The 53,697-nt window shown below is 68.1% G+C and carries 59 protein-coding genes (2 of these 59 only partly in view); 24 read left to right on the top strand and 35 right to left on the bottom strand.

What is annotated here, in order from left to right:
* The 6 genes in view from AC3WQM_RS04100 to AC3WQM_RS04075 are tightly spaced (at most 19 nt apart) and all read right to left on the bottom strand, a layout consistent with a single transcriptional unit that may run on beyond the window.
* A protein-coding gene (locus AC3WQM_RS04100) for an MMPL family transporter (RefSeq protein WP_492677036.1) crosses the window boundary here: on the bottom strand, positions 1-1,653 show its 5' portion. The gene continues 753 nt to the left of window position 1, outside the view; the window shows 1,653 of its 2,406 coding nt (coding positions 1-1,653); it begins with the start codon at positions 1,651-1,653; its stop codon lies beyond the left edge, outside the window.
* Complete coding sequence (locus AC3WQM_RS04095; RefSeq protein ID WP_492677035.1) at positions 1,650-2,237, bottom strand: LolA-related protein; 588 nt, start codon at positions 2,235-2,237, stop codon at positions 1,650-1,652. The genes AC3WQM_RS04100 and AC3WQM_RS04095 overlap by 4 nt, the downstream gene beginning before the upstream one ends.
* A gap of 19 nt (positions 2,238-2,256) precedes the next feature.
* Entirely contained in the window at positions 2,257-3,267 is a 1,011-nt protein-coding gene (locus tag AC3WQM_RS04090; RefSeq protein ID WP_492677034.1) for a lysophospholipid acyltransferase family protein, read from the bottom strand.
* The gene (locus AC3WQM_RS04085; protein WP_492677033.1) at positions 3,264-4,979 is read right to left on the bottom strand and encodes an ApeI family dehydratase; all 1,716 of its coding nucleotides are present in this window, start codon (positions 4,977-4,979) and stop codon (positions 3,264-3,266) included. The genes AC3WQM_RS04090 and AC3WQM_RS04085 overlap by 4 nt, the downstream gene beginning before the upstream one ends.
* 16 nt (positions 4,980-4,995) lie before the next feature.
* Positions 4,996-5,640, bottom strand: coding sequence for a COG4648 family protein (locus tag AC3WQM_RS04080; protein ID WP_492677032.1), 645 nt, complete (start codon positions 5,638-5,640; stop codon positions 4,996-4,998).
* A gap of 3 nt (positions 5,641-5,643) precedes the next feature.
* Positions 5,644-5,955, bottom strand: a complete 312-nt coding sequence (locus AC3WQM_RS04075) for a phosphopantetheine-binding protein (RefSeq protein ID WP_062482694.1) — start codon at positions 5,953-5,955, stop codon at positions 5,644-5,646.
* 102 nt (positions 5,956-6,057) lie between these two features.
* Here AC3WQM_RS04075 and AC3WQM_RS04070 point away from each other — a divergent pair, with 102 nt between their 5' ends.
* The gene (locus tag AC3WQM_RS04070; protein WP_489056723.1) at positions 6,058-7,569 is read left to right on the top strand and encodes a helicase HerA-like C-terminal domain-containing protein; all 1,512 of its coding nucleotides are present in this window, start codon (positions 6,058-6,060) and stop codon (positions 7,567-7,569) included.
* Positions 7,570-7,579: 10 nt separating this feature from the next.
* Here the strand turns inward: AC3WQM_RS04070 and AC3WQM_RS04065 are convergent, their stop codons facing one another.
* Both AC3WQM_RS04065 and AC3WQM_RS04060 read right to left on the bottom strand, forming a co-directional pair.
* Positions 7,580-8,221, bottom strand: coding sequence for a DUF1109 domain-containing protein (locus tag AC3WQM_RS04065; protein ID WP_492677031.1), 642 nt, complete (start codon positions 8,219-8,221; stop codon positions 7,580-7,582).
* Positions 8,218-8,802 (bottom strand): sigma-70 family RNA polymerase sigma factor, encoded by a 585-nt coding sequence (locus AC3WQM_RS04060; RefSeq protein WP_492677030.1) that lies wholly within the window; start codon positions 8,800-8,802, stop codon positions 8,218-8,220. The genes AC3WQM_RS04065 and AC3WQM_RS04060 overlap by 4 nt, the downstream gene beginning before the upstream one ends.
* An 86-nt stretch (positions 8,803-8,888) precedes the next feature.
* On the opposite strand from AC3WQM_RS04060, the gene AC3WQM_RS04055 reads away from it, so the two are divergent.
* The 14 genes from AC3WQM_RS04055 (at position 8,889) to AC3WQM_RS03990 (ending at position 22,100) form a co-directional block, all read left to right on the top strand.
* Complete coding sequence (locus AC3WQM_RS04055; RefSeq protein WP_492677029.1) at positions 8,889-9,308, top strand: hypothetical protein; 420 nt, start codon at positions 8,889-8,891, stop codon at positions 9,306-9,308.
* A gap of 14 nt (positions 9,309-9,322) precedes the next feature.
* Positions 9,323-9,790 (top strand): DUF6152 family protein, encoded by a 468-nt coding sequence (locus tag AC3WQM_RS04050; protein WP_492677028.1) that lies wholly within the window; start codon positions 9,323-9,325, stop codon positions 9,788-9,790.
* 82 nt (positions 9,791-9,872) lie between these two features.
* On the top strand, positions 9,873-11,198 hold the full coding sequence (locus AC3WQM_RS04045; RefSeq protein WP_492677027.1) for a GTP cyclohydrolase II: 1,326 nt from the start codon (positions 9,873-9,875) through the stop codon (positions 11,196-11,198).
* A complete protein-coding gene (locus AC3WQM_RS04040; protein ID WP_492677026.1) occupies positions 11,195-12,598 on the top strand; it encodes a URC4/urg3 family protein in 1,404 nt (467 codons plus the stop codon). Before AC3WQM_RS04045 ends, AC3WQM_RS04040 begins: the two co-directional genes overlap by 4 nt.
* Positions 12,599-12,648: 50 nt before the next feature.
* A complete protein-coding gene (gene upp, locus AC3WQM_RS04035; protein ID WP_307635808.1) occupies positions 12,649-13,278 on the top strand; it encodes a uracil phosphoribosyltransferase in 630 nt (209 codons plus the stop codon).
* Between the two features lie 190 nt (positions 13,279-13,468).
* Positions 13,469-14,470 (top strand): BMP family protein, encoded by a 1,002-nt coding sequence (locus tag AC3WQM_RS04030; RefSeq protein WP_492677025.1) that lies wholly within the window; start codon positions 13,469-13,471, stop codon positions 14,468-14,470.
* 8 nt (positions 14,471-14,478) lie between these two features.
* Positions 14,479-15,429 (top strand): 5'-methylthioadenosine/S-adenosylhomocysteine nucleosidase, encoded by a 951-nt coding sequence (locus tag AC3WQM_RS04025; RefSeq protein ID WP_492677024.1) that lies wholly within the window; start codon positions 14,479-14,481, stop codon positions 15,427-15,429.
* Positions 15,420-16,166, top strand: coding sequence for an alpha/beta fold hydrolase (locus AC3WQM_RS04020; RefSeq protein WP_492677023.1), 747 nt, complete (start codon positions 15,420-15,422; stop codon positions 16,164-16,166). Before AC3WQM_RS04025 ends, AC3WQM_RS04020 begins: the two co-directional genes overlap by 10 nt.
* Positions 16,163-17,752, top strand: coding sequence for an ABC transporter ATP-binding protein (locus AC3WQM_RS04015; protein WP_492677022.1), 1,590 nt, complete (start codon positions 16,163-16,165; stop codon positions 17,750-17,752). The genes AC3WQM_RS04020 and AC3WQM_RS04015 overlap by 4 nt, the downstream gene beginning before the upstream one ends.
* Complete coding sequence (locus tag AC3WQM_RS04010; protein WP_492677188.1) at positions 17,752-18,816, top strand: ABC transporter permease; 1,065 nt, start codon at positions 17,752-17,754, stop codon at positions 18,814-18,816. Before AC3WQM_RS04015 ends, AC3WQM_RS04010 begins: the two co-directional genes overlap by 1 nt.
* The gene (locus AC3WQM_RS04005; protein ID WP_062477785.1) at positions 18,813-19,736 is read left to right on the top strand and encodes an ABC transporter permease; all 924 of its coding nucleotides are present in this window, start codon (positions 18,813-18,815) and stop codon (positions 19,734-19,736) included. Before AC3WQM_RS04010 ends, AC3WQM_RS04005 begins: the two co-directional genes overlap by 4 nt.
* A gap of 7 nt (positions 19,737-19,743) precedes the next feature.
* Entirely contained in the window at positions 19,744-20,208 is a 465-nt protein-coding gene (locus tag AC3WQM_RS04000; RefSeq protein ID WP_492677021.1) for a hypothetical protein, read from the top strand.
* Positions 20,209-20,236: 28 nt separating this feature from the next.
* Positions 20,237-21,517 (top strand): amidohydrolase family protein, encoded by a 1,281-nt coding sequence (locus tag AC3WQM_RS03995; protein ID WP_492677020.1) that lies wholly within the window; start codon positions 20,237-20,239, stop codon positions 21,515-21,517.
* Positions 21,518-21,590: 73 nt separating this feature from the next.
* Entirely contained in the window at positions 21,591-22,100 is a 510-nt protein-coding gene (locus AC3WQM_RS03990) for a DinB family protein (RefSeq protein WP_492677019.1), read from the top strand.
* 1 nt (position 22,101) lies between these two features.
* On the opposite strand, the gene AC3WQM_RS03985 is transcribed toward AC3WQM_RS03990, so the two are convergent.
* The 7 genes from AC3WQM_RS03985 to AC3WQM_RS03955 form a co-directional block, all read right to left on the bottom strand.
* Positions 22,102-22,593 carry a RidA family protein gene (locus AC3WQM_RS03985; RefSeq protein WP_492677018.1) on the bottom strand — a complete coding sequence of 164 codons (492 nt, stop codon included), beginning with the start codon at positions 22,591-22,593 and terminating at the stop codon, positions 22,102-22,104.
* Positions 22,594-22,679: 86 nt separating this feature from the next.
* Complete coding sequence (locus tag AC3WQM_RS03980) at positions 22,680-23,000, bottom strand: non-heme iron oxygenase ferredoxin subunit (protein WP_056580656.1); 321 nt, start codon at positions 22,998-23,000, stop codon at positions 22,680-22,682.
* Positions 23,001-23,017: 17 nt separating this feature from the next.
* Positions 23,018-23,983: a Bug family tripartite tricarboxylate transporter substrate binding protein gene (locus AC3WQM_RS03975; protein WP_492677017.1), complete on the bottom strand. Its 966-nt coding sequence runs from the start codon at positions 23,981-23,983 to the stop codon at positions 23,018-23,020.
* Positions 23,980-24,348 carry a chorismate mutase gene (locus AC3WQM_RS03970; RefSeq protein ID WP_492677016.1) on the bottom strand — a complete coding sequence of 123 codons (369 nt, stop codon included), beginning with the start codon at positions 24,346-24,348 and terminating at the stop codon, positions 23,980-23,982. Before AC3WQM_RS03970 ends, AC3WQM_RS03975 begins: the two co-directional genes overlap by 4 nt.
* A gap of 9 nt (positions 24,349-24,357) precedes the next feature.
* A complete protein-coding gene (locus tag AC3WQM_RS03965; RefSeq protein ID WP_492677015.1) occupies positions 24,358-24,840 on the bottom strand; it encodes an aromatic-ring-hydroxylating dioxygenase subunit beta in 483 nt (160 codons plus the stop codon).
* Positions 24,837-26,096, bottom strand: a complete 1,260-nt coding sequence (locus AC3WQM_RS03960; protein WP_487846898.1) for an aromatic ring-hydroxylating dioxygenase subunit alpha — start codon at positions 26,094-26,096, stop codon at positions 24,837-24,839. Before AC3WQM_RS03960 ends, AC3WQM_RS03965 begins: the two co-directional genes overlap by 4 nt.
* A gap of 28 nt (positions 26,097-26,124) precedes the next feature.
* Positions 26,125-27,114, bottom strand: coding sequence for a 2Fe-2S iron-sulfur cluster-binding protein (locus AC3WQM_RS03955; RefSeq protein ID WP_492677014.1), 990 nt, complete (start codon positions 27,112-27,114; stop codon positions 26,125-26,127).
* Positions 27,115-27,247: 133 nt separating this feature from the next.
* Here AC3WQM_RS03955 and AC3WQM_RS03950 point away from each other — a divergent pair, with 133 nt between their 5' ends.
* Positions 27,248-28,162, top strand: coding sequence for a LysR family transcriptional regulator (locus tag AC3WQM_RS03950; protein ID WP_492677013.1), 915 nt, complete (start codon positions 27,248-27,250; stop codon positions 28,160-28,162).
* Here AC3WQM_RS03950 and AC3WQM_RS03945 read toward each other — a convergent pair.
* The gene (locus tag AC3WQM_RS03945; protein ID WP_492677012.1) at positions 28,159-28,620 is read right to left on the bottom strand and encodes a 2'-5' RNA ligase family protein; all 462 of its coding nucleotides are present in this window, start codon (positions 28,618-28,620) and stop codon (positions 28,159-28,161) included. The genes AC3WQM_RS03950 and AC3WQM_RS03945 overlap by 4 nt on opposite strands.
* Before the next feature lie 335 nt (positions 28,621-28,955).
* Between AC3WQM_RS03945 and AC3WQM_RS03940 the strand changes: the two genes are divergently transcribed.
* The gene (locus AC3WQM_RS03940) at positions 28,956-29,567 is read left to right on the top strand and encodes a porin family protein (RefSeq protein WP_307588363.1); all 612 of its coding nucleotides are present in this window, start codon (positions 28,956-28,958) and stop codon (positions 29,565-29,567) included.
* 16 nt (positions 29,568-29,583) lie between these two features.
* On the opposite strand, the gene AC3WQM_RS03935 is transcribed toward AC3WQM_RS03940, so the two are convergent.
* The 10 genes from AC3WQM_RS03935 to guaB all read right to left on the bottom strand — a co-directional run bounded on the left by AC3WQM_RS03935 (position 29,584) and on the right by guaB (position 39,449).
* Positions 29,584-30,585 (bottom strand): fimbrial protein, encoded by a 1,002-nt coding sequence (locus AC3WQM_RS03935; protein ID WP_492677011.1) that lies wholly within the window; start codon positions 30,583-30,585, stop codon positions 29,584-29,586.
* A 17-nt stretch (positions 30,586-30,602) separates the two neighbouring features.
* Positions 30,603-31,361: a fimbrial biogenesis chaperone gene (locus tag AC3WQM_RS03930; protein WP_492677010.1), complete on the bottom strand. Its 759-nt coding sequence runs from the start codon at positions 31,359-31,361 to the stop codon at positions 30,603-30,605.
* 300 nt (positions 31,362-31,661) lie between these two features.
* Positions 31,662-32,768: an acetylornithine deacetylase gene (argE, locus tag AC3WQM_RS03925; RefSeq protein WP_492677009.1), complete on the bottom strand. Its 1,107-nt coding sequence runs from the start codon at positions 32,766-32,768 to the stop codon at positions 31,662-31,664.
* A 166-nt stretch (positions 32,769-32,934) separates the two neighbouring features.
* A complete protein-coding gene (locus AC3WQM_RS03920) occupies positions 32,935-33,858 on the bottom strand; it encodes a DMT family transporter (protein WP_492677008.1) in 924 nt (307 codons plus the stop codon).
* A gap of 2 nt (positions 33,859-33,860) precedes the next feature.
* Positions 33,861-34,580, bottom strand: a complete 720-nt coding sequence (locus AC3WQM_RS03915) for an alanyl-tRNA editing protein (RefSeq protein WP_492677007.1) — start codon at positions 34,578-34,580, stop codon at positions 33,861-33,863.
* A 77-nt stretch (positions 34,581-34,657) separates the two neighbouring features.
* Complete coding sequence (locus tag AC3WQM_RS03910; RefSeq protein ID WP_492677006.1) at positions 34,658-35,488, bottom strand: helix-turn-helix transcriptional regulator; 831 nt, start codon at positions 35,486-35,488, stop codon at positions 34,658-34,660.
* Between the two features lie 106 nt (positions 35,489-35,594).
* Positions 35,595-37,211: a glutamine-hydrolyzing GMP synthase gene (guaA, locus tag AC3WQM_RS03905; RefSeq protein ID WP_492677005.1), complete on the bottom strand. Its 1,617-nt coding sequence runs from the start codon at positions 37,209-37,211 to the stop codon at positions 35,595-35,597.
* An 11-nt stretch (positions 37,212-37,222) separates the two neighbouring features.
* Positions 37,223-37,657 carry a type II toxin-antitoxin system VapC family toxin gene (locus AC3WQM_RS03900; protein ID WP_062477835.1) on the bottom strand — a complete coding sequence of 145 codons (435 nt, stop codon included), beginning with the start codon at positions 37,655-37,657 and terminating at the stop codon, positions 37,223-37,225.
* Positions 37,654-37,902 (bottom strand): type II toxin-antitoxin system Phd/YefM family antitoxin, encoded by a 249-nt coding sequence (locus AC3WQM_RS03895; protein ID WP_056580613.1) that lies wholly within the window; start codon positions 37,900-37,902, stop codon positions 37,654-37,656. Before AC3WQM_RS03895 ends, AC3WQM_RS03900 begins: the two co-directional genes overlap by 4 nt.
* 77 nt (positions 37,903-37,979) lie before the next feature.
* Positions 37,980-39,449, bottom strand: coding sequence for an IMP dehydrogenase (gene guaB / locus AC3WQM_RS03890; RefSeq protein ID WP_095948611.1), 1,470 nt, complete (start codon positions 39,447-39,449; stop codon positions 37,980-37,982).
* A 128-nt stretch (positions 39,450-39,577) separates the two neighbouring features.
* Here guaB and AC3WQM_RS03885 point away from each other — a divergent pair, with 128 nt between their 5' ends.
* Entirely contained in the window at positions 39,578-40,093 is a 516-nt protein-coding gene (locus tag AC3WQM_RS03885) for a DUF4124 domain-containing protein (protein ID WP_492677004.1), read from the top strand.
* 27 nt (positions 40,094-40,120) lie between these two features.
* Here the strand turns inward: AC3WQM_RS03885 and AC3WQM_RS03880 are convergent, their stop codons facing one another.
* The gene (locus AC3WQM_RS03880) at positions 40,121-40,468 is read right to left on the bottom strand and encodes an RnfH family protein (RefSeq protein WP_492677003.1); all 348 of its coding nucleotides are present in this window, start codon (positions 40,466-40,468) and stop codon (positions 40,121-40,123) included.
* Complete coding sequence (locus AC3WQM_RS03875) at positions 40,468-40,914, bottom strand: type II toxin-antitoxin system RatA family toxin (protein ID WP_492677002.1); 447 nt, start codon at positions 40,912-40,914, stop codon at positions 40,468-40,470. Before AC3WQM_RS03875 ends, AC3WQM_RS03880 begins: the two co-directional genes overlap by 1 nt.
* 62 nt (positions 40,915-40,976) lie before the next feature.
* Here AC3WQM_RS03875 and smpB point away from each other — a divergent pair, with 62 nt between their 5' ends.
* The 6 genes from smpB to AC3WQM_RS03845 all read left to right on the top strand — a co-directional run bounded on the left by smpB (position 40,977) and on the right by AC3WQM_RS03845 (position 44,552).
* Positions 40,977-41,453, top strand: a complete 477-nt coding sequence (gene smpB, locus AC3WQM_RS03870; RefSeq protein ID WP_099789277.1) for an SsrA-binding protein SmpB — start codon at positions 40,977-40,979, stop codon at positions 41,451-41,453.
* A gap of 95 nt (positions 41,454-41,548) precedes the next feature.
* A complete protein-coding gene (locus AC3WQM_RS03865) occupies positions 41,549-41,929 on the top strand; it encodes a COG4315 family predicted lipoprotein (protein ID WP_492677001.1) in 381 nt (126 codons plus the stop codon).
* A 24-nt stretch (positions 41,930-41,953) separates the two neighbouring features.
* Complete coding sequence (locus AC3WQM_RS03860) at positions 41,954-42,460, top strand: RNA polymerase sigma factor (protein ID WP_492677000.1); 507 nt, start codon at positions 41,954-41,956, stop codon at positions 42,458-42,460.
* Between the two features lie 16 nt (positions 42,461-42,476).
* Positions 42,477-43,301, top strand: coding sequence for an anti-sigma factor family protein (locus AC3WQM_RS03855; RefSeq protein WP_492676999.1), 825 nt, complete (start codon positions 42,477-42,479; stop codon positions 43,299-43,301).
* A gap of 77 nt (positions 43,302-43,378) precedes the next feature.
* Positions 43,379-43,774: a COG4315 family predicted lipoprotein gene (locus tag AC3WQM_RS03850; protein ID WP_119556624.1), complete on the top strand. Its 396-nt coding sequence runs from the start codon at positions 43,379-43,381 to the stop codon at positions 43,772-43,774.
* A 100-nt stretch (positions 43,775-43,874) separates the two neighbouring features.
* Positions 43,875-44,552: a hypothetical protein gene (locus AC3WQM_RS03845; RefSeq protein ID WP_492676998.1), complete on the top strand. Its 678-nt coding sequence runs from the start codon at positions 43,875-43,877 to the stop codon at positions 44,550-44,552.
* Between the two features lie 14 nt (positions 44,553-44,566).
* On the opposite strand, the gene AC3WQM_RS03840 is transcribed toward AC3WQM_RS03845, so the two are convergent.
* The 7 genes from AC3WQM_RS03840 to rimP all read right to left on the bottom strand — a co-directional run.
* The gene (locus AC3WQM_RS03840; protein ID WP_492676997.1) at positions 44,567-45,484 is read right to left on the bottom strand and encodes a DMT family transporter; all 918 of its coding nucleotides are present in this window, start codon (positions 45,482-45,484) and stop codon (positions 44,567-44,569) included.
* Positions 45,485-45,500: 16 nt separating this feature from the next.
* A complete protein-coding gene (typA, locus tag AC3WQM_RS03835; RefSeq protein WP_489056689.1) occupies positions 45,501-47,339 on the bottom strand; it encodes a translational GTPase TypA in 1,839 nt (612 codons plus the stop codon).
* Entirely contained in the window at positions 47,336-48,292 is a 957-nt protein-coding gene (gene truB, locus AC3WQM_RS03830) for a tRNA pseudouridine(55) synthase TruB (RefSeq protein WP_492676996.1), read from the bottom strand. The genes typA and truB overlap by 4 nt, the downstream gene beginning before the upstream one ends.
* Before the next feature lie 2 nt (positions 48,293-48,294).
* Positions 48,295-48,666, bottom strand: coding sequence for a 30S ribosome-binding factor RbfA (gene rbfA / locus AC3WQM_RS03825; protein WP_492676995.1), 372 nt, complete (start codon positions 48,664-48,666; stop codon positions 48,295-48,297).
* A gap of 117 nt (positions 48,667-48,783) precedes the next feature.
* Entirely contained in the window at positions 48,784-51,774 is a 2,991-nt protein-coding gene (gene infB / locus AC3WQM_RS03820) for a translation initiation factor IF-2 (RefSeq protein WP_489056686.1), read from the bottom strand.
* 23 nt (positions 51,775-51,797) lie between these two features.
* Positions 51,798-53,282 carry a transcription termination factor NusA gene (gene nusA / locus AC3WQM_RS03815; protein WP_487846889.1) on the bottom strand — a complete coding sequence of 495 codons (1,485 nt, stop codon included), beginning with the start codon at positions 53,280-53,282 and terminating at the stop codon, positions 51,798-51,800.
* A 17-nt stretch (positions 53,283-53,299) separates the two neighbouring features.
* A protein-coding gene (gene rimP / locus AC3WQM_RS03810) for a ribosome maturation factor RimP (RefSeq protein ID WP_492676994.1) crosses the window boundary here: on the bottom strand, positions 53,300-53,697 show its 3' portion. Its footprint extends 232 nt past the window's final position; 398 of the gene's 630 nt are visible here — the last part of the coding sequence; its start codon lies off the right edge, out of view; its stop codon occupies positions 53,300-53,302.

Here is a 53,697-nt window from a genome sequence, read left to right as displayed (position 1 = left end):
GGCCAGGTTGGCGCGCAGCGTGTCGGCATCGGGCAGGCTGGCCAGACGTGCTGTCTGCGCCGCCACGCTCGGCAGCACGCGGGTCACGGTTTCGTAGCCGCTGAGCTCGCCCTTGTCGACCAGGGCGTCGAGGCGCGCGGCCGCGGCCTCGGTGTGGCGCAGCGCGGCCTGCTCGTCGTCGCCGAAGGCCACCACGAGCACACCGCCATCGCTGGCGCCGATGTCCTTGCGCAGCATCTCGTCGAGCTGCTGGGCCGAGCGCGGCACCGGGCTCATCGCGCTCAGGTCGGCACGCCACAGATGGCCGCCCTGCCACAGCACCAGCGCCAGCGCCGCCACGCCGAGCGCGGCCAGCGGCCAGCGCAGGCGCGGCAGGCCGCGCACCAGCAGGCCGGCCAGCCGCGCCATGTGCCGGCGCATGCCCATGCCGGTCGCACCATCGGGCGCCAGCACCGGCAGCACGTAGCGCGTCGCCAATGCGGCCGACATCAGCCCGGCGATCGAAAACACCCCCAGCTGCGCCAGCCCCGGGAAGCCCGAGAACACCAGCGCCGCAAAGCCGCACACGGAGGTCAGCAGGCCCAGCCGCACCGTGGGCCAATGCACCTCGCGCCAGCGCTGCCAGCCAGTGCCGGCCACGGCCGCGCCGCGCGCCTGGATCAGGTAGTAGATGGCGTAGTCGACCGTCTCGCCGATCAATGTGCTGCCGAAGCCCAGCGTGAGCCCGTGCACCGAGCCGAACACGAGGCTGACCGACGCGGTGCCGACCACCACGCCCGTGGCCACCGGCAGGAAGGCGATGACGAGCGCGCGCGGCGAGGCGAAGGCCAGCAACAGCAACACGCTCATCACGATGCCGCCCACCACCGCGAGGTGGATGGCTTCGGTCTTGATCTTTTCGCGGCTCATCACCGAGAACACGGGAGGGCCGCTCAGCAGCAGCTTCGGCGCGGCCTCGCCCATGCCGCGCGCGGCGGCTTCATAGGCGGCCTGCACCCGCGCGATGGCGACGGCCTGGGCATCGAGGTCGCCGCCGGCCGCACGCGTGGTGGCGATCATGAGTGCGCGCGGTGCATCGCGCGACATCCAGACGCCGCCTTCGCTGCGCGGTGCGCTCGCCGGCACCAGCTCCATCGCGACACGCTGGGTTTCGCCGGTCGGGTCGCGATCGAGCAAGGGCTTGATCGCGTTGCCGGCCGGCGTGCCGAGCATCGACAGCGTGTCGGTGATGGCGTCGCGCAATCCTTCGGCCGTGAACTGCCCCGGCATCACACCGGACGACAGCTGGTAGCGGTGATCGAACACCCAGGTGCCGGCCTCGCTCCAGTCGCTCACATCGCCGTTCTGCACCAGGTCGAAGAGCTGGCTCTCGCGCATCGCCTTGCCGACGGCGCGCGAGACTTCAGCGCGCTGTTCGACGCTGCCGCCCTCGAAGCCCAGCATCAGCGTGCGCGAGGCGACGCCGCTTTGCAGCTGTTCGATGAGCACGCGCTGGCGCAGGTCCGGGCTCTTGGGAAGAAAAGCCGACAGGTCGGCGCCGATCTGGGTGCGCGCGATGACGACCGCGCCGAGGGCCACGACCAGCAGCCACGCCAGCAGGACGACGATGCGGCGCGACCACCCCGGCGGCCCGCCCGCCTGCGCCAGGCTCACGGTGTCGCGCGCCGGGAAGCGCCAGCCGGTACCGCCGACGGCGGCGAATTGGGCGAGATGTTCATGACCGAGCGATCGCCGCCCACGAACTCCATCTCCAGCCCCAGCACTTCGCCGCCGCGGCCCGTGATGCGCATGCTGCGCACCTGCGCGGCCAGCCGGCTGTCATTGGGGACCAGGTCGAGCGTCCATTGGTTGGCGACGCCGGTCACGGTGCTTTTGAAATAGCGCTGCAACGTGGTGCCGTCGCCGGTCAAGGTGCCGCGCATGGCTTCCACCAGGCCCAGCAGCTCGGGCATGCTGTCCAGCGCGAGCGTGCGGTTGCGATTGCCGCGCGACAAGGTCAGCGTGTTGCCGTCGACCGCCATGGTTTCGATGCGCGGCGACAGCGTGCGGCGCACCAGCTTGTCGGGCGCCTCGAAGCTCAGCGTGCCGCTCGCGTCGAGCGGGCCTTCGAGGCCGTGCACGAAGCGCTGCTCGGTGAAGCGCGCCTCGCCGCTCTTCTGCTTGGACAGCAAGCCCATCAGTTCGGGCAGATCGAACGCCGCCCAGGCGGGCGCGGCGCAGAAAGCCACGGCGAGCACCACCACCCTGCAAAGCCAATCAAGCCGCATCTTCGAGCCAGAAATCATGAAAGTTGAACCAGTTGTACGGGTAGGCGCGGCACAGCGCCTCGAGGCGGGCCACATAGGCTTCGACTGCGCTGCGGATGCGCTGTTCGCGCTCCGCGGCATCGGTGAACGGCGTGCCGAAGTCGGCCAGCGGGTCGAACCGGACATCGTAGCGGGCACCGCCGCCGTACATGCCGGCCATGAAGAACACCTTGCGGCGCAGCAATGCCGCCAGCCGGAACGGACCGTCGTTGAAGACGGCCGGCTGCCCCAGGAAAGGCAGCACGATGTTGTTGCCGCGCTGGTGCGCCGGCTGCTCCTCGCTGCCCGGCAGGGTACGGTCGGCCAGCATGCCGCCGAGGCCGCCGCCGTCGAGCCAGTCGCGCAGCGCGAGCATCGAATGTGGTCGGCCCAGCGAGATCACGTGGGGCCGCATCTCGGGCAGCGCGATGGCGTTCAGGATGGCGGTGATGCGCTGCGCGTTGTCGGGGTACATCAGCATCGCCAGCCGCATGCGGTTCTGGTGCTTCTGCTGCTTGCAGGCGCCGAGCACCTCGAAGCTGCCGATGTGGGCGCCGAGCAGGAAAGCGCCCCGCCCTTCGGCCGCCTCCGCTTCGATCGGGCCGTTGCCTTCGATCTTCAGCTTGAACAGGTCCATGCGCCCGCGCAGGAAGTACACGCGGTCGAGCACGGTGGAGGAAAACGCGTGCAGCAGGCGGTAGCCGTCGACCCAGCCCGCGCGCGGGCCGATGGCCCGGAACAGGTAGCGCTTGATGTAGCGGCGCGGCGCCGGCGCGAACAGCAAGAAGTACAGGCTGATCGGCGGCAGCAGCAGCCGCGTGACGTGCCGCCCGCACACCAGCGCCATCAGGCAGATGAAGCGCAGCGCCAACATGTTGCTGCGCTCGGGCGCGCGCGCCCAGTCGCCCTGCTGGGCCGCCGGGCGGGCGGTCTGCCGCGCCGCTTCGTCCACGGCGCGCGTTTCGGCGTCGGTGTGCTTCATCCCGCCGACTCTGGCACAGCCGTCCAGCGGCCCGTGACAGCCAGCACGCCGTCGCAGCGCACGTCGAAACGCACGCCGCGGCCGGTTCCGGCCTCGGGATGCAGCTCGATGGACAGCGTGCTGCCGGGCCGCACGGGCGCCAGGAACTTGGCAGCCGCGAGCGTCGGGCTCGCGCCCAGCCGTGCCGACAGCGCCGGCACACGCCGCACGACTTCCATGACTTCGGCCAGCAGCAGCGCGCCGGGCACCAGCGGCTGGCCGGGGAAATGACCGGCAAAGACGGGGTGGTCGACCGGCACCGTGTGCGCCATCTGCACCGGCGTCTGGTCGTCGGCCAACTGCGCCAGCGCGAATTCGCGCAGCGCCCGCACCGTGAGCTTGCCCGTGCCTTCACGCGGGAAGGCCTTGACCTGCACCACGCGGCGCGGCACGAACACGGGCTCCAGGCGTTGCCGCAGTGCAGCAATGATGTCTGTCGCCGACAGCGTGGGCGCGACCACGAACGCCACCGGCCGCACCACACCGTCGGCCACCTCGTCGGGCAGCCAGAAGGCGCCGTCCTCGACGCCGGCGATGCTGTTGAGGTGGTAGTTCAGGTGTGCGAGCGAACTGCGCCGGCCGGCGACGTGGATCAGGTCGTTGGCACGGCCGAACAGGCGAAAACGCCGTACATCGAGCAGTTCGAGCACGTCGGCCATGGGCGTCGGCTCGGGAATGAAGTCGCCGCTGAAGATGAAGCGCTCGGGGCCGTCACCCTCCCCCGGTTCCGCGTGTACGCGGATTTCGCCGAAGGTTTCCCAGATTTCGCTCTCGGTCGTGCGGCGCGTGGCCACCTGGCCCGATTCGGTGCTGCCGTAGATTTCGAGCAGCACGCCGCCCAGCGCCTGCTCGGCCTGCGCGGCCAGTTGCGGCGACAGCGGCGCGGTGGCCGACAGGATCAGGTCGACCGGCGGCAGCTCGATGCCCGACAGCAGCAGCGTCTTCAGGTGGAACGGCGTGGTCACCAGCGCGCGCGGGCGCGGCACCGAGGCCAGCGCCTTCGCGACGTCGGCCGGAAAGAACGGCCGTCCGGTTTCGAACGCGGCGCCACCGAGCATCGCGAGCAGCACCGACGACTCGAGGCCGTAGCTGTGCTGCACCGGCACGGTCGCCACCAGCGTGAGCCCTTCGAGCGTGGGCCGCTGCAGCACGCGGCACAGCCGCTCGACCGCCACTTCGACGTCGCCGACCAGCGTGCGCCAGGCCTTGGCATGCGGTTGCGGCACGCCGGTGGAGCCCGACGTGAGCAGGCTGGCCGCATGCCGGCCGCCGTCGATGGCGGGCACCGGCGCATCGCCGGCCGGGCCGGGCACGGCCTCGACCTGCAGGCGCCGCATGCCCGGCGTCTCGAGCTTGGCGTCGTCGGTCAGCGCGAACAGGTGGGCGCCGCCGGTTTCGGTCAGGCGCGCCAGCGTGTCCGGCCGCGCATCGGGCGGCAGCAGGCTGGCGTGGCCGCGCACCAGCGCGGCGCCCAGGCTCACGGCGAAAGCGTAGCGGTCGAGGCAGAGGTTGACGGCAGGCCCTTCGGCGGGCAGCGCGGGCGCCAGGCGTGCGACGTCGGCCAGGAACTGGCGCGTGCTAACCGGCTGGCCGGCGCGCCAGGCCAGGGGCGCGTCGGGGTTGCGGTCCGCGAGCAGCGGCAGGAAGGAAGAAGAAGCGGTGTCGGGGGTCACGCGGGCTGCGCCTGTTTCATTGGCCGCCAGCGCCGTTGTCCACCGTCGAGGTGCCGTAGAACGCGCGCACCGCATCGACGAGGCGCGTGCGTTCGAATTCGGGATGCAGGCGGTAGCGCACGAGGTGCTCGCCCACGAACAGCAGCGCCACGCTCAGCGGCGACAGCACGTTGGCCAGCAGCGACCAGGCCGAAAACGGCATCGTCAGGTAGACCACGATCGACGAGACGACCACCACGGCGAAGTACACCGTCCACACCTGCGTGAGGCGCGTCGTGTACGACAGCATGTGCCCCTTCAGCGGGTGCACGCGCTGCGCGAACTGGGTGATCAGCGGCAAGCCCTTGCCGCGCAGCGTCGAGCCGAACCAGCCACAGAGCGCGCCGTTGATGCCGATGTGCTGCAGCACATAGAGACGGTTCGTGTCGCCCGCCTCACCGAGGAAGACGAGCGAGAAGCCGCCGATGCCCAGGGCCGCCGCAATGGCCAGGCCCCAGCGGCCGAACCAGCTGGCGGCGCAACCCATGGCGGCGATCCACAGCGGGCCGAGCAACACCACCACAGCCCAGGGCTCGGTGGCGTGGAACAGCGTCATCCAGTGGGAGAGGCCGGCATACGTGACCCCCACCAGCAGCAGGAGGACGAGTCGCCATCGAGACATGGATCAGGTGGCGCTGCGGTGCTCGGCGACGTGGGTCGCGAGCGTACGCAGCGACTGGAAGATCTGCTGGTTGCGCTCGTCGTCCGAGCGCAGCTGAAAACCATAGCGGCGCGAGACTTCGAGCGCAACTTCGAGGATGTCGATGGAATCGAGGCCCAGACCTTCGCCGTACAGCGGGTCGGTGGGCACGATCTCTTCAGGTGCAACCTCGAGATTGAGCGCGTTCACGAGCAACACGGCCAGCTCTTTTTCGATCGGCGACTGTTCGGATGCATCGCCAGTGGCGGGAATGGGGGGCTGAGCAGTCGATGACAAAAAAACCTCCTGAACTTTTTTCCTGAACGACCGTGCGGGGTCGTGAATTATAGGAGTGGCGGTTGATTAGACTGCGCGCTTCGATACGACCCGGAGCGCCCCATGGCCGACCCCCTTCTGATCGCACGCCACGACACCATCGAGTGCACCCTCCTGCCCGGCCTTGCCAACCGCCACGGCCTGATCACCGGCGCCACCGGCACCGGCAAGACCGTCACGCTCCAGACCATCGCCGAACAGCTGTCGAACATCGGCGTGCCGGTGTTCATGGCCGACGTCAAGGGCGACCTGACCGGCATCAGCCAGAAAGGCGCCATCGGCGAAAAGCTGGCCGCCACGCTCAAGGAACGCGGCATCGACGTGCCCGAGCCCGCTGCCTGCCCCGTCACGCTGTGGGACGTGTTCGGCGAACAGGGCCATCCGGTGCGCGCCACCATCTCCGACATGGGCCCGCTGCTGCTGGGCCGCATGCTCGACGTGAACGAAACCCAGGCCGGCGTGCTGAACCTGGTGTTCAAGATCGCCGACGACAGCGGCATGCTGCTGCTCGACCTGAAAGACCTGCGCGCCATGCTGCAGTACGTGGGCGAGAACGCGAGCCAGTTCACCACCGAGTACGGCAACATCAGCGCCGCCAGCGTGGGCGCCATCCAGCGCGGCCTGCTGCAGATCGAGACCCAGGGCGGCGACAAGTTCTTCGGCGAGCCGATGCTCAACATCGCCGACTTCATGCAGACGGTGGGCGGCAAGGGGGTGGTGAACATCCTGGCGGCCGACAAGCTCATGAACTCGCCGCGCCTGTACGCCACCTTCCTGCTGTGGATGCTGTCGGAGCTGTTCGAGCAACTGCCCGAGATCGGCGACCCCGAGCAGCCGAAGCTGGCCTTCTTCTTCGACGAGGCCCACCTGCTGTTCAACGAGGCGCCCAAGGCGCTGGTCGAACGCATCGAACTCGTGGTGCGACTGGTGCGCTCCAAGGGCGTCGGCGTTTATTTCGTCACGCAAAACCCGCTGGACATTCCCGATTCGGTGCTGGCCCAGCTCGGCAACCGCGTGCAGCACGCGCTGCGTGCGTTCACCCCGCGCGACCAGAAGGCCGTGAAGGCCGCCGCCAGCACCATGCGCCAGAAGCCTGGCCTGGACATCGAGACCGCCATCACCGAACTCGCCGTGGGCGAGGCGCTGGTGAGCTTCCTGGACGCCAAGGGCCGCCCGAGCATCACCGAGCGCGTGTACGTGCTCCCGCCGGGCAGCCAGCTCGGCCCGATCACGCCCGAGCAGCGCAAGGCGCTGATCGCGGGCTCGCTGGTGGCGGGCGTGTACGAGAAGACGGTCGACCGCGAATCGGCCTATGAAAAGCTCAAGGGCCGCGCCGAGAGCGCGCCCGACGCACCGGCCGCCGGCGCCAAGGGCGGGGCCGCCGCGGAAGAATCGTCCGGCATGGGCGGCATGCTCAACGACATGCTCTTCGGCAGCACCGGCCCGCGCGGCGGCAAGCGCGACGGCCTCGTGCAGACCATGGCCAAGTCGGCGGTGCGCACCATGGGCACGTCGGTGGGCAAGGAGATCCTGCGCGGCGTGCTGGGCGGGATCTTCGGCAGCAAGAAGCGCTGAAGCAGCGCCGTTACCAGCGCAGCAGGCGCGGCCCCAGTGCCGCGCCCAGCAGCACCGGCACCGCGATCCCGCTCACGTACCAGACCGCGAGGAACGGCGCGGTCAGCTCCATGCAGTGCAGCGCGTAGACCGACGCGCCCACGCCGCCGGCCAGCGCGCCGGCCGCGGCCCCGGCCAGCGCGGGCCGCGTCGGTGCCAGCCCGCGCAGCGCCACGAAGGTGGCCGCGAACACCGGCAGCGCCATGAAGCCGATGCTCAGGGCGCAGATGCGCCACGACTGCCCCATCAGCGAGGGCATGCGCTCCTCGATCGGCACCGAGAACCAGACGAACGCCGCCAGCCCCCAGATCCCCAGCACCGGCAGCACCCCGCCCCACCACGCGTGGCGCACCGCCACGCCGGGCCGGGCCAGCCGCTGCACCGTCACGAAGGCCGCCGCCGCGATGCACAGCGGAAACAGCACCTTGACCCAGAACATCGGCCAGAACATCGCCTGCACCAGGTCGGGCCGCAGCCCGTACTCGCCGAACAGGATCACGAAGGACAGCGGCAGCGCGGCCAGCACCGCCCACCCGATGCGCCAGCCGGCGCTGCGCCGCGGCACCGCCACCTCGCCGGCGGCCAGCAGGTTCACGAGGTCGTCGGTCTTCATGGCGCGGCGCCTCCCCCGAACTTCGCGGCCAGGGCCTTCAGGCCCCGGTGGATGCCGACCTTCACCGCCGACTCCGACATGCCCGTGAGGCTCGCCGTCTCGGCCACCGAGAGTCCTTCGATCTTCACGTGCACGATGGGCAGGCGCTGGCGTTCGGGCAGGGTCTGCAGCAGACCGCCGAGGTCGCGCTTCGCGTCGCTGGCCTCGGTGGCGGAATCGGCGAACACGGCGAGGTCGTCGTCCAGCGGGTCATGCAGGTCCTCGCGGACCGACTTGGCGCGCAGCAAATCGATCATCTTGTAGCGCGCAATGGCATGCACCCAGGCCGTCAGCGGCTGGTCGCTCTGGTAGGTGTGGCGCTGGTTGTGCATGGCGAGCAGGCATTCCTGGACGAGGTCTTCCACTTCATCGGGCCAGCCGAACAGGCGCTTGCCCAGAAAAGCGCGCAGGTGCGCGCTCAGTTTCTGCAGGAACTCGCGGTACGCGCCGGCGTCGCCATCGAGGCCGCGAAGGAACAGGCGGCGCAAGGCCACTTCCGCGTCGCTCGGTGTCGTCCTGCTGCCTACGGTGTTTCGTGCCATCGGGCCGGCCGGTTACAGCCTGGTGGAAAAAGATTGCAAGGGATTGTGCCGCGCCCCCGCAGCGAGGCTTGCGCTAAGCTGCCCCGATGCTGGCCGGACTCGTCTCGCACCCCTGGGCCTACCCGGCGCTGGAGGCGGCGCACATCGTGGGCATCGCGCTGCTGTTCGGCGGCCTGCTGGTGTTCGAGCTGCGCGCCCTGGGCCTGGCCCGCGAGTTGCCGGCGCCGCTGCTGGCGCGCCTCACGCTGCGCCCCGCCCTGCTGGGCTTCGGCCTGTGCGCGCTGACCGGCCTGACCATGTTCGCCAGCCAGCCGGGCGAGTTGCTGAGCAACACGGCCTTTCGCGTCAAGCTGCTGCTGATCCTGCTGGCCGGCCTCAACGCCGCCTGGTTCCACCTGCGCGGCGACATCGGCGGCCAGAGCGGGTTCGCCAGGTTTCAATGCCTCCTGTCTTTGGGGTTTTGGCTCGCTGTCATCATCTGCGGGCGCTGGGTTGCCTATGTCTGACCAAGGAGAACGCGATGCTGCCTCGACGCATGTTCGTGACCGGTTCGATCGCACTGGCCCTGCCCGCCTGGGCCCACCACGGCTGGAGCAGTTTTGACCAGGAGCGCCCGCTGTACGTGGAAGGCCGCGCCACCAAGGTCAGCTGGCGCAATCCGCACGGCGAACTGGAGATCGAGTTGCCCGAGAACCTCGCGCTGCCGTCCGACCTGAAGCAGCGCGTGCTGCCCAAACAGAGCGCAACGGTCGATGGCCCGGCGCTGTTGGCCAAGGCGCAGCTGCCAACGCGGCGCGACCGCAAGTGGCAGGTCGAGCTGGCCCCGCTCACGCGGCTGCAGGCCTGGGGCGTCGAGGAGATCAAGCCCGGCACGCCGGTGGCGGTGCTCGGCTTCACCTTCACGGGAGAGAAAGGCGACGCGGTGCTGCGCGCCGAGTACCTGTTCGTGCACGGCAAGACCTACGGCCTGCGCTCGTCGCCTGCCTGAATGCCAGTGCGGCCAGGCCGCGCGGGCCCTCGCTTGCCAGCCGCACAAGTGCTCGGTACATTGCATTTTTTGAGGGCCTCAAATGTCCGCAGACAGTACCGCGATCCCTTCCGCCTTGCCGACAGCGACTGGCGCGAGCCCGACGCAGACCCCTCCGCTTCATCCCTCGTCCTCGACCGGCCACATCCGCCTGACCTCGCATGCCGGCGGCTTTGGCGCCCTGCCCATCCATTGGAGCGCGGCCACCGCTGTCGAGCGTGGCCCCGTGGTCGGCACGACCACCAAGCGCGCACACCGCAACGTCATCGGCACGCACAGCGGCTCGTACAGCGTGTACCGCGCACTCGCCGTGGCGGCCGGCGCCCTGAAGCGCGAACACAAGGCCGACCTCACCAACACCGCACCCACCGACGTCATCGGCCCCTATCCGCAGTGGAGCGAGCCCGGACGCATCGTCTCGCTCGACCCCTGGGGCGCGCTGGTGGCCGACGTGTTTTCCGCCGAACTCGCGGCCGGCTACGACATCCGCCCGACCATCGCGATCACCAAGGCCCACGTGATCCTGCCCGAGGTGATCGAGGCGCTGCAAAGCGGGCGCCTGAAGGCCGACGGCCATTTCCTCACCACGGGCGGCGCCGCGATGGTGACCAAGGCGGCCATCGAACCCGTGTGGTACCTGCCCGAGGTGGCGCGCCGCTTCGGCTGCTCCGAGACCGACCTGCGCCGCACGCTCTTCGAGGAAACCGGCGGCATGTACCCCGAACTCGTCACGCGCTCCGACCTCGAGGTGTTCCTGCCGCCCATCGGCGGGCAGACGCTCTACATCTTCGGCAACCCGCGCGACCTGGCCAACCCCGACGTGGAGCTCACCGCGCGCATCCACGACGAGTGCAACGGCTCCGACGTGTTCGGCTCCGACATCTGCACCTGCCGCCCCTACCTCACACACGCGATCGAAGAATGCATCCAGGGCGCGCAGCGCGGCGGCGTGGGGCTCATCGCCTACTCGCGCAAGGAAGGCCGCGCGCTCGGCGAGGTGACCAAGTTCCTCGTCTACAACGCCCGCAAGCGCCAGGTGGGCGGCGACACGGCCGACCAGTATTTCGCGCGCACCGAGTGCGTGGCCGGCGTGCAGGACATGCGCTTCCAGGAGCTGATGCCCGACGTCTTCCATTGGCTGGGCATCAAGAAAATCCACCGCCTCGTGTCGATGAGCAACATGAAGTTCGACGCCATCACCGGCTCGGGCATCGAGATCGGCGAGCGCGTGAACATTCCCGACGCACTGATCCCGGCCGACGCCCGCGTCGAGATGGACGCCAAGATGGCGGCCGGCTACTTCACCCCCGGCCCGGTGCCGGACGCAGAAGAACTGAAAAAGGCCAAGGGCCGGGGATTGAGCGAATGAGCCGCAGCACCGACATCGACCTGCCCGCCGACGGTTCCGGCAGCCTGCGCCCCGGCGGCGCGGGCAATGTCGATCCGTCGATCGAATTCACGCCCGACACCGGCCACCCGGCCGGCGCCGCCAGCCTGCTGCGCACCACCGCCGCCATCCGCCAGCGCGCGGGCGCCCTGCTGGCCCGCGCGCGCCGCGGCGAATCGCAGTGGTTCCGCATCGGCAGCGACGACGCACTCGAAGACGCGGCGCGCACCGTGGCCGAGGTCACGCGCGAGCGCTACCCCTGGGACACCATCCCGTACCACAGCCGCTGGCGCCACTTCGAGGCCGGCGGCGTCGACCGCCGCCTGCAGCTCGACGCGCTGCTCGGCAAGGGCCTCGACGCCCGCCAGCGCGCCCGCGCCCACATCGACCTCACGCTGGTGAGCGTGCTGCTCGACGCCGGTGCCGGCCCGACCTGGCACTACACCGAACCGGCCACCGGCCTGCGCTTCACGCGCTCCGAAGGCCTGGGCGTGGCGTGCTTCCATGCATTCACCAGCGGGCTCTTCTCGTCCGACCCCGACCATCCGCTGCAGGCCGACGCCGCCGGCCTGCGCGGCCTCGTGACCGACCGGCTGGGCGACGCCTTCCAGGTGAGCGAGGTCAACCCCCTGGTCGGCCTCGCGGGCCGCGCCACGCTGCTGCGCCGGCTCGGCGAGGCCATGAACGAACAGCCCGAGACCTTCGGCGACGATGGTCGGCCGGGCCGCCTGTTCGATGCGCTGGTCGGCCCCTTCGGCCCGGCCGCACCGCCCACCGCCGAGATCACCGCGCACCAGATCCTGTCGCTGCTGCTCGACACGCTGTCGCGCATCTGGCCTTCGGCCAACGCCATCGACAGCATCGCGGCCGACGGCAGCGACAACGCGGGCGGCATCGGATCGGGCGACCCGGCTTTTGCGCTGGGCGACTGCTGGCGCCACAGCGCCGTCACCGGCCCCGGGCTCACCAACGGCTGGATGCCGTTCCACAAGCTGTCGCAGTGGCTCACGTACTCCCTGCTCGAGCCTTTCGAATGGGCCGGCGTGAAGGTGCGGCATCTCGACGCGCTCACCGCCCTGCCCGAATACCGCAACGGCGGCCTGCTGATCGACAGCGGCGTGATCGTGCCGCGCGAGGCGGCCTTTCTCACCCGCCGCTGGAAGGCCGGCGACGAGTTCATCGTCGAATGGCGCGCCCTCACCGTGGCGCTGCTCGACGAAATCGCCCCGCGCGTGCGCAAGGTGCTCGACCGCACCGAAGAAGAGCTGCCCCTGGCCTGCGTGCTCGAAGGCGGCACCTGGGCCGCGGGCCGGGTGCTGGCACAGCGTTTGCGAGACGGTGCACCACCGCTGCAGATCGAGAGCGACGGCACCGTCTTCTAGTCTTTTAGACTCTCCTGTTTTCCGCAACGGCACACCAAAAGAAGACTCCAATGAGCAACGTCCACCTCGTCGACCACCCCCTCGTCCAGCACAAGCTCACGCTGATGCGCCGCAAGGACGCCTCCACCAACAGCTTTCGCCGGCTTTTGAACGAAATCAGCATGCTGATGGCCTACGAGGTCACGCGCGACATGCCGATGCAGGACATCGAGGTCGAGACCCCGCTGGAGACCATGCAGGCCAAGGTCATCGACGGCAAGAAGGTGGTGCTGGTGTCGATCCTGCGCGCCGGCACCGGCATCCTGGACGGCATGCTCACGGTGGTGCCGGGCGCGCGCGTCGGCCACATCGGCCTGTACCGCGACCCCAAGACGCTCACGGCCGTCGAGTACTACTTCAAGATGCCCGGCGAGATGGAGAACCGCGACGTGATCGTGGTCGACCCCATGCTCGCCACCGGCAACTCGGCCGTGGCCGCGGTCGAGCGACTGAAGGAACTCAACCCCAAGTCGATCAAGTTCGTCTGCCTGCTGACCTGCCCCGAAGGCGTGGCCACCATGCAGAAGGCGCACCCGGACGTGCCGATCTACACCGCCGCGATCGACCGCGAGCTGGACAGCCACGGCTACATCCTGCCGGGCCTGGGCGACGCCGGCGACCGCATCTTCGGCACGAAATAGGCTCGCCCCCAGGCTTCGCGCACTTCGTGTCGCTTCGCCAACCCCCTACCGGGGGCAACACCTGAGGCCCGGCGGAGCCGGTTCCTCGGTGTTTGCTGGAAGGGAGCCTGCCGCAAGCGGCCGGCTCGTTTGGGTTCGGTGGGCACGGGGATTGCAGCGCTTGATTTTTTTACAGACCGAGGAGAAGACCGTGACAGCACGCCGTCAGTTGATCGTTCGTTCCATCGCCGTTGCCGCAGCGCTTGCGGCGGGCGCCCCGGGCCTTGCGCTCGCGCAGGCCAAGCTCAAGGTGGCTGCCGTCTATACGGTGCCGTTCGAGCAGCAATGGGTGGGCCGCATCCACAAGGCGCTGAAGGCGGCCGAGGCGCGTGGGGAGATCGAATACAAGGCCACCGAGAACGTGAGCAATGCCGACTACGAGCGCGTGATGCGCGAGTACGCCACGGGCGGCAACCAGCTGATCCTGGGCGAGGTGTTCGGGGTGGAAGCGGCGGCGCGCAAGGTCGCGAAAGACTTCCCCAAGGTGGCGTTCCTCATGGGCTCGTCGCTGAAGCCGCAGGCGCCCAACTTCTCGGTGTTCGACAACTACATCCAGGAGCCGGCCTACCTCAGCGGCATGGTCGCGGGCGGCATGACCAAGAGCAACCGCATCGGCATGGTCGGCGGTTTCCCGATCCCGGAGGTGAACCGGCTCATGAACGCGTTCATGGCGGGCGCGAAGGAAACGAACCCGAAGGTGGAGTTCAGCGTGAGCTTCATCAACAGCTGGTTCGACCCGCCGAAGGCCAAGGAAGCGGCCTTCGCGATGATCGACAAGGGCGCGGACATCATGTACGCCGAGCGCTTCGGCGTGTCGGACGCGGCCAAGGAAAAGGGCAAGCTCGCCATCGGCAACGTGATCGACACGCAGGCCCAGTACCCCGACACGGTGGTGGCCTCGGCGCTGTGGAACTTCGAGCCCTCGGCCGACCGTGCCATCAAGCTGGTGAAGGAAGGCAAGTTCGCCGCCGAGGACTACGGCGTGTACTCGCACATGAAGCACAAGGGCTCCGAGCTCGCGCCGCTGGGCACCTTCGAGAAGAAGGTGCCGGCCGACGTCGCGGCCAAGGTGAAGGCCAAGCAGGCCGACATCCTGGCCGGCAAGTTCACCGTGAAGGTGGACGACGCACAACCCAAGTCGACGGCCAAGTGAAAAAGCCGATGACGACGGTCCGCTGGCGTTCCCTCCTCGCGGCCGGCGTGCTGGCCGTGGGCCTGTCGGGCTGCGTCGGCGTCTACAAGGGCACCGGCGCCAGCATCAACAGCAGCACGCGGCTGGACGACACGCCGCGCCTGGCCGTGATCTCGGCCTTCGAGCCCGAGCTGAAGCTGCTGCTCACGCGCCTGCAAGGTCCGAACAAGCACAGCGTGAACGGCGTCGAGTTCACCACCGGCACGCTCGAAGGCAAGCCTGTGGTGCTGTTCCTCTCGGGCATCAGCATGACGAACGCGACCATGAACACGCAGCTCGTGCTCAACCGCTTTCGCATCACCGGCATCGTGTTCAGCGGCATCGCGGGTGGCGTGAACCCGTCGCTGCACGTGGGCGACGTGACGGTGCCGGCCCAGTGGGGCCAGTACCTCGAGGTGCTCATGGCGCGCGAAACCGCGCCCGGCACGTACAGCGCACCGCCCTTCATCACCGACGCCACGCTGCCCAACTTCGGCATGAACTTCCCGCGCCCGGTCGAGGTGCGCTCGGCCGCCAGGCCGGGCATCGAGCGCAAGTTCTGGTTCGCGGCCGATCCGAAGATGCTCGAGGTGGCGCGCAGCATCCGCAACGTCGAGCTGGCGAACTGCGGCGCCGGCAAGTGCCTGCCGCGCAAGCCGCAGCTGGTGGTGGGCGGCAACGGCGTCTCGGGCCAGGCCTTCATGGACAACAAGGCCTACCGCGAATACACCTACAAGACCTTCCAGGCCAACGTGCTCGACATGGAAACCGCCGCCGTGGGCATGGTCGCCTACAGCAACGGCGTGCCCTACATCGCCTTCCGCTCGCTCAGCGACCTCGCGGGCGGCGGCGACGGCGAGAACGAGATGGGCACCTTCATGAGCATCGCGGCCGACAACTCGGCCAAGGTCATGCTGGCCTTCCTGGCCGCGTGGAAGTGACGGTGGCGCCCGGGCGCCTGCCTCGTCTTGTGTTGCTGCCGGGCATGGACGGCACCGGCGATCTCTTCGCGCCATTGGCGCAGGCCCTGGGGCCGCAGGCTGCCATCGACGTCGTGCGCTACCCGGGCCGCGAGGTGCTGGGCTACGACGAACTCGAGCCGCTGGTGCGCGCGCAACTGCCCACTAAGCAGCCCTTCGTGCTGCTCGGCGAATCGTTTTCCGGGCCGCTGGCCATTTCCCTCGCGGCCTCGCGTCCTCCGGGGCTGCGCGGCCTCATCCTGTGCTGCAGCTTCGCGCGCCGGCCCGCGCCCGGCCTGGCGCTGATGCGCGCGGGCCTGCTCGACCTGTCGATGCGCCTGCTGCATTCGAAACTCATGCGCGCGCCGATGCGGCACCTGCTGCTGGGCGGCTCGGCGTCGCCACACCTGTCGGACATGCTCCAGGCTTCGCTGAAGCAGGTGTCGGTCGCGGTCATGACCCACCGCATGAAGGAAGTGCAGCGCGTCGACGTGCGCGACAAGCTGCCGCGGGTCGGCGTGCCCGCGATGTACCTGCAGGCGCTGCAGGACCGCGTGGTGCCGCGCCGCGCGGTGGCCGCCCTCCAGCGCGGGCTGTCGGCGTTGCACCTGGTGCAGCTCGACGGCCCCCACGGCCTGCTGCAGGCCTCGCCCGCTGCCTCCGCGCGGGCCATCGAGAATTTCTGCCGCGACCTGCCGTCGCCACCTGTCTGCCCATGAACCCCACCGTGCTCCGCCTCCAGGGCATCACCAAGCGTTTCGGCCCGCTCGTGGCCAACGACGCCATCTCTCTCGACCTGCAGGCCGGCGAAGTGCTCGCGCTGCTGGGAGAGAACGGCGCCGGCAAGTCGACGCTGATGTCCATCCTGTTCGGCCACTACGTCGCCGACGAAGGCCGCATCGAAGTCTTCGGCTCGCCCCTGCCGCCCGGCAACCCCAAGGCCGCGCTGGCCGCCGGGGTGGGCATGGTGCACCAGCACTTCACGCTGGCCGACAACCTCAGCGTGCTCGACAACGTGACGATGGGCACCGAGCCGCTGTGGCGCCCGGTCTCGCGCCGTGCGGCGGCCCGTGCGCGGTTGCTCGAGGTGGCCCAGCGCTTCGGCCTGCCGGTGCAGCCCGACGCGACCATCGGCAGCCTGTCGGTGGGCGAGCGCCAGCGCGTGGAAATTCTCAAGGCGCTGTACCGCGGCGCGCGCATCCTGATCCTCGACGAGCCGACGGCCGTGCTCACGCCGCAGGAGAGCGAGGCGCTGTTCGCCACGCTCGCGCAGATGGTGGCGCAGGGCCTGTCGGTGATCTTCATCAGCCACAAGCTCGGCGAGGTGCTGCGCGTGTCGCAACGCATCGCGGTGCTGCGCGGCGGCAAGCTGGTCGCCGAGGCGCGCACGGCCGACACCACGCAGGCACAGCTCGCGCTGTGGATGGTCGGCCACGCGGTCGAGGCGCCGCAGCGCCGGCCCGCCAAGTCGGTGGGCGACGCAGTCTGCGTGCTCGACCACGTGAGCACCGCATCGACCAAAGACGGCGGGCAGGACCGCCTGCGCGAGGTGTCGCTCACGCTGCGCGCGGGCGAGATCACCGCCATCGCGGGCGTCTCCGGCAACGGCCAGGTCGCGCTGGCCGAGCTGCTGAGCGGCACGCGCCGCGCCGTCTCCGGCAGCGCGCAGTTCATGGGCCGCGCACTGCCGCCCTCGCCCGCCCGGCTGGTGCAACGCGGCGTGGCGCGCATCCCCGAAGACCGGCACGCGGTCGGCGTGGTCGGCGACCTGCCGGTGTGGGAGAACGCCGTGTCCGAGCGGCTGCGCAGCCCTGTCTTTTCACGCTGGTCGTTCATCGTCCGGCGTGCGGCCGCACGGCTCCATGCCCGGCGCATTGAGAAAGCCTTCGACGTGCGCGGCGCCGGCCTGATGTCGCCGGCCCGCTCGCTCTCGGGCGGCAACATGCAAAAACTGATCCTGGGGCGGGCGCTGCTGGCGCCCGAGCAAGTGGAACAAGACACCGACAACAAGAAATACCCGAACCGCGCGCCGCGCCTCATCGTCGCGCACCAGCCGACCTGGGGCCTGGACATCGGCGCCGTCGCCTACGTGCAGCAGCAGCTCATTGCCGCGCGCGATGCCGGCGCGGCGGTACTGGTGATTTCGGACGACCTCGACGAAGTGCTCGCACTCGGCGACCGCGTGGCCGTGATGCACGGCGGCCACCTCGGCCAAGCGCGCCCGGCCGCGGCCTGGACACGCGAGGCCATCGGCCTGGCGATGGCCGGCGCCACCGCGCCGCAACGCCCGGGAGCCGCCGCATGATGCGCCTCGAACGACGCCACGAAAGCTCGCGCGCCGCGCTGGTGCTGGCCCCCATCGGCGCGGTCGTGTTCACGCTGCTGGTGAGCGCGCTGCTCGTGCGCTGGGCCGGCGCGCCGGTCGGGCGCACCTACGCGCTGCTGCTGCAGGGCGGCTTCGGCTCGGTGTTCGCATGGAGCGAGACGCTGACGCGGGCCATTCCGCTCATCCTCACCGGCCTGGCCGCCACGGTCGCGTTCAAGGCGCGGCTCTTCAACATCGGCGCCGAGGGGCAGCTGTTCGCGGGCGCGCTGGCCGCCGTGGCTGTGGGCGGCATGCATGGCGGCACCGGCTTCGAGTTGTCGCCGTGGGTGCTATTCCCGCTGATGATGCTGGCCGCTGCGGTGGCCGGCGCGCTGATGCTGCTGGGCCCGGCGCTCATGAAGAACAAGCTCGGCGTCGACGAAGTGGTCACCACACTGCTCATCAATTTCATCGTGCTGCTCGGCGTGTCGGCGCTGCTCGACGGGCCGATGAAAGACCCGACGGCGATGGGCTGGCCGCAGAGCGTGTCGCTGCAGTCCGACCTCGAACTGGGCAAGCTCATCGCGCAGACGCGCGTGCACACCGGGTTGCTGTGGGCCGTGTCGCTCGCGGTGATCGTGTGGGCGATCTTCAAGTACACGGTGCTGGGCTTCGACATCCGCGCGGTGGGCGCCAATGCACGCGCCGCCGCCTTCGCCGGCGTGCCGGTGACGCGCACCGTGGTCATGGTGGCGCTGCTCTCGGGCGCGCTGGCCGGGCTGGCCGGCGCCATCGAGGTGGCGGGCCGCACCAGCTACGTCACGCTGGACATGTCGCCGGGCTACGGCTACACGGGCATCGTGATCGCGATGCTCGCCGGGCTGCACCCGCTGGGCGTGATCGCCGCCGGCGTGTTCGTGGCCGGCGTGCTGGTCGGCGCCGACACCATGAGCCGCGCCGTGGGCGTGCCGACTTACATCGCCGACGTGATCGTCGCAGCCTCGCTGATCGCGGTGCTGGTGGCCACGCTGCTCACGCAGTACCGCGTGCGGGTGAAGAAATGACCGACCTGCTCGACATTCTTTCCAACCCCGCCTTCTGGGTCGCGGTGCTGCGCATCGCCACGCCGCTCATCCTGGGCACGCTGGGCGTGCTGCTGTGCGAACGCGCGGGCGTGCTCAACCTCGGCATCGAGGGGATCATGGTCGCGGGCGCCTTCACCGGCTGGCTCGCGGTGTATGCCGGCGCGCCGCTGTGGGCCGGCGTCGGCGTGGCCGCGCTCACGGGCATGGTGTTCGGATTGCTGCACGCCTTCCTGACCGTCGGGCTCGCGCTGTCGCAGCACGTCTCGGGGCTGGGCATCACGCTCTTGGCCACGGCGCTGAGCTACTTCGGCTACCGCGTGAGCTTTCCGAAGGTGAACACGCCGCCGACCATCACGCCCTTCGCGCCGATGGACTGGCTGCCCGTGCCCATCCTCGGCGCGCAGACCGCGCTCACGCTGTTCGCGCTGCTGCTGGTGCCGGCGGTGGCCTGGGTGCTGTACCGCACGCCGCTCGGCCTGGCGCTGCGCATGGTGGGCGAGAACCCGCAAGCGGCCGAGAGCCAGGGCGTGTCGGTCGCGGCCACGCGCACCGGCGCCATCGTGGCGGGCTCGGCGCTGATGGGCGTGGCCGGCGCGTTCCTCACGCTGTCGGCCTTCAACGCCTTCTTCTTCAACATGGTGAACGGCCGCGGCTGGATCTGCGTGGCGCTGGTGGTGTTCGCCTCGTGGCGGCCCGGCAAGGCCCTGCTCGGCGCGTTGCTGTTCGCCTTCTTCGACGCGCTGCAGCTGCGGCTGCAACAATCGGGCGATGCCGTGCTGCCTTACCAGCTGTACCTGATGCTGCCCTACCTGCTGTCGATCCTGGCGCTGGTGCTGGTGGCGCGCAAGGCCAGCTACCCGCAGGCGCTGATGAAACCCTACCGCAAGGGAGAACGCTGACATGCCGATGACGCGGCCTCGCCTTTGTCGCCTGCTGGCCACCGCGCTGCTCGCCCTGGCCGGCAGCGGCGCCCACGCACTCGGCGCCGACTACGGCGCCGAACGCTTCGCCACCCACGACGCCGTCACCTGGGTGCAGACCTGCGGCACCTGGGGCCCCGACCACCACGGCACCTACCGCGTGATCCACGCCGAAGCCTTCGCGCAGTCGTTCCTCTATGTGCAGTGGATGGCGCGCGGCGAGGCCGACCGCAGCTACAGCCTCTACGCCGTGCACACGATCGCCATCGCTGAGCTCGACAACGACCACGCCGAAATCTCCCTGAGCGAACTCACCTGCCGCGCCACGCCGCGCGGCATCGTGGTGACGGCCAAGGCCGACTCGGGCCACGACGACAAGCTGCGCCGCGTGACCATCGAGGTCGGGCCGGCCGCAGGGCAATACCGCTTCCGCGCGCAGCGCACGCGCTGAACGCTCCTCGAAAAAAGACACCCCACCGATGCTCGACCTCCTCATCACCAACGCCACCCTCCCCGACGGCCGCACCGGCATGTCGGTCGCCGTGCAGGACGGCCGCATCGCCGAGGTCACGCCCGGCCTGGCCGCGCCCGCGCACGAGACGCTCGACGCCCAGGGCCTGCTGCTCACGCCGCATTTCGTCGATCCGCACTTCCACATGGACGCCACGCTGAGCTACGGCCAGCCGCGCGTCAACCAGAGCGGCACGCTGCTCGAAGGCATCGCGCTGTGGGGCGAGCTCAAGCCGCTGCTCACGGCCGACGCGCTCATCGAACGCGCGCTCGCCTACTGCGACTGGGCCGTGGCCAAGGGCCTGCTGGCGATCCGCTCGCACGTGGACACGAGCGACCCCAGCCTGCTCGCGGTCGACGCGCTGCTCGAGGTGAAGCGCCAGGTGGCGCCCTACATCGACCTGCAGCTGGTGGCCTTTCCACAAGACGGCGTGCTGCGCTCGCCGGGCGGCGTCGACAACCTCACGCGCGCGCTCGACAAGGGCGTGGACGTCGTCGGCGGCATACCGCATTTCGAGCGCACCATGGCCGACGGCGCCGCCAGCGTGAAGCTGCTGTGCGAGCTGGCCGCCGAGCGCGGCAAGCTGGTCGACATGCACTGCGACGAGTCGGACGACCCGCTCTCGCGCCACATCGAGACCCTGGCCGCCGAGACGCTGCGCCTGGGCCTGCAAGGCCGCGTGACGGGCTCGCACTGCACCTCGATGCACTCGATGGACAACTACTACGTGAGCAAGCTGCTGCCGCTCATCGCCGAGAGCGGCGTGAGCGTGGTGTCCAACCCGCTCATCAACATCACGCTGCAGGGCCGCCACGACAGCTACCCCAAGCGCCGCGGCATGACGCGCGTGCCCGAGCTGATGGCGGCCGGCGTGAACGTCGCCTTCGGCCACGACTGCGTGATGGACCCGTGGTACGGCATGGGCTCGGGCGACATGCTCGAGGTGGCCCACATGGGCCTGCACGTGGCGCAGATGACCGGCCAAGCCGGCATCCACCAGTGCTTCGAGGCCGTGACCACGCGCGCGGCGCGCGTGATGCACCTGGACGGCTACGGCCTGGAAGCCGGCTGCGACGCCAGCTTCGTGCTGCTTCAGGCGCGCGACCCGGTCGAGGCCATCCGCCTGCGCGCGACGCGGCTCAAGGTGTTCCGCAAGGGCCGGCTGCTGGCCGAGACGCCCGCGGCCACCGCCGCGCTGCACCTGCCGGGGCGCGGCGACCGCACGCGCTGGATGCTCGGCGAGCGCTGATCCTGTTTCGGGTGGACAGGCGCCGCGCCTGCCGCGAACATCCGGGTTCCCCGATGACAAGGACACCCCCGACATGAGCGCCCCACCCCTGCTGCGCACGCTGTTCCAGTACCACGCGTGGGCCAACGACGAGTTGCTGGACCGCATGGCCGGCCTCGACCCCATGCAGCACGCCGACGCCCGGCATGCCGCGATCCGCGTGGTCAACCATGCCCACGTGGTGAACCGGATCTTCGCGGGCCACCTCACGGGCACGCCGCACGGTTTCACCGACGACAACACGCCCGAAACGCCCACGCTGGCCGACCTGCGCGCGGCCGTGGCCGAGTCCGACCGCTGGTACCTCGCCTACCTGGACACGCTCACGCCGGCGCTGCTGGCCGAGGCGCTGCCCTTCGTGTTCACCGACGGCGACAAGGGCCGCATGACGCGCGAAGAAATGCTGGCCCACGTCGTGACGCACAACGGCTACCACCGGGGCGAAGCCGGCCGGCTGCTCGCGCAATGCGCGGTGCGCCCGCCGCGCGACACGCTGGCGGTGCACCTGCACCGCAGCGAACCCGCGCGCCGCGAACGCTCCTAGGTCAGGCGGCGTGGGTCGTGGCGACCGTCATCTCGACCTCGACCGTCGCATTCTTCGGCAGCGCATAGACGCCGACCGCCGTGCGCACATGCACGCCGGCCTCGCCGAACACGCGGTGCAGCAGGTCGGACGCGGCATCGGCCACCTCGCTTTGCTGCGTGAAGTCGGCCGTGCACTGCACGAACACGCCCACGCGCAGCACCTTCTCGACCGCATCGAGCGAGCCGAGTGCCCGGCGCAGCAACGCGAGGCTGCGCAGCGCGCAGATCTGGGCGCCCTCGCGCGCGGTGTCGAGCGACATGGCATCGCCCACGCGGCCGGTGACGACCACCGTGGTGCCCACGCGCGGCACCTGGCCGCTGAGGTAGACGGTGCGGCCGTCGCGCACCAGTGGCACGTAGTGGCCGCCGGCCAGGATTTCGCCGTCGAAGCTGTGGCCCAGCTCGGCGGCGATCAGGTCGGCGATCTGGTCGCGGCTGTGTGGTTCTGTCATCGGATGTCCAGGAAAACGGGCCTCGATTGTCGCCAACCGGTCGGGCGCGAACAGAGACAGATCGGCCCCGCCGGAGGCAGAACAGTTCAGCCTTCGAACGCCAGGAACACCCGCCCACCCTCGATCTTCACCGGGTAGGTGCGCAGGTCTTCGGTGAGCGGCGCGCACATGGCCTTGCCGCTGCGCACGTCGAAGCGGCCCTGGTGCAGCGGGCATTCGATCTCGTGGCCTTCCAGGAAACCGTCGCACAGCCGCGCATGGCCGTGCGTGCAGATGTTGTCGGTGGCGTGGATGCCGTCGTCGGTGCCGTACAGCGCGATGTCGCGCCCCTGCACCTCGATGCCGACCACGTCGTCGGCGGGAACGTCGTCGACCGCCGCGGCGTCGACCCAGGTCATCGTGCTCATCGTGTGCTCCCTTCGTCTCAATCGGGCTTGAGGCCGGCGCGGTCGATCACCGGCTTCCAGCGGCGCAGTTCCTCGTCCATGAACTTCGACAGGCCTTCGGGCGTGCTGCCCACGGGGTCGAAGTACGCGGTCTGCAGGCGCTTGACTGTGTCGGGGTCTTTCAGCGCGGCCGCAATCTCGCGGCTCATGCGCTGCACCACGTCGTTCGGCGTGCCCTTGGGCGCCATGTAGGCGAACCACGGCACGGCCTGGATGTCGGGCAGGCCCGATTCGCGCAGCGTCGGCAGGTCGGGCAGCAATGCCGAACGCTCGGCCGAGGTGACGGCCAGCGCCTTCAGGCGCCCGGCCTTGGCCTGCGGCATCACCGTGACCGGCGGCAGGCAGGCGTACTGCACGTCGCCCTGCACGATGGCCGTGACGGCCTGGCCCGACGAGGCGTACGGGATGTGCACCGCGAACGACTGCGTCTTCGCCTTGATGAGCTCCACGCCCAGGTGCGAGATCGAGCCGTTGCCGGTCGAGGCGAAGTTGAACTTGCCGGGGTTCTTCTTCATCGCCGCCAGCCAGCCCTTGACCGAATCGACGCCCATCGAGTTGGAGACCGCGCAGACGTTCGGCGTGGTCGCGGCCAGCGACACGGGCACGAGGTCCTTGAACGGGTCGTACGGCAGGTTCTTGTAGAGGATGGTGTTGTAGACCAGCGGCGCATTCACCGACAGCAGGAAGGTATAGCCGTCGGGCTGCACCTTCGAGACCGCGTCGGTGCCGCTGTTGCCGCCCGCGCCGGGCTTGTTCTCGACGATGAGCGGCTGGCCGATGCGCGCCGCGAGCTTGTCGTTGACGATGCGCGCCAGGATGTCGGGCGACGAGCCCGCCGCGAACGGCACGACGATGCGCACGGGGCGCTGTGGCCAGTCTTGTGCATGGGCGGCCGCGGCCAGGGCCACGGCGGTGAAGGCGACGAAGAGGCGTGCGCGCGTCATGGCTGCCCCTCCACGTCGACCATGCCCAAGTGGTCCTGCTGCTCGCGCGCGATGAAGCCCGCGATGAGCGCGCGGTAGGCGGCCTCGACCACCTCCGGGTAGGCGCCCTCCTTCTCGGCGAGCGCCTTCACCTTGTCGATCACTTCCTGCTGGCGCTGCGGCGCCGACACCTGGAAGGCGTCGCGCTTGAAGCGCGCGGCGTCCTTCACGTAGCGGCCGCGCTCGGCCAGCAGTGCGACGATCTGGCGGTCGAGCCGGTCGATGTTCTCGCGCACCTGCGCGAGGTTGGCGCACAGCGGCACGTAGGCCGGGTCGGTGAAGCGGCGCAACGGCGCACCGTGGGTCTCTGGTTCTTTTTCTGGCATGGCTCTATTTCAGATGGGATAGATGATGGAGTTCGGGATCATTTCGCTGTCGAACACACACAGGCGCGACGCGAACTTCAGGCCCTCGGGGGTCTGCACGACCTTGTCGATGTAGCGCCCGACATTGAACACGGTCGAGGGCCCGTCGAGCTTGGTGCGGAACACCGCGTAGTTGGCTTCGCTGTGAATGGTGCCGTCGGCATCGACGCGGTGCACCAGCGGCAGGCCCACCACGTGGCGCTGGTAGTACGGGTCGTGGAACAGCGTCTCCTTGATGCCGTAGACGCGGTCCTCGAGCATGCCCCGGCTTTCGAACGAGAGCGTGGCCAGCGGCAGGCCGCGTTCGTGGTTCTCGCGCGGCTGCAGGCGGTAGCTGCACTGCTCGGTGAAGAACGCGGGCCACAGGTTCCAGTCGCCCGAATCGACGGCGTGCGCGTACGCCGCATACAGGCGCGACAGGTCGAGGTAGGTGGCGGTGTCGAGCGTGCTCATGCGGCCTCCATCACTTCGCGCCAGTAGCGGTACATGCCGCGGATCAGCGTCTCGGTCACCATGTGGTCGGTGTTTTCGACCTCGCGCCCGCCGAGCTCGGCCAGCGTGCGGTGGTAGGGCTTCTGCTCGAAGCCTTCCTGCGAGAACTCGATCACCTCGCCGTCGTCGGCCGACACGAAGCCCGCCGGCCCGAACAGGTTGGCCTGGCGCAGGCGGCGCTGCGTCATCTCGGGCGTGTCGTCCTCGAAGCCGAAATGCGTCCACACGAAATCGAAGGCGTCGTGGCCCACGGGCTGGATGTGGCGCGTCGACACGCTGTTGACCTGCTGCTGCAGGATGAGGCTGGGGAACAGCGTCATCATCACCGCCGTCGGCCCGCCCCACCAGGGCTCGGGCACGATGTCCAGAAAGCGCGGGTCTTTCAGCTGCATGCTTTCCTTGAAGCTCGACACCTGCGTCACCTGCGCGGCCTTGCCGGCGCTGCCGCGCGTGGAGATCATGGCGGCGTGACGGCCGCGCGCGTCCATCTTCAGCTCCGACTTGTTGTCGGCGCGCCAGAGCCCGAAGGTCACGAACCAGGTGTGCAGCAGGCCGGGGTGGTACGGGTCCTTGATGTTCTCCTGCATGAGCTTCCAGTTGCCCGGAATGCGCTGGCGGCTGTAGCCCAGGATGGTGAGCTTGCGGCCGTCGAACAGGCGGTCGAAGTAATGCAGGATGTCGGGGCCGAGAAAGTCCTCGAACGATTCGATGTCGTGGTCGAACGACGCAAACACCACGCCGCCGCGCGAGGCGACCTTGAGCTTGTTCAGGCCGTGGTCTTCGGTCTTGAAATCGGCTGGCATGCCGCCGTGGACCTTGCCGTCCTGCTTCACGCCGCGGCGAAACGGCACGCCCTGCAGGTCGCCCTTCAGCGTGTAGTTCCACTGGTGGTAGGGGCAGACGAACTCCTTCTTGTTGCCATGGCGCTCGCGGCAGAACTGCATGCCGCGGTGGGCGCAGACGTTCTCGAACACGTGGATGGCGCCTTCTTCGTCGCGCGACAGGATGACCGAGCGCTCGCCGATGGCGGTGCGCTTGAAGTCGCCCGGGTTCGGGATCTCGGCTTCGAGGCCGACATAGCACCAGTGCTTGTCGTAGAAGAAGCGCTGCAGCTCCTTCTTGTGCAGCGCCTCGTCGGTGTAGGCCATGAAGGGAATGCGGCTGGTCTTTTCGCTCTCCCAGTGCAGTTCGATGGGGAAGACGGCTGGCGTGGTCATCGGGTCTCCTTTTCTCTTGTTCGGTTCTTCAGGTGCCTTGCAGGTAGAAGGCATCGGCATGCGTCTGCTCGGGCGCCAGGCCGTGCGCCTGCACCAGCCGGCTCGCGGCCTCCACCATGGGCGGCGAGCCGCACAGGTAGGCGCGCCAGCCGTCGAGCCCTGCGGGCAGGTCGGCGCGGATCGCATCGGTGATGAGCCCCAGCCGCTGGCCGTCGCGCGCGGGGCCGGCGACCACCACGACGTGCACTTTCAGGCCGGGATGCTGGGCCTGCAATTCGCGCAGCTCCGGCAGGCCGTAAACGTCGGCGTCGGAACGCACGCCGAGGTAGACGTGGATCGGCTGCACGAGCCCCGCCGCGACCGCGCCGCGCACGATCGACAGGATGGGTGCGAGCCCCGTGCCGCCCGCCGCGCAGAGCATCGGCCCGCGGTGCTTGGTGCGCAGGTAGGCGGTGCCCAGCGGGCCGCTCACGCGCACGGTGTCGCCCACGCGCAGCTGTTCGAAGATGTGGGCGGTGACCCGGCCGCCCGGCACGCGGCGCACATGGAATTCAAGCTCCGCGTCGCGGCTCAGCCCGGCCATCGAGTACGGGCGTGCCAGCTCGGGGCCGAACTGCAGCTGCGCGTACTGGCCCGGCGAGAACTCCAGCGGCTTGTTGGGCTTGAGGCGCAGGCGGCGGATGTCGTGCGTGAGCACGTCGATGCCCGTGACCGTGGCCTTGAGCACGCGCGCCGGGTGCACCACCACCTCGTCGGGCTCGGGAATCTCGATGGTGCAGCTTTCGGTCAGCGTGCTCTGGCAGGCCAGCACGTAGCGCTCGCCCTGCCCGTCGGGCCGGATCGCGTCCTGGCCGCCGTCGAGCAGCTGGCCCGACACCACCTTGCAGCGGCAGGTGCCGCAGCGCCCCGACATGCAGCTGTACGACACCGGCACCTGGTGCTCGCGCAGCACCTCGAGCAGGTTCGCGCCGGGGCGGACCTCGAGGGTGCGGGCAAGGGGGTGAATGTGCAGGTCCATCGTCGGGCTCTCTTTTTCTGGCGCCGGCGGCAGGGCCGGCTTGTCTCTGGGCACGGATGATGCGCGGCCTCTTCCGATTGACCAATAGAATCTGGTGAATCGGCTGTATCACCCGTATGAATAAAGGTGCGCCATGCAACTCAAGGACATCGACCTCAACCTGCTGCTGGTGTTCGACCGCATGCTGGCCGAGAAGCGCGTGTCGGCCGTGGCCGCGTCGCTGGGCCTGTCGCAGCCTGCCATCAGCAACGCACTGGCGCGCCTGCGCAAGCTGCTGGGCGACGAGCTTTTCTTGCGCACCGCGCGCGGCATGGAGCCCACGCCCTTCGCGCTGCAGCTGGCCGAGCCGGTGGCCTACGCCATGGGCGCGCTGCACACGGCGCTCAACCAGCAGGTGGTGTTCGACCCCGCCACGAGCACGCGCAGCTTCACGCTCGCCATGACCGACATCGGCGAGATCTACTTCACGCCGCGCCTCATGGAAACGCTCTCGGCCGCCGCGCCTGGCGTGACCATCAGCACGCTGCGCAACAACACCGCGACCCACCTGCGCGACGACCTGGAGGCCGGCCATGTCGACATCGCCATCGGCCTGCTGCCGCAGCTCAAGTCGGGCGTGTTCCAGCGCCGGCTGTTCCTGCAGCGTTATGTGTGCCTGTTCTCCGGCGCGCATCCGCTGGCGCGCAAGCGCAGCGTGTCACTGAAGGACTTCAGCGCCGCCGACCACGTGCAGGTGCAGGCCGCCGGCACGGGCCACGGCAAGGCCGACGACGTGATGGCGGCGCAGGGCATCCAGCGCCGCATCCGGCTCAAGGTGCCGCACTTCGTGGCCATCGGCCACATCCTGCAGTCGAGCGAAATGATCGCGACCGTGCCCGAGCGGCTGGCGCGCAGCATCGCCGAGCCCTTCGGCCTGGTGTGGCGACCGCACCCGGTGGCGCTGCCGCAGATCGCGATCAACCTGTTCTGGCACGCGAAGGTGCACCGCGACCCAGGCAACCAGTGGCTGCGCGGGCTGCTGTTCGACACCTTCGCGGATCAGGACTAGTCGGCCACCTCGGCGGGCCAACGGCCCAGCACCTCGTGCACGCCCTCGCCCACGTGGCTGTCGATGAGCACCAGCGAATGGGCGGCCCACCGGGCAGGCGCTTCGAGCGCGTGCTTTTCGAGCTTGCGCCGCGCATAGGCGACGGTCATGTGCGGCGTGAACGCGCGCGCGGGCTTCAGGCCGACATCGGCCAGCGCCTCGCCCAGGCGCTGCCTGAACGCGCGCAACGCCGCAACGTTGGCCTCGTCGTCGGCGCACAGCACCAGCGCGCCCTTGGCGTAGCTCATGGATTTTTCGAAAACGACATCGAGCGCCGGCACGGACACCGCGGCGGCCGCGGTCGATGCCTGGGCCACCTTGTCGGCGGGTACCTGGTCGTGGTTGCCGAGGTCGAACAGCGTGACATGCAGGCGCTGCGCCTCGACCACCGTGCCCTTCAGGGCGTGTTGGGAGTTCATGCGCGCGCCGAGCGCGGCGATGGTTTCGGCGTCTTGCGGGGTGGGAAGCAGTGCGAAAAAAAGCGAGTGCGGCAGCGGCGCCTTGCGAGGGGCCTGGGTGCCGCGAGGTCGCGGCAGGGGCCGCGGCGGGGGATCGATTCCGGGAAGAAGAAGCTGAGCTGACATGTGTCGATCATCGCCCATGGCAAGGGCCCTTCATGAGGCCTTCAGCAAACGCGAAGCTCGTCTTCAGCTTGGTTTTTGAGAATCGTCGGACGGTGGCGGCAAGGCGAACAACGACACGCCGCCCATCCACGCATTCATTCAATCGATCAATCAACCCACAGGATTTCATCTTGACGAAAACGCAAACCCGCCTCGCACTCGCAGCCCTCTGGCTCGGCACCGCCTCCGTCGGCGCCTTCGCCGCCGGTCTCGACAAGGACACCGGGTTCTATGTCGGCGGCGCCATCGGCCGCTCCAGCTACAGCCTGTCGTCCTCGAAGAACCACGTGCCCGTGCCATGGGGCGGCAAGAAGGCCAACAAGAGCGGCACGTCCTACAAGCTGTACGGCGGCTACCGCCTGACCGAACACTTCGGCGTGGAAGCCGGCTACGCCCGCCTCGGCAGCGTGAGCCAATGGACCTCGGCCTACGGCGGCTCCCGGCTGCAGACCGGCACCGGCCAGGTCTTCTACGCCGCCGCCACCGCCCGCATGCCGCTGAGCGACGCCTTCGCCCTCAACGGCCGCCTCGGCGTGGCACGCGGACGCATCTCCGGCGACAACAACTGGGCCCCGGCCAACCAACGCCTCTCGGGCACCAGCACGGGCGTGATGGTCGGTGTCGGCGCCGAGTACCGCATGACGCAGAACCTCGCGATCACGGCCGACTACGACTACTTCGGCAAGCTGTCGAAGCAGGCCAAGGGCGGGATGTTCACGGTGGGCTTGAAGGCGAACTTCTGACGCGAAGGCCCGCAGCCTACTGATAGCTCATCGTGAATGTGGCACGGCCGTTGGCGCTCCCAGGCTTCACGGTCGTGTCCGTCTGCACGTAGCGAGCCGTCAACGGGATGTTGAACACCCCGTTCGAGGTCGTGCCGGCCAGCCATTGGTTCTTGTTGCCCACGACATTGGAGTCCGGCCCGTAGCTGATCACGGTGGTGCCGTTGAGCACCTGGATGCCGACCCCCTTGGCGGTGGACGCCGCATTGAGCGACAACGTGTCCGACACGTTGGTCGGACGGGTCTGGTCGGTGAGTGTCACGAAGACCTTGCCGTTCACACCGGCGGCGCCATTCGAACACGTCAGCGAGATATTCAACGGCACGGCCTGTGACGTCTGGCCGACGCCGGTGAATGAAGTCGCGCTGACATTCCCCAGAAACGCGCCGACCGAAGGTGTCGTCACCTTGCATGTGGGAATGGCCAATTGCATCTGGGTCGCCGGCTTGATGACATACGACATGAACTTGTAGGTGCCTTTGAAATAGCCGACGGCGACCTCTCCCGACAAGGTTCCCCCCGCCTTGATTTCTCCTATCTTGACGATCTCGACCTTGGCGTAATAGGGGTAGCCGTAAAGGGAAACCGAGCCTTGGGTTCCGTGATTGACGGACATGGGCCAGGGCCCCGCCATGTTGGCAGGCAGACTGCCCGCGCTATGGGAAAAGCGAAGTCCGATCCCCGGAATCGACGTCCTGTAGGTGTTGTACGGCCCTGTTGCACCGATGCCATTTCTCGGAGAGATGCCCAGCCCGCCAGGGCAGATGACCTTGGTTCCGCCCTGCACGCTGGCGTACTCGGAAAACACATAGTCGATCACGGTTCCGTCGGGGACGTTGGGGTTGATCTTGCTCCTGCCGAGACCCTCTATTGGAGAAACGAGCGGCGCCACGTCCATCGTCATGCTGCATTGCGCCAGCGCCTCGAAAGGAACCAGGGAGGCCGCCAACAGCAGCGTCTTGAAAAGGATCTTTTTCATCGTTTGCAAGGCCGGGTTCAGCGTGTTTCCCTGGTGGACAGCGGCTGCCTGTTTGGCACGCCGCCGCCCCAGTCGTTGATGCTGGTGTATTCCACCTCGGCATCCGGGCTCGCCTGCGCATCGAAGCCCTGAACCGCAAACAGCGCCGACTCACCCGGCTTGACAGGTCCGGCGCCCGCATCGAACGCCTGGCCGGACGACTTCAGGGCAATGCCTCCGAGGTTCACGACATAGGGCGTCCCATTGCTCGCCCTCAGTGCCTGGCCCTTGCCGTCTGCGGTGCGGACCAGCGCCCATCGAAGCTGCGCAGGCGCCTCCTCCGCCTGGCCCGCCAACCCCTCGGGGCGCGACATCACCTTGATGCGCGTGCGGTAGGCCAGCTGGAGCCGGTTGGCATCCTGGCCCGCCTTGGCCTTCGGCGGCACCTCCAGCACGTTCAACCAGAACAGGCTTTCCTTGTCCTGCGCCAGGGGCGCCTTGAGGCGGATCAGCCGCAGGGTCTGCCCCTTCTTCGGATCGAGGCGAAACATCGCAGGCGCCAGCACGAACGGCACGTCGATCTTCTCCGGCGGCTCGTTCGGGTCACCACGGTCGATCCATGTCTGGATCAGGGCGGGCGACTCGCCTTCGTTGGTCAGCTGGACGGTGACCTCCCGCTCTTGCCCGGGAAAGATCACGCGCGTGCCGGTGATCACCACGCCGGCTTCGGTACGCAGGGTCACCATGCCGACGACGGCCAGGGCCATCGCGGCCAACTTGCGGGACAGGAGTTTCATGGAGCGGGTGCGTGAGCAGTCGTTGGGGAAATCTCGTGCGACCTGCGCGCCGGATCATTCGCATCCGGCCGGTCATCGAGAGGGCTCACAGCGAGCACCGGGGACCCTAAGGCCTTCGCCGTCGAGCGGCCATCGGCCGAGGACGAAAGCAGACGCCTTCGCTCTCGGATCGGTCTGAATCCGCAGGGTTCGGAATGAAGTTCCAGGATGCGGGCAGACTACGCGCGAAAGCGTAACTTGGACACTGCGGGGAACCCCTGAGACGGCCAGGATCGCATCGGCGGGTTGGTGCGTGAACGCCTAGACGCCCGCGGCCCACGCCCCGACGCACGCAAGCAACCGGTCGGCAGCGCGCAACTCGCTGGCGGCGATCCACTCGTTCGGCTGATGGGCCTGCGCGATCGCGCCGGGTCCGCACACCAGCGACGGGATGCCCGCCTGCTGGAAGAAGCCGGCCTCGGTGCCGAACGGGATCTCGCCCGGCGGCCACAGCGCGCCCCAGCGCCTGAGCGTGTCCACGGCCCCGCCCTCGCCTTCTGGCGCACAGAGCGCCGGCACGCCGGCCAGCGGCGTCAGCTCGACGGCCACTTCGGGCGACACGCCTGCGAGCAGCCGCGCCAGTTCTTGCGTCACTTGCGCGGTGCTGGCCGGATCCGTGGGCCGGAACTCCCACGTCACTTCGCAGCAGCCGGGAACGATGTTGATCGCCGTCCCGCCATGGATGCAGCCGACATTGAAAGTCGTGCGATTGCCTTGCGCGCGCAGCGTGCGTCCGAAGCGCGCGAGTTGAGCGATCAGTTGCGCGGCCGGCTCGATCGCGCTCACTCCCAAGGCCGGATCGCCGGAATGGACCGGTCGGCCGCTGAAGGTGATGCGGTGTCCGAAGAAACCTCGGTGGGCCAGACCCACGCGCATCTGCGTCGGCTCGCCGATGACGGCCAGTGCCGGTGTCGGCACATCGGCACGCATGGCGGCGATGAGGCGTGGAACACCGAAGCACCCGACTTCCTCGTCGTAGGACAGCGCCAGATGAATAGGACGCTGTAGATCGAGCGCACGCCACGCAGGCACCGCTGCGAGGCACGCTGCGATGAAGCCCTTCATGTCAGCGGCGCCACGACCATGCCACCGGCCGTCGCGTTCAACGAGCGTGAAGGGGTCCGAGTCCCAGGCCTGACCGTCGACGGGCACCACGTCGGTGTGACCGGACAACACGATGCCGCCTGCCACTTTAGGGCCGAGGGTCGCCAGCAGATTGGCCTTCTGGCCGTCGTCACTGGGGATCAGCCGCGTCCTGACGCCCTGCGCCGCCAGGTAGTCGGCCACCCAGTGGATGAGGCCGAGGTTGGAGCGGTGCGAGGTCGTGTCGAACCCGACCAGGGTGCGCAGGAGTTCGACGGTGTTCATCCGCTCAGAAGGTGTGAATGAATCCGGCGTGGCCGAGCAGCCCGCTCAGGCGCGCCCCATCAAGGCGCAAAGCGCAGCCATAGCTCGGGCTATGGCGAGCATTTGCAACGCCGAGGGGGCGAGTCTGGGCGGGATGAGCGGGCATGCCGGATTCGTTCACACCTTCTCAGACCGCGACCTTCGCGCGCCTCGTCGACTGGAAGGTCGTGACGAAGAAGCCGAGCAGGATCAACACGATGCCCGCGATGTGGAAGCCGCGCACGGGCTCCCCCAGCACGAGGAACGCCAGCAGCGCCGTGAACAGTGCGACGAGATGGAACGACACGCCCGTCACCGTCGCCCCCAGCGTCGCGACACAGCGGCTCCACAGGATGAAGGCGAACAGCGACGCAAAGAGGCCGATGTAGAGCACCGCGCCCACCGAGGCCGCATCGGTCGGAATGCGCGCGCCGCGTGCCAGCTCGAGCGCCCAGAACGGCAGCAGCACCACCAGCCCGGCGGCCATGGTCGCCGTCAGGAACACCAGCGGGCTGAGGGCGGCCGGCTTGCGCCGCAGCAGCACCGAGTACACGGCGTAGTTGGCCACGGCCAGCAGCACCAGCAACTCGCCGCCGCCCAGCCGCAACGCCAGCAGATGCCCCAGTTCGCCGCGCGCCACGATCCAGGTCACGCCGAGGAACGAGATGCCGATGCCGAGCAAGGCCTTCCAGGTGATGCGCTCGACACCAAGCACCACGGCGGCGAGCGGCACCATCAGCGGCAGCGTCGAGTTGAGGAACGCGACGCTGGTGGCGGGCACCGTCTGCAGGGCCAGGTAGCCGAGCGCGTTGTAGCCGGCGATGCCGAAGGCGCCGCACGCCGCGATCAGCCGCCAGTGCCGCACGAGCAACCCGCGCTCGCGCCACGCTTGCGCACCGACGAACGGCGCCAGCACCGCGAGCGCCACGACCCAGCGCCCCACCGCGAGCGACACCGGCGGAAAGACTGGCCCGAGCGCACGCCCCAGCACGAGGTTGCCCGCCCAGAAGGCCGGTGGCACCCACAGCAGCCACACCGGATGCGCCCAGAGCGCCAGCAGCGATTTGTGCATGCTCACAGCCCCTGCAGCCCGATGCGCACGCGGCGGTTGGAGCGGCCCTTGTTCTCGATCTTGAGAATCCGCACCGGCCGCGAGGCGCCGGTGGACGCGAGGTGCGTGCCGCCGCAGGCCTGCCGGTCGAGCCCGGCGATCTCGACGATGCGGACCAGCCCCTCGGCCGAAGGCGGCGGCGCCACCGAACGGGAGCGCAGCAGCCCCTGCTCGCCATGGGCGGCGGTGACCGACACGTAGTGCGTCTGCACCGCAAGGTCCTGCGCGATCACATCGTTCAGTTCGGGCTCGAGGGCCCGCAGGCGGTCGTTGTCGGCGCCGGGCAGATCGAAGTCGATGCGCGCGGTGCCGTCATCGTTCATCTGCACGCCGGTGACCAGCGCGCCGTCGAAGTCGCGGAAGACCAGCGCGTTGAGCACATGCAGGTCGGTGTGCAGTTCGCGCATGCATTGCCGGAAGGCCGGATCGACCTCGGTCTGGACGCTGCCGGTGATCTCGATGCGATCAGGCAGCTGGACCCAGACGAGGCCGCCCTCCTCGGAAAACCCGGTGACGGGCACGTCCCCGCCTTGCCAGCAGACGACGCCACGGTCCGGCAGCTGCCCGCCGCCGCCCGGATAGAAAGGATGCTGCGACAGCCGCACGGCACCGGGCCGCGATTGGAGGACCTGGGCGTCCAGCCGCAGGATGTCGGCATGTTCCTGGCAGAAGAGTCGTGTCATGGGAGGCCTTGCTGAGAAGCCTCAGCATGGCAGGACGACCCGAAGCGCTATTGGTTGAAATTGCGCCCGCGGCGCGGTCAGTTCGCCCGGGCGCGCACGTACTGCAACGGCGTCATGCCGAAGGTGCGCTTGAAGTGCTTGTTCAGTGCACTCTGGTCGTAGAAGCCAGAGGCCAACGCCGCCTCGGCCACGGGCTGGCCCGCATCGAGCTGCCGCAACGCGGCCCGCAGGCGCAACTGGGTCAGGTAGGCGTGCGGGGTCAGCCCGAGCGTCCGGTGGAAGGCGCCGATCAGCTGGAAGGTCGTCAGGTCGGCGACTTGCCCCATCTGCTCGAGCGTGAGGCGCTCGGCATGGCCCTCGCGCATCAGTTCGAGCACGGGCGCGAGCACGCGCGCCTCCGAGGGCACGACCGGCACGCGGGGCCCGGCCTGCCCGTGCGCGGCAAAGAGCGCACCGAAGCTGCGCACGAGCAGTTCCTGGTGCAGCAGCGCGTCGGGTTCGCCGTCGAGGGCGCGGTGCAGCGCCAGGAAGCGCGCGATGAGGTCCGGGTCGCGAAAGACGTTCGATGTGAAGTGCCGAGGCTGGTCGATGCCCAGCGACGTCAACACGCCCTGGATGCCCTGCCCGGCCAGGTAGAACGACCGGTAGCGCCAGCGCAGGCTGCCGGCCATGCGACCCGAGTGCGGCTCGCCGGGGTTGAAGACGAGCAGCGCCTGCGTGTGGGCCACGTCGGTGCGGCCCCGGCTTCTGAACTCCGAGCCGCCCACCTCCGTGACGGCGACCACGAGGGAGTCGTGCACGTGTGGGGCGTAGTCGTGCGTCGTGAAGTCGGCATGGAGCATGTCCATGCCCGGCACGCCGGGTGCGTGCCAATACCGAGAGGTGTTGCGAGGATCGGAGCGGGCCAACGGGCGTCCTTTCGCGCGAAAGGCGGCGCCGCCGGTGGCCGCCACTTCAGGGGCGATTAGATCGCAAGCGGCATGCCAGCGCGGGCCTTGGCCCGCGCGATGGGGATCACTCCCACTCGATCGTGGCCGGCGGCTTGCTCGACACGTCGTAGGTCACACGGTTGATGCCGCGCACCTCGTTGATGATGCGGCCCGACACCTTCTTGAGCAGCGCGTACGGCAGCTCGGCCCAGTCGGCGGTCATGAAGTCGCTGGTCTGCACGGCGCGCAGGGCCACCACATAGTCGTAGGTGCGGCCGTCGCCCATCACGCCCACGCTCTTCACGGGCAGGAACACGGTGAAGGCCTGGCTCGTGAGGTCGTACCAGGTCTTGCCCGATTCGTCGGTGAAGTTGCGCAGCTCTTCGATGAAGATGGCGTCGGCGCGGCGCAGCAGGTCGGCGTATTCCTTCTTCACTTCGCCCAGGATGCGCACGCCCAGGCCCGGGCCGGGGAACGGATGGCGGTAGACCATCTCGGGCGGCAGGCCGAGGGCCACGCCGAGTTCGCGCACTTCGTCCTTGAACAGGTCGCGCAGCGGTTCGAGCAGCTTCAGGCCCAGCTGCTCGGGCAGGCCGCCCACGTTGTGGTGGCTCTTGATGGTGACGGCCTTCTTGCTCTTGGCGCCGCCCGATTCGATGACGTCGGGGTAGATCGTGCCTTGGGCCAGGAAGGTCGCGCCCTTGTGCCCGCCGTCGCCCGCCTTGAGCTTGGCGGCTTCCTGCTTGAACACGGTGACGAACTCGCCGCCGATGATCTTGCGCTTGGCTTCGGGGTCGCTCACACCGGCGAGCTTGCCCAGGAACAGGTCGCTGGCATCGACGCGGATGACCTTCGCGTGCAGCTTGCCTTCGAACATTTCCATGACCATGTCGCCTTCGTTCAGGCGCAGCAGGCCGTGGTCGACGAACACGCAGGTCAGCTGGTCGCCGATGGCGCGGTGGATGAGCGCGGCAGCCACGCTCGAATCGACACCGCCCGAGAGGCCGAGGATGACTTCTTCATCGCCCACCTGCTCGCGGATCTTCTGCACGGCTTCGGCGATGTGGTCGCGCATGACCCAGTCGGGCTTGGCTTCGCAGATGCCGAGCACGAAGCGGTCGATGATGGCCTTGCCCTGCACGGTGTGCGTGACTTCAGGATGGAACTGCAGCGCGTAGTAGCTGCGCGCCTCGTCGGCCATGCCGGCGATGGGGCAGCTGTCGGTGCTGGCCATGAGCTTGAAGCCGGGCGGCAGTTCGGTGACCTTGTCGCCGTGGCTCATCCACACGTTGAGCATGCCGTGGCCTTCGGGCGTGGTGAAGTCGGCGATGTCCTTCAGCAGCGCGGTGTGGCCATGGGCGCGCACGGCCGCGAAACCAAACTCGCGCTTGTGGCCGCCTTCGACCTTGCCGCCGAGTTGATGCGCCATGGTCTGCATGCCGTAGCAGATGCCGAGCACCGGAATGCCGAGGTCGAACACGGCTTGCGGGCACTTGTCCGTGGTCTCTTCGTACACGCTGGCGTGGCTGCCCGAAAGAATCACGCCCTTGAGGTGGCCGTCGGCGGCGTACTCGCGCACCCATTCGTCTGTCACGTCGCAGGGATGCACTTCGCTGAGCACATGCGCTTCGCGCACGCGGCGTGCGATGAGCTGGGTGACTTGCGAGCCGAAGTCGAGGATGAGGATCTTGTCGTGTTGCATGGCGAAAGGACTCAGAGCGTTGAAATGTCGAACAGCTTGACGCCCGCGTGCGGCGCCGCCTGGATGAGGTGCTCGTCGAAGGTGGCGAGCGGAAGGTTGAGCGATTTGGCGAGCCAGAGGTAGCCCGCATCGTAGAGCGAGACGCCCGCGTCGATGGCCACGGCAAGCACGGCCTTGTGCTGGGCCGGCGCAAGATCGTGCAGCTCCACGCGGTGGCGGATGGCGTCGAGCACGCTCCACAGGCCTTCGACGGCCGATGCCGGGATGCGACCGCTGCGCACGCCGTTGGCAAGGATGTTGGCGCACTCCCATTGCCAGGCGTTGGGCGCCTGCGGCTCGACCTCGTCGCGGCGGATGGCGGCGTAGAGCCTGCGGGTGTGTTCGTTGGCTTGGTCGGGCAGCAGCCACGCGGCGGTGACCGAGGCGTCCATGACGAAGGCGGTCATGGCTGGCGTCCTTCGTTCAGAAGTTCGCGGGTCGTGGGGCCGGGCTGGATGGTGGCGTGCAGGGCGTCGATCTGCCCGAGTTCGCGGGCGATCTGCTCGTCGGTGATGACGGGCTTGCGGCGCACCGGCAGCATGCGCACGACTTCCTTGCCGTGGCGGGTGATGCGAACCTCCTCGCCCTTTTCGACCAGGTCGATCAGGGCCGAGAAGTTGTTCTTGGCTTCAGCGATGCCGATGGATTGCATTTGGGCCAGAAAAATTGAATCTGGCCCAAATTCTAGCTTCAGTCTGGCCTGACTTTCAAGGTCTGGCCAGATTAGGCTTACTCGGCGCGGTAGTTCGGCGCTTCCTTCGTGATCTGCACGTCGTGGACGTGGCTCTCACGGATGCCGGCCGTGGTGATCTCGACGAACTCGGCCTTGTTCTGCATGTCCTCGATGGTCGCGCAGCCGCAGTAGCCCATGCTGGCGCGCACGCCGCCGGCCATCTGGTAGACGATGGAGACGATCGAGCCCTTGTAGGGCACGCGGCCTTCGATGCCTTCGGGCACGAGCTTGTCGGTGTTGGGGTTGCCGGTGGTCGATTCCTGGAAGTACCGGTCGGCACTGCCCTGCTGCATCGCGCCGATGGAGCCCATGCCGCGGTAGCTCTTGTAGCTGCGCCCCTGGTACAGCACGATCTCGCCCGGCGCCTCTTCGGTGCCGGCGAACATACTGCCCATCATGACGGTGCTGGCACCGGCGGCAATCGCCTTGGCGATGTCGCCCGAGTAGCGCACGCCGCCATCGGAAATCAGCGGAATGCCCGTGCCGTGCAGCGCGGTGGCGACGCTGTCGACCGCCATGATCTGCGGCACGCCCACGCCGGCCACGATGCGGGTGGTGCAGATCGAGCCCGGGCCGATGCCGACCTTGACCGCGTCGGCGCCGGCGTCGGCCAGTGCACGCGCCGCGTCGCCGGTGGCGATGTTGCCGCCGATGACGTCGACCTGCGGATAGTTCTTCTTGACCCAGCGCACGCGCTCGATCACGCCGGCGCTGTGGCCATGGGCGGTGTCGACCACGATGGCGTCGACGCCGGCCTTCACCAGGGCTTCGACGCGCTCTTCGGTGCCGTCACCCACGCCGACCGCCGCGCCCACGCGCAGGCGGCCGTTGGCGTCGCGTGCGGCGTTGGGGAAGCTGGTCTGCTTGGTGATGTCCTTGACGGTGATGAGGCCCTTGAGCTCCCAGTCGCCGTTGATGACGAGCAGGCGCTCGAGCTTGTGCTTGTTCAGCAGCGCCTTGGCTTCGGCCAGCGTGGTGCCGTCGGGCACGGTGATGAGCCGGTCGCGCTGCGTCATGATTTCGCTCACGGGCACGTCGTAGCGGTTCTCGAAGCGCAGGTCGCGCCCCGTGACGATGCCGACGACCTTGCCGCCGTCGATCACCGGAAAGCCCGAGATGCCGAGCTGGTCGGACAGTGCCATCACCTGGCGCACGGAGTGCGTCGGCGTGATCACCACCGGATCTCGCAAAACACCCGACTCATAGCGCTTCACACGGGCCACTTCGGCGGCCTGCTGTTGCGCGGTGAGGTTCTTGTGCACGATACCGATGCCGCCTTCCTGCGCGATGGCGATCGCGAGGCGGGCTTCGGTCACGGTGTCCATGGCCGCAGAGACGAGCGGCAGGTTCAACGTGATGTTGCGGGAGAACTTGGTGGCGAGGGACGTGTCCTTGGGCAGGACTTGGGAGAATGCTGGCACCAACAACACGTCGTCGAAGGTGAGCGCTTTGCCTAGAAGGCGCATGGGTGAGGCTCCAAAAGACGGATTGTAACGAGGGCTCCGCCCGCTTCGCCGGCGCGGGTTTTTTCTGACCGTTGCAAAACCGCCTATTCCGGATGTTGCAAAAAGTAAGGCGCAGCTAAACTCCGCGCATGAATTTCCTGCATTGGCTGGTATTGGGTTGCGCGTGCGCGCTGCCGCTCTCGGCGAGCGCGCAATGGCAATGGGTCGACAACAGCGGCAAGAAGGTCTTCAGCGACCAGCCGCCGCCCACCGACATCCCCGAGAAGAACATCCTGCGCCGCGCCGGCCCTTCGCCGTCGGCCCGGGCGCCCGCTCCGGTCACGCCCGCCCCCGAGGGAAGCAGCGACACGGCCGCAGCCCCCAAGGCCGCGCCGCCCAAGCCCGCGGGCGTGGACAAGGAGCTCGAAGAAAAGACCAAGAAGGCCGAGGCCGAGCAGAAGGCCAAGGAAGCCGCCGAGGCCGCAAAGATCGCCAAGGCCAAGGCCGACAACTGCGCCCGTGCGCGCGAGAACAAGAACACCATCGACAGCGGCATCCGCATCGCCAAGGTCAATGCCAAGGGCGAGCGCGAGTTCATGGACGACGCCGCTCGTGCCGACGCGCAAAAGCGCGCTCAAACGGTCATCGACAGCGACTGCAAGTAAGCCGCTGACCCGGCCAGTGCAGGCGGCTCAGTAGCCGTCCTTGCCGCCCTTGCGCTTGTTCGCGAACAGGCCCGTGCCGCGCGCGCCCTGACGCTGGAAGCGTTCACGCCGCGCCACCTTCGGATCGACCGTGAGCGGCCGGCACAGCTCGATGCGATCACCATCCTTCAGCGGCTGCTCCCACGCCACCGCCCTGCCCCAGACACCCGGCGTCATGGTGTGCCGCCAGTCCAGATCGGGAAAGCGCTGTGTGAGATCGCTGGCCTTCACCGCCTCGCTCACCGCGGTGCCGGGCGCGAGCAGCAGGACCTGCTCGAACACCTCGCGCGCCGCCGGCGAACAGCTCAGCGTGACCTCGATGCGGCTGTCGGCCATCAGCCTTCGCCGTAGACCTGTTCGGCGCGCTTGACGAAGGCCTCGACCAGGCTCGATGCGATGGTGTCGAACACCGGCCCCACCATGGCCTGCAGCGCGAAGTTGCTGAAGCCGTAGCTCATCTGCAGCTCGACGCGGCAGGCGCGTTCGCCCTGCTCGCCCACGGGGTGGAATTTCCAGGTGCCGTCGAGGTTGGAGAACGGCCCGTCGACCAGCTTCAGCTGCACTTCGCGGCCTGCGATGTGCGTGTTGCGGGTGGTGAAACTCTGGTGCAGCCCGGCGAACGCCAAGCCGACTTCGGCGGTCATGCCGCCGTCATCCTGCTCGATGACGCGCGACTTGTTGCACCAGGGCAGAAACTGCGGGTACTTCGCCACATCGGTGACGAGCGCGTACATTTCTTCGGCGCTGTACCAGATGAGGACGGACTTGTGGACTGTTTTCATAGAATCGGCACCGCGTGCGCGACGGATTGTATTGAAGCCATGCGCCCCCAACTTCTCGAGCCATGGCCACCAAAAAACAAGACACCTCCTCCCGCATCGCCGACAACAAGAAGGCCGCCTACAACTATTTCTTCGAAGAACGCTTCGAGGCCGGCCTGGTCCTCGAGGGTTGGGAAGTCAAATCGCTGCGCGAAGGCAAGGTGCAGCTGACCGACGGCTACGTGGTGATCCGCGACGGCGAACTGTTCGTCGTGGGCCTGCAGATCAATCCGCTCAAGAGCGCCTCGACGCACGTCAATCCTGACTCGATCCGCACCAAGAAGTTGCTGCTGCACAAGGAAGAGATCAAGCGGCTGGTCGGCAAGGTCGAACAAAAGGGCTACACGCTGGTGCCGCTGAACCTGCACTGGAAGGCCGGCAAGGTGAAGTGCGACATCGCGCTCGCCAAGGGCAAGGCCGAGCACGACAAGCGCGACACCATCAAGGACCGCGAAGGCAAGCGCGAAGTCGAGCGCGCGATGAAGAGCCGCAACCGCTGATCATTCTTTTTTCGGGCGGCATGGAATAAAACGCGCTCTGCGGGCGTTTGTGCGGTGTCATCGATCGTCGATGCCATCAACCCAGGAGTCTTTCCATGTCGCCTCTTCGCATGTCCTCCGTCGGCATCGCCGCCGCACTGCTCGGCAGCCTGCTCGCCCTCCCCGCGTTCGCCCAGCCCAAGGCCGCCGATGGCGCACTGGTCGGCGCGAACGGCATGACGCTCTACACCTTCGACAAGGACACAGCCGGCAACGGCAAGTCGGCCTGCAACGGCGGCTGCGCCACCAACTGGCCGCCCTTCATGGCGGCCGACAGCGACAAGCCGAGCGGCGACTTCACCATCGTCACGCGCGACGACGGCAAGAAGCAATGGGCCGCCAAGGGCTGGCCGCTGTACTACTGGGTGAAGGACACCAAGCCGGGCGACAAGACCGGCGACGGCGTCAACGGCACCTGGAAAACCGCCAAGCCCTGAGACGGACAGGCTCCCGGCCTACCCATGGACGCCCGCCTGCTGGTCGAGCACATCCCGAGCCTGCGCCGCTATGCGCGCGCGCTCACGGGCAATGCCTGGGCGGCCGACGACCTGGTGCAGGACACGCTCGAGCGCGCCTGCGGCAAGTGGCGGCTCTGGGTGGTGGGCACCGACCTGCGCGCCTGGCTCTTCACGGTCATGCACAACCTATTCGCCAGCCAGGTGCGGCGACGGCCGCCGCCGCATGCGGTCGTACCGCTGGACGACGTGGCGCCCGAGCAGCTGCAGGGCGGCGCCGATCCGGGCCTCGGCCTCGACCTGCAGCGCTGCCTGATGCAACTGCCCGAAGAGCAGCGTGCCGTGCTGCTGCTGGTGACGCTCGAAGACCTGTCCTACGCCGAGGTGGCGAAGGTGCTCGGCATTCCGATCGGCACCGTGATGTCGCGCCTCTCGCGCGCCCGCCTTCGTCTGCAGGAGCTGATGGACGGCGCCGCCGCGCCCAGCCGCCCCGGCCTGCGCCGCCTCAAGTGACGTGAAGCACCCCGCCATGAACCGCCCCACCCTGCCCCCCACCGACGACGAACTGCACGCCTGGGTCGACGGCCAGTTGCCGCCGGAACGCCGTGAAGCGGTCGAGGATGCGATCGCGCGCGATCCGGCCGTGGCGGCCCGCGTGGCGGCCTGGCATGCCCAGCGCGACGCCTTGCGTCGCCTGCACGGCGTTCTGCTCGACGAGCCCGTGCCGGCGCCGCTGATAGGCGTGCTCGAACGGCGTCGCGCCGAAACCAGTCGTTCTGCCCTCTGGCTGCGCTGGGGCGGCATGGCCGCAGGCCTGTTGATCGCCTTCACCGCAGGATGGATCGGCAATGCCCAGTGGTCGGGCGCGCCGCATGCCTCCGGGGCCGCCCTGGCGCGCGCACCGGCCGTGCGCGAGTTCGTGCGCGATGCCTCGGTGGCCCACGTCGTCTACACCCCCGAGAAACGGCACCCCGTCGAGGTGGCCGCCGCCGAGCAGCAGCACCTGGTGCAGTGGCTGTCCAAGCGCCTGGACCACCCGCTCAAGGTACCCGACCTGTCCTCGCTCGGCTACACGCTGGTCGGCGGGCGCCTGCTGCCCGGCGAAACCGGCGCTCGCGCGCAGTTCATGTTCGAAGACGCGGCGGGCGAACGCATCACGCTCTACATCGGCACGCTCGACGCACAGGCCGCGGATGCCGCTTCCTCGCGCGAAACCGCCTTCCGTTTTGCCTCGGGCGGCGCCGTGCCGAGCTTTTACTGGGTCGACCGGGGTTTCGGCTATGCCGTGGCCGGTCGCCTGCCGCGCGATGCGCTGCTGAGACTCGCGACCCTGGCCTACCGCGAGTTATCGTAGCGACGGCATAAACTGCCGGTTCGCGCATTCACCTGGCTTGTTTTCGCGATTGATTTTTCAACTGAAGGAGAAACTGCATGAAATTGCTCAGCGCCTCGATCCTCGCAGCGGCTCTGCTCGCCGGCTGCGGCGGCATGTCCACCAAGACCGCTGGAGCGCCCGACACGCCCACCCGCACCGCCGACGGCGTGCTGGTCGGCCCGAACGGCATGACGCTCTACACCTTCGCCCGTGACACCGCCAATGCCGGCACCTCGGCCTGCAACGGCCAATGCGCCACCAACTGGCCGCCGCTCGGCGTGGCCGATGCCGCCAAGCCCATGGGCGGCTACACCATCGTCGTGCGTGAAGATGGCAAGAAGCAGTGGGCCTACAAGGGCTGGCCGCTGTACTACTGGGCCAAGGACACCAAGGCCGGTGACAAAACCGGTGACGGCGTGGCCAACGGCGCCTGGAAGGTCGCCCGTCCCTGATGCCGCTGATGTGATGGCATCGGTCTGAACCGACGCCTCCATCCACCGAAGCCTCGGCATCCGCCGGGGCTTTTTTCATGCTGCACGGCAGAATGGCCCGATGACTTCTGCCGACACCCACCCGGACGCCTTCCACGCGCTTGTGTCCCACGGCCTCATCACCGACGCGCAGCACGACGCCGCGCTCGCGCACCCCGAGGCCCGCGCCCTGCCGCCGATTCCTGGCCCCGCGCATGCGCTGGCCTGGATGCGCCTCAAGAACCTGATCACCGAGGAAGAAGTCGATGCCGCCGTGGAGCGCCTCGAAGACGCATCGCCAGCGGTCGCGGCGTTCACCGAAGCGGAAGACATCGCCTACGACGCAGACGACCTGCTGGACCTCGGCAAGACCGGCATCACGCACGATGCCGTGATTGCGCTGTTCAACGAAGGGCTGATCGACACCGAGACCCGCGACCTGGCGCTGCGTGCCGCGCCTCTGACCGGCGCGCCCGCCGCCCTGGGCCCCACGCTGGGCTGGCTGGTGACCGACGGCCTGCTCGATACGGAACCGTTCGAAGCGCTACGCGCCCGTGTCGCCGCCGAGCCGGCCTTTGCGACGGCAGCCGACCATCGGCGCATCCTCGACGAGGCCCAGGCGATCGTCGCCGCCGACGAGCAGGAGACCGCCGACATGCTCAAAGAGTTCGCGCGCAGCCAGCAAGCCAGCTGGCGCAACTTCGGAATGATCGTGGTGGCCGTCGCGATCGTGATCGGCTGGTACCTCTTCGGCCGCTGAGGGCCAGTGGAGGGTCAGTGCGCGCCCGGCAGCGCGCTGTCCGCCAGCGTGGTGCGGCGCCCGCGCAGCGCGAGCAGCTCGTTGAACACCAGCGCCCCGATCACGAGCACGCCGCCGGTCAACACGCTGGCCGCAGGCGTCTCCCCGGCGCCGAGCCAGGCCAGCGCGATGCCGAAGATCACCTCGAGCAGCGCCAGCAACGCCACCTCGGGTGCCTTGAGCACCTGCGCGCACAGCACGGAGAGCACGCAGGGAATCGCCAGCTGAAAGACACCCAGGAAGGCCAGCAGGCCCAGGTCATGCAGGCCGGCGCGGAACGGCCAGGCCAGCGGCAAGGTGACGAGCGCACAGAGGGCTGCGCCGATCAGCACCGCGGGCACGAGATCGACCTCCTGCCCCTTGGCGTGCGCATGCTGGACCACGGTCCATTGCGTCGCGCCCGCCAGCGGCACGCACAGCGCCACCAGCGTGCCGACGAGCGACCCGCCGCCGCCGCCCAGCAGTTGCGTGCCGTACATCCAGCCGATGCCCAGCCCGGCAACCACGATGGCCGCCCAGGTGCGCGCGGGCAGCTTGTGCCCGATGAAGAGGCGCGCGGCGAGTGCTGTGAAGAGCGGCCCGAGCGCCATCGTGACCAGCACGCTCGCGGTGGAGGTCAGCGTCAGCGCCACCATGAAGGCCGTGAACATCACGGCCCAGCAGACGCCCGAGATCCAGAGCGAGTGCCCGCCGCGGCGCAGCTGCGAGAACACCGCCCGCCCCCGCCAAAGCGGCAAGATCACCAGCAGCGCCAGCATCGTGAAGAGGCTGCGCCAGAAGGTGATCTCGAAACTGTGCGCCTGCGCCAGGTGCCGCGTGACGACGCCCGCCGTGCCCCACATGAGGGTCACGACGACCATCAGCCCGACTGCGGCGCCGTGCGTCAGGCGCATGGCCGATCGAAGGCGATCAGCCGTTCGACGTGTCGCGGCCGGCGCGCTTGCGGTCGCTTTCCTTCAGGAAACGCTTGCGCAGGCGCACGCTCTTGGGCGTGATTTCGACCAGCTCGTCGTCCTCGATGAACTCGACGCCGTATTCCAGCGTGAGGTCGATCGGGGGCGTGATCTTGATCGCGTCTTCCTTGCCGCTCACGCGGAAGTTGGTCAGCTGCTTGGTGCGCGTGGCGTTCACGACCAGGTCGTTGTCGCGGCTGTGGATGCCGACGATCATGCCTTCGTACACCGGATCGTTCGCCTTCACGAACATGCGGCCGCGGTCGTCCAGCTTGCCCAGCGCGTAGGTGAAGATTTCACCGTCGTCCATCGAGATCAGCACACCGTTCTTGCGGCTGCCGATCTCGCCCTTGTGGGCTTCGTAGCTGTCGAAGATGTTGCTGATGAGGCCCGAGCCGCGCGTCAGGTTCAGGAATTCGTTCGTGAAGCCGATCAGGCCACGCGCCGGAATGCGGTACTCGAGGCGCACGCGGCCACGGCCGTCCGGTTCCATGTTGACCAGCTCGCCCTTGCGTTCGCCCAATGCCTGCATCACGCCACCCTGGTGGGTTTCCTCGATGTCGGCCGTGACCAATTCGATGGGCTCGTGCTTTTCGCCGTTCACGGTGCGGAACACCACGCGCGGCTTCGACACGGCCATTTCATAGCCTTCGCGGCGCATGTTTTCCAGCAGGATGGTCAGGTGCAGTTCGCCGCGGCCCATGACTTCGAAGATGCCTTCTTCGTCGGTCTCGCTCACGCGCAGTGCCACGTTGTGCTGCAGTTCCTTTTGCAGGCGGTCCCAGATCTGGCGGCTGGTCACGAACTTGCCTTCGCGGCCGGCCAGCGGGCTGGTGTTCACGCAGAAGTTCATGGTCAGGGTCGGCTCGTCGACCTTGAGCATGGGCAGCGGCGCAGGCTTGTCCTTGTCGGTCACGGTGACGCCGATGCCGATGTCGGCGATGCCGTTGATCAGCACGATCTCACCGGGGCCGGCTTCGGTCGATTGCACACGGTCCAGGCCCTGGAAGGTCAGCACCTGGTTGACGCGGCCCTTGACGGTCTTGCCGTCCGGACCTTCCATGACCAGCACGTCGGTCATGGGCTTGAGCGTGCCCTGGCTGATGCGGCCCACGCCGATGCGGCCCACGAAGGTCGAGAAGTCGAGGGCGGAAATCTGCAGCTGCAGCGGCGCGTTCGGGTCACCCTTTTGCGACGGCACGTGCTTCAGGATGGTGTTGAACAGGGCCGACATGTCGGGGCCCCACTGCTCACCGGGTGCGCCTTCTTCGAGCGACGACCAGCCGTTGATGCCCGAGGCGTACACCACGGGGAAGTCGAGCTGTTCGTCGGTCGCGCCGAGCTTGTCGAACAGGTCGAAAGCGGCGTTGACGACCTTGTCGGGGTTGGCGCCCGGCTTGTCGACCTTGTTCACGACCAGGATTGGCTTCAGGCCCAGGGCCAGCGCCTTCTTGGTCACGAAACGCGTCTGGGGCATCGGGCCTTCCTGCGCGTCGATCAGCAGCACCACGCCGTCGACCATCGACAGCGCGCGTTCCACTTCACCGCCGAAGTCCGCGTGGCCCGGGGTGTCGACGATGTTGATGTGCGTGCCTTCCCAGGTCACGGCGCAGTTCTTGGCCAGGATGGTGATGCCGCGTTCCTTTTCGATGGCGTTGTTGTCCATCACCGTGTCGACGACCTTCTCGTGATCGGCGAAGGTGCCCGACTGGCGCAGCAGCTGGTCGACCATGGTGGTCTTGCCATGGTCCACGTGGGCAATGATGGCGATATTGCGGATTTGCTTGGTACTCATGGTGTCGCTTCGGTCTGTGGTGCGTTCAAAAGAATTTGCTGAATTTCGATGGGGTTCAGCAAGCGCCCCGGGATCAGTTCGCCGGCGCTCACGTGGGCGGTGCCCAGGAACGCCTGCGGGTCGGTGCCGAACACGGCCACCGCCTCGGCATCGGCCCAGCCGCCGCGGCGGCGCAGGCCCGAAAGAAAACGTGCCGCATCTTCGGCGGCGAGCGTGACGCGGCTGTGGCCCTCGACCAGCGCTTCGGCAGGCAACAGCCGTGCCAGGCGCTCGTCTTCGGTCATGGCTTCGAGCGCCTCGATCGTGACGCACTGCGCCTGCCCGAAACCGCCCGTGGCCGTGCGGCGCAGGAAGGTCAGGTGCGCGCCGCAGCCCAGCGCCTCGCCGATGTCCTCGCCCAGGGTGCGAATGTAGGTGCCCTTGCTCACGCTCGCAACAATGCGGATGCGGGTGTCGTCCAGCTGCGTCAGCGCGAGCTGGTGAATGACGACATCGCGCGGCGCACGCTCGACCTCGATGCCTTCGCGCGCGTACTCGTACAGCGCCTTGCCGTCTTTCTTGAGCGCGCTGTGCATCGGCGGCACCTGGCGGATCGGGCCGGTAAACAGTGCCTGGACGCGGGCCAGGTCTTCTGGCGACACCTGCACCGGGCGTTCGGCAATCACCTCGCCTTCGGCGTCACCGGTGGCGGTCTTGACGCCCAGGCGCGCAATCGCCTCGTACGTCTTGTCGGCGTCGAGGTGCAGTTGGCTGAATTTGGTGGCGGCGCCGAAACACAGCGGCAGCACGCCCGTGGCGAGCGGATCGAGCGTGCCGGTATGGCCCGCTTTTTCGGCGCGCAGCAACCACTTGGCCTTTTGCAAGGCCTGGTTGCTGGAAAACCCCAGCGGCTTGTCGAGCAGCAACACCCCATGCACAGGGCGCCGCTGCACCCGTGTGCGTGGCGCGTTCATCGCTAGTCGTCTTTCGAGCGCGAAGCAACGGCCTGTGCGATGAGCGCATTCATGTCGGCCGCACGCTCGGTGGTGCGGTCGAACAGGAAGTGCAGCGTCGGCACGGTGTGGATGTGCAGGCGTTTGAACAGGCCGTTGCGCAGGAAGCCTGCGGCCTGGTTCAGCGCTTCGGTGGTCTCGGCCACGTCGCCTGTGAGCAGGCTGAAGAAGATCTTCGCGTGCGCATAGTCGGGCGTGACCTCGACCGCCTGGATCGTGACCATGCCCACGCGCGGGTCCTTCAACTCGCGCGCGATCAGCTCCGTCAGATCGCGCTGGATCTGGTCGGCAACCTTGAAGGCGCGGTTGGGTGCGGCAACTTTTCTTTTGGGCATTTGATCAATCACTAGCGTCGCGAGATCGGGCTCAGTGCAAGGCGCGCCGTCGCAGACAGTACTTCAGTACGGCAAGACGGCGGCAACGCGGCAATGAGCTCGATATCGTGGCGCGCGTTACAACGTACGCGCGATCTCCTTGATTTCGAAGAACTCGAGCTGATCGCCTTCCTTGATGTCGTTGTAGTTCTTGAGCTTGATACCGCACTCAAAACCTTCGCGGACTTCGCGGACATCGTCCTTCATGCGCTTGATCGAGTCGACTTCGCCGGTGTAGATCACCACGTTGTCGCGCAGCAGGCGGAAATGCGCGCTGCGGTTGACCGAGCCCGACGTGACGTACGAGCCGGCCACGGTGCCGATCTTCGAGGCCACGAACACCGTGCGGATCTCGGCCGAGCCGATGATCTCTTCGCGGCGCTCCGGTGCCAGCATGCCCGACATCGCAACCTTGATCTCGTCCACAGCGTCGTAAATGATGCTGTAGTAGTTCAGCTGCACACCATTGCCTTCGGCCAGCTTGCGCGCACCGGCATCGGCCCGCACGTTGAAGCCGATGACCACAGCCTTCGACGCGATCGCGAGGTTGATGTCGCTTTCGCTGATGCCGCCGACGCCGGCGTACACGATCTGCACCTTGACTTCTTCGGTCGCCAGCTTGAGCAGCGACTGGGCCAGTGCTTCCTGCGAGCCCTGCACGTCGGCCTTGATGATGATGCGCAGCGTCTGCACTTCGCCCGCCGACAGGTCGGTGAACATGTTCTGCAGGTTCGCGGCTTGCGCCTTCGCCAGCTTGGTGTTGCGGAACTTGCCCGCACGGTAGGTCGCGATTTCGCGCGCACGGCGCTCGTCGGCCATCACCATGAACTCGTCGCCCGCCTGCGGCACTTCGGTCAGACCCTGGATTTCGACCGGGATCGACGGACCTGCCGACTTGGTGGCCTTGCCGTCTTCGTCCAGCATGGCGCGCACGCGGCCATAGGTCGAACCCGCCAGCACCACGTCGCCGGTCTTGAGCGTGCCGGATTGCACCAGCACCGTGGCGACCGGGCCGCGGCCCTTGTCGAGCTGCGCTTCGATGACCAGGCCCTTGGCGGCGGCATCCACCGGCGCCTTGAGTTCCAGCACTTCGGCTTGCAGCAGTACCTGCTCGAGCAGATCGTCGATGCCCTGGCCGGTCTTGGCCGACACCGGCACGAACGGCACGTCGCCGCCGTACTCTTCAGGCACGACCTCTTCGGCCACCAGTTCCTGCTTCACGCGGTCCAGGTTGGCGTCGGGCTTGTCCACCTTGTTGATCGCAACCACGATCGGCACACCCGCCGCCTTCGCGTGCTTGATGGCTTCCTTGGTCTGGGGCATGACGCCGTCGTCGGCCGCCACCACCAGGATCACGATGTCGGTGGCCTGTGCACCGCGGGCACGCATGGCGGTGAACGCCTCGTGACCCGGGGTGTCGAGGAACGACACCATGCCGCGTTCGGTTTCGACGTGGTAGGCACCAATGTGCTGCGTGATGCCGCCGGCTTCGCCCGCAGCGACCTTGGCGCGGCGGATGTAGTCCAGCAGCGAGGTCTTGCCGTGGTCGACGTGACCCATGACGGTCACGACCGGTGCGCGCGGCAGGGCTTCCGCCTGTTGCGCCGACACGTCCTCGTCGGTGAAGGCTTCCGGGTCGTCCAGCGCGGCAACCACCGCGTTGTGGCCCATTTCCTCCACGATGATCATCGCGGTGTCCTGGTCGAGCGACTGGTTGATGGTCGCCATCATGCCCAGCTTCATCAACTGCTTGATGACTTCCTGTGCCTTCACGGCCATCTTGTGCGCGAGCTCGGCGACCGTGATGGTCTCGGGCACGTGCACTTCCAGAATGCGCGCCTCGACCGGTGCGGCCGGTGCGTGTTGCTCGTCATGACCGCCACGGTCGTTGCCGCGACGGCCACGCGGGCCTCCACGCCAGTTGCCGCGACCGACACCGCCGCTGGCATCGCCGCGGGTCTTGATTTCCTTCTTCTTGGCAGGATCGCCAGCCCAGCTCGACGAGAGCTTGGCGGACTTGACTTCCTTGCCGGCACCCGCTGCGCCAGGTGCTGCTGCAGCACCCGCCGCGGCAGGCGCGCCAGGACGTGCGGGCGGCGTGGCCGGCTTGTGCAGCGTGCCCTTGACCGCCGACTTTTCAGGCTGCGGCTTCTCGGGCGCCTTGTGCGGCACCAGCACGCGGGCCGGTGCATTCATCATGGCGCGGATGGCCTCGGCTTCGGCGAGCGCCTTGCGGCGACGCTCGTCGAGGTCCTTGGCGCGGGCGGCTTCTTCGTCGGCACGGGCCTTCGATTCGGCGGCGGCCTTGGCCTTGGCGTCTTCCTTGGCTTGCGTGGCAGCATTCTGTGCGGCCAGCTTGGTGTCGGCAGCCTGCTTTTCGGCAACGGCAGCAGTTTCTGCAGCGGCAGCGGCGGCAGCCACAGCGGCCGGTGCGGCCGGAGCAGCCACCGGCTGCTTCGCGGCTTCCTTGGCCGAAGCGGCGGCGGCTTCAGCGGCCTTCTTCTCGGCGGCGATGCGCGCAGCTTCCTGCTCGGCCTGTTCGGCGCGCTCGGCCTTCTCGGCCTGCTCGCGTTCGCGGGCTTCGGTTTCTTCGCGCTGGCGACGCTTCTCGGCCAGCTCTTCTTCCTGGCGGCGGATCAGCTCGGCCTGTCGGCGTGCGTCTTCCTCGCGACGGGCCAGTTCGGCTTCGTCGATCTGAGGTGCGCTCGGCGCGGCGGACGTCTCGGCCGCCTGCTGCTGAGAGCCTTCGGCGGTCGCCGGGTGGCCTTCATCGCGCTGGATGAAGGTGCGCTTCTTGCGCACTTCGACCTGGATGGTGCGGGCGCGGCCGGTGGCGTCGGCCTGCTTGATCTCGCTGGTCGACTTCTTGGTCAGCGTGATCTTCTTGCGCTCGGGCTCGGCCGTGCCGTGGCTGGCCTTCAGGAAACCGAGCAAGCGCTGCTTGTCGGCCTCCGTGAGTGCATCGGTGGCGGCCGCTTTGGGCACGCCTGCGCTCTTGAGCTGGTCAAGCAAGGTTTCGGGAGTCTTCTTGAGCTCGTTCGCGAACTCGGCGACAGTGGTACTGGACATATTGCTTTCGTGCCTCCATACCGTCACTCTTGGCCGGCGAACCAATGTTCGCGGGCTTTCAAGATGAGGGCTTTGGCGTCATCGGCGCTCAGGCCGGTGATTTCGGTGAGTTCATCGACCGCGAGGTCGGCCAGGTCGTCACGGGTGTTCACACCCGCTTCGGCCAACTGGGGAATCAGGTCGGGGTTGAGGCCTTCGAGGTCGCGCAGGTTCTGCGAAACGGTTTCGACGCCTTCTTCCTTGGCGATTTCCATGGTCAGCAACGCATCCTTTGCACGGGCGCGCAGCTCATTGATGGTGTCTTCGTCGAAGGCCTCGATCTCAAGCATCTCGGAGATCGGCACATAGGCCACCTCCTCGAGGCTGTTGAACCCTTCCGAAATCAGGATGTCGGCGATTTCCTCGTCGACATCGAGCTTTTCCATGAAAAGCTTGCGGCTGGTATCGGTTTCGACGGCCTGCTTCTGGGCCGACTCGTTGGCGTCCATGATGTTGATCTTCCAACCGGTGAGGTCGGAAGCCAGACGCACGTTCTGGCCGCCGCGACCGATGGCGATCGCGAGGTTTTCCTCGTCGACCACCACGTCCATGGCGTGTTTTTCTTCGTCAACCACGATCGACGAGACGTTGGCCGGCGCCAGGGCGCCGATCACGAACTGGGCCGGGTCTTCGCTCCACAGCACGATGTCCACGCGCTCGCCGGCGAGCTCGTTCGTCACGGCGTTGACGCGGGTGCCGCGCACGCCGACGCAGGTGCCGATCGGGTCGACACGCTTGTCGTGTGAGAGCACGGCGATCTTGGCGCGCGAGCCGGGGTCGCGGGCGCAGCTCTTGATTTCGAGCAGGCCTTGTTCGATCTCGGGCACTTCCTGGCGGAACAGCTCGATCATGAACTCGGGGGCCGAGCGCGACAGGATGATCGGCGCGCCGCGCAGCGTCAGGTCGACCTCCATGATCATGGCACGCACGCGGTCGCCGTTGCGCAGGTTCTCCTTGGCGATCATCTCGCTGCGGCGCAGGCGGCCTTCGACGCGCCCGGCTTCCACGATGATGTCGCCCTTGTCCAGGCGCTTGACGGTGCCCACGAAGATCTTGTCGCCGCGCGACATGAAGTCGTTGAGCAGCATCTCGCGCTCGGCGTCGCGGATCTTCTGCAGGATCACCTGCTTGGCAGCCATGGCGCCGATGCGGCCGATCGGCACCGAGTCCACCGCTTCCTCGATGTACTCGCCGACTTCGATGTCCGACATTTCTTCCTTGGCCTCGAACAGGAGGATTTCCTGGTCGGGCAGCTGCAGGCCGGCTTCATCGGGAACGACGTGCCAACGGCGGAAAGTTTCGTAGTCGCCGCTGTCGCGATCGACCGCCACGCGGATATCCACGTCACCCTGATGGAGCTTCTTGGTGGCTTGCGCCAGTGCGGATTCGACCGCGCCGAAGACCACGTCGCGTTCGACGTTCTTCTCGCGCGAGATCGCATCCACCAACATCAACATTTCGCGATTCATGCCACCACTCCTCTTGTTCAGTCCGAAACGTTCGTTCCGCCGTCAATATCCGAAAAACCCGGTTGGGTTTTGGCCTTGCGGCCCTTGAAATCCACAATCGGCGCGAGCCGCGCATCGCGCAGCTCGTCCAATACGAAGCCCAGCGCATGCAACGGTGCAGGCGCGCGCTTCTTGCTCACTTTTTGACCGGGCTTGGCCTTGGGCTCGTCGCTCCAGACGATCTGCCAACCCGAACCGCTCTCCGCACGCTCCAGCGTGCCGCGAAACTTCTTGCGGGTGGCCGACACCTGGCCCGCCGCCGCAGCGCCCATGGGCGCCTTGAGGGTGATATCGATCACCGCGCCCACGAATCGCCCGAAATCCTGTTCATTGCGCAGCGGACGGTCGATACCGGGCGAGGAGACCTCGAGCCGCT

The sequence above is a fragment of the Variovorax sp. FW301-JW7 genome (assembly GCF_058788795.1).
The sequence above is the reverse complement of the archived record's forward strand: the minus strand, read 5'-3'. Positions and strand labels throughout refer to the sequence as shown.

What these genes read in the sequence shown, in the direction of transcription:
- AC3WQM_RS03860 (WP_492677000.1), top strand. Translation starts at nt 41,954, where the DNA reads ATGGACGCCCGCCTGCTGGTCGAGCACATCCCGAGCCTGCGCCGCTAT.
- AC3WQM_RS03865 (WP_492677001.1), top strand. Translation starts at nt 41,549, where the DNA reads ATGTCGCCTCTTCGCATGTCCTCCGTCGGCATCGCCGCCGCACTGCTC.
- AC3WQM_RS03960 (WP_487846898.1), bottom strand. Translation starts at nt 26,096, where the DNA reads ATGACCACGCCAGCCGTCTTCCCCATCGAACTGCACTGGGAGAGCGAA.
- AC3WQM_RS03875 (WP_492677002.1), bottom strand. Translation starts at nt 40,914, where the DNA reads ATGAAAACAGTCCACAAGTCCGTCCTCATCTGGTACAGCGCCGAAGAA.
- AC3WQM_RS03900 (WP_062477835.1), bottom strand. Translation starts at nt 37,657, where the DNA reads ATGACCGCCTTCGTCATGGACGCCTCGGTCACCGCCGCGTGGCTGCTG.
- AC3WQM_RS03985 (WP_492677018.1), bottom strand. Translation starts at nt 22,593, where the DNA reads ATGACAGAACCACACAGCCGCGACCAGATCGCCGACCTGATCGCCGCC.
- infB (WP_489056686.1), bottom strand. Translation starts at nt 51,774, where the DNA reads ATGTCCAGTACCACTGTCGCCGAGTTCGCGAACGAGCTCAAGAAGACT.
- smpB (WP_099789277.1), top strand. Translation starts at nt 40,977, where the DNA reads ATGGCCACCAAAAAACAAGACACCTCCTCCCGCATCGCCGACAACAAG.
- AC3WQM_RS04055 (WP_492677029.1), top strand. Translation starts at nt 8,889, where the DNA reads ATGCTGGCCGGACTCGTCTCGCACCCCTGGGCCTACCCGGCGCTGGAG.
- AC3WQM_RS03950 (WP_492677013.1), top strand. Translation starts at nt 27,248, where the DNA reads ATGCAACTCAAGGACATCGACCTCAACCTGCTGCTGGTGTTCGACCGC.
- AC3WQM_RS03915 (WP_492677007.1), bottom strand. Translation starts at nt 34,580, where the DNA reads ATGACACGACTCTTCTGCCAGGAACATGCCGACATCCTGCGGCTGGAC.
- argE (WP_492677009.1), bottom strand. Translation starts at nt 32,768, where the DNA reads ATGAACACCGTCGAACTCCTGCGCACCCTGGTCGGGTTCGACACGACC.
- AC3WQM_RS04040 (WP_492677026.1), top strand. Translation starts at nt 11,195, where the DNA reads ATGAGCCGCAGCACCGACATCGACCTGCCCGCCGACGGTTCCGGCAGC.
- AC3WQM_RS03840 (WP_492676997.1), bottom strand. Translation starts at nt 45,484, where the DNA reads ATGCGCCTGACGCACGGCGCCGCAGTCGGGCTGATGGTCGTCGTGACC.
- typA (WP_489056689.1), bottom strand. Translation starts at nt 47,339, where the DNA reads ATGAGTACCAAGCAAATCCGCAATATCGCCATCATTGCCCACGTGGAC.
- AC3WQM_RS03990 (WP_492677019.1), top strand. Translation starts at nt 21,591, where the DNA reads ATGAGCGCCCCACCCCTGCTGCGCACGCTGTTCCAGTACCACGCGTGG.
- AC3WQM_RS03995 (WP_492677020.1), top strand. Translation starts at nt 20,237, where the DNA reads ATGCTCGACCTCCTCATCACCAACGCCACCCTCCCCGACGGCCGCACC.
- rbfA (WP_492676995.1), bottom strand. Translation starts at nt 48,666, where the DNA reads ATGCCCAAAAGAAAAGTTGCCGCACCCAACCGCGCCTTCAAGGTTGCC.
- AC3WQM_RS03920 (WP_492677008.1), bottom strand. Translation starts at nt 33,858, where the DNA reads ATGCACAAATCGCTGCTGGCGCTCTGGGCGCATCCGGTGTGGCTGCTG.
- AC3WQM_RS03965 (WP_492677015.1), bottom strand. Translation starts at nt 24,840, where the DNA reads ATGAGCACGCTCGACACCGCCACCTACCTCGACCTGTCGCGCCTGTAT.
- AC3WQM_RS03975 (WP_492677017.1), bottom strand. Translation starts at nt 23,983, where the DNA reads ATGACGCGCGCACGCCTCTTCGTCGCCTTCACCGCCGTGGCCCTGGCC.
- AC3WQM_RS04000 (WP_492677021.1), top strand. Translation starts at nt 19,744, where the DNA reads ATGACGCGGCCTCGCCTTTGTCGCCTGCTGGCCACCGCGCTGCTCGCC.
- AC3WQM_RS04050 (WP_492677028.1), top strand. Translation starts at nt 9,323, where the DNA reads ATGCTGCCTCGACGCATGTTCGTGACCGGTTCGATCGCACTGGCCCTG.
- AC3WQM_RS04015 (WP_492677022.1), top strand. Translation starts at nt 16,163, where the DNA reads ATGAACCCCACCGTGCTCCGCCTCCAGGGCATCACCAAGCGTTTCGGC.
- AC3WQM_RS04070 (WP_489056723.1), top strand. Translation starts at nt 6,058, where the DNA reads ATGGCCGACCCCCTTCTGATCGCACGCCACGACACCATCGAGTGCACC.
- AC3WQM_RS03945 (WP_492677012.1), bottom strand. Translation starts at nt 28,620, where the DNA reads ATGAACTCCCAACACGCCCTGAAGGGCACGGTGGTCGAGGCGCAGCGC.
- truB (WP_492676996.1), bottom strand. Translation starts at nt 48,292, where the DNA reads ATGAACGCGCCACGCACACGGGTGCAGCGGCGCCCTGTGCATGGGGTG.
- AC3WQM_RS03980 (WP_056580656.1), bottom strand. Translation starts at nt 23,000, where the DNA reads ATGAGCACGATGACCTGGGTCGACGCCGCGGCGGTCGACGACGTTCCC.
- guaA (WP_492677005.1), bottom strand. Translation starts at nt 37,211, where the DNA reads ATGCAACACGACAAGATCCTCATCCTCGACTTCGGCTCGCAAGTCACC.
- AC3WQM_RS03855 (WP_492676999.1), top strand. Translation starts at nt 42,477, where the DNA reads ATGAACCGCCCCACCCTGCCCCCCACCGACGACGAACTGCACGCCTGG.
- guaB (WP_095948611.1), bottom strand. Translation starts at nt 39,449, where the DNA reads ATGCGCCTTCTAGGCAAAGCGCTCACCTTCGACGACGTGTTGTTGGTG.
- AC3WQM_RS03970 (WP_492677016.1), bottom strand. Translation starts at nt 24,348, where the DNA reads ATGCCAGAAAAAGAACCAGAGACCCACGGTGCGCCGTTGCGCCGCTTC.
- AC3WQM_RS03845 (WP_492676998.1), top strand. Translation starts at nt 43,875, where the DNA reads ATGACTTCTGCCGACACCCACCCGGACGCCTTCCACGCGCTTGTGTCC.
- AC3WQM_RS04025 (WP_492677024.1), top strand. Translation starts at nt 14,479, where the DNA reads ATGACGACGGTCCGCTGGCGTTCCCTCCTCGCGGCCGGCGTGCTGGCC.
- AC3WQM_RS03895 (WP_056580613.1), bottom strand. Translation starts at nt 37,902, where the DNA reads ATGCAATCCATCGGCATCGCTGAAGCCAAGAACAACTTCTCGGCCCTG.
- AC3WQM_RS04045 (WP_492677027.1), top strand. Translation starts at nt 9,873, where the DNA reads ATGTCCGCAGACAGTACCGCGATCCCTTCCGCCTTGCCGACAGCGACT.
- AC3WQM_RS03955 (WP_492677014.1), bottom strand. Translation starts at nt 27,114, where the DNA reads ATGGACCTGCACATTCACCCCCTTGCCCGCACCCTCGAGGTCCGCCCC.
- AC3WQM_RS03850 (WP_119556624.1), top strand. Translation starts at nt 43,379, where the DNA reads ATGAAATTGCTCAGCGCCTCGATCCTCGCAGCGGCTCTGCTCGCCGGC.
- AC3WQM_RS03935 (WP_492677011.1), bottom strand. Translation starts at nt 30,585, where the DNA reads ATGAAAAAGATCCTTTTCAAGACGCTGCTGTTGGCGGCCTCCCTGGTT.
- AC3WQM_RS04065 (WP_492677031.1), bottom strand. Translation starts at nt 8,221, where the DNA reads ATGAAGACCGACGACCTCGTGAACCTGCTGGCCGCCGGCGAGGTGGCG.
- AC3WQM_RS03885 (WP_492677004.1), top strand. Translation starts at nt 39,578, where the DNA reads ATGAATTTCCTGCATTGGCTGGTATTGGGTTGCGCGTGCGCGCTGCCG.
- AC3WQM_RS03880 (WP_492677003.1), bottom strand. Translation starts at nt 40,468, where the DNA reads ATGGCCGACAGCCGCATCGAGGTCACGCTGAGCTGTTCGCCGGCGGCG.
- nusA (WP_487846889.1), bottom strand. Translation starts at nt 53,282, where the DNA reads ATGAATCGCGAAATGTTGATGTTGGTGGATGCGATCTCGCGCGAGAAG.
- AC3WQM_RS03930 (WP_492677010.1), bottom strand. Translation starts at nt 31,361, where the DNA reads ATGAAACTCCTGTCCCGCAAGTTGGCCGCGATGGCCCTGGCCGTCGTC.
- AC3WQM_RS04010 (WP_492677188.1), top strand. Translation starts at nt 17,752, where the DNA reads ATGCGCCTCGAACGACGCCACGAAAGCTCGCGCGCCGCGCTGGTGCTG.
- AC3WQM_RS04060 (WP_492677030.1), bottom strand. Translation starts at nt 8,802, where the DNA reads ATGGCACGAAACACCGTAGGCAGCAGGACGACACCGAGCGACGCGGAA.
- upp (WP_307635808.1), top strand. Translation starts at nt 12,649, where the DNA reads ATGAGCAACGTCCACCTCGTCGACCACCCCCTCGTCCAGCACAAGCTC.
- AC3WQM_RS04080 (WP_492677032.1), bottom strand. Translation starts at nt 5,640, where the DNA reads ATGTCTCGATGGCGACTCGTCCTCCTGCTGCTGGTGGGGGTCACGTAT.
- AC3WQM_RS04005 (WP_062477785.1), top strand. Translation starts at nt 18,813, where the DNA reads ATGACCGACCTGCTCGACATTCTTTCCAACCCCGCCTTCTGGGTCGCG.
- AC3WQM_RS04090 (WP_492677034.1), bottom strand. Translation starts at nt 3,267, where the DNA reads ATGAAGCACACCGACGCCGAAACGCGCGCCGTGGACGAAGCGGCGCGG.